Source organism: Kocuria sp. WRN011 (assembly GCF_002295155.1).
Classification (GTDB): domain Bacteria; phylum Actinomycetota; class Actinomycetes; order Actinomycetales; family Micrococcaceae; genus Kocuria; species Kocuria carniphila.
The window spans coordinates 1-43,779 of the sequence record NZ_NSGI01000015.1 but is presented as its reverse complement, the minus strand read 5'-3'; the positions used below and the strand labels follow the sequence as shown (position 1 = coordinate 43,779).

32 protein-coding genes and 2 pseudogenes are annotated in these 43,779 nt (G+C 64.8%); 28 read left to right on the top strand and 6 right to left on the bottom strand.

What is annotated here, in order from left to right; genetic code table 11:
• Nucleotides 1-183 precede the first annotated feature (183 nt).
• Nucleotides 184-642: pseudogene (locus CKW39_RS15140) on the top strand (IS3 family transposase); the annotation flags it as partial.
• Nucleotides 643-677: 35 nt separating this feature from the next.
• Nucleotides 678-878 (top strand): annotated as a pseudogene (locus CKW39_RS15135) (IS110 family transposase); the annotation flags it as partial.
• Nucleotides 879-1,298: 420 nt separating this feature from the next.
• Here CKW39_RS15135 and CKW39_RS15130 read toward each other — a convergent pair.
• Together CKW39_RS15130 and CKW39_RS15125 are read right to left on the bottom strand one after the other, a co-directional pair.
• Nucleotides 1,299-2,231 (bottom strand): NADP-dependent oxidoreductase, encoded by a 933-nt coding sequence (locus tag CKW39_RS15130; protein ID WP_095798952.1) that lies wholly within the window; start codon nt 2,229-2,231, stop codon nt 1,299-1,301.
• Between the two features lie 223 nt (nt 2,232-2,454).
• The gene (locus CKW39_RS15125) at nt 2,455-3,630 is read right to left on the bottom strand and encodes an alcohol dehydrogenase catalytic domain-containing protein (RefSeq protein WP_024289189.1); all 1,176 of its coding nucleotides are present in this window, start codon (nt 3,628-3,630) and stop codon (nt 2,455-2,457) included.
• A gap of 218 nt (nt 3,631-3,848) precedes the next feature.
• On the opposite strand from CKW39_RS15125, the gene CKW39_RS15120 reads away from it, so the two are divergent.
• Both CKW39_RS15120 and CKW39_RS15110 read left to right on the top strand, forming a co-directional pair.
• Complete coding sequence (locus CKW39_RS15120) at nt 3,849-5,141, top strand: DDE-type integrase/transposase/recombinase (protein WP_095798951.1); 1,293 nt, start codon at nt 3,849-3,851, stop codon at nt 5,139-5,141.
• 338 nt (nt 5,142-5,479) lie between these two features.
• Complete coding sequence (locus CKW39_RS15110) at nt 5,480-5,959, top strand: IS3 family transposase (RefSeq protein ID WP_095798950.1); 480 nt, start codon at nt 5,480-5,482, stop codon at nt 5,957-5,959.
• A gap of 393 nt (nt 5,960-6,352) precedes the next feature.
• On the opposite strand, the gene CKW39_RS15105 is transcribed toward CKW39_RS15110, so the two are convergent.
• A complete protein-coding gene (locus CKW39_RS15105) occupies nt 6,353-7,945 on the bottom strand; it encodes a SulP family inorganic anion transporter (RefSeq protein WP_173674350.1) in 1,593 nt (530 codons plus the stop codon).
• A 239-nt stretch (nt 7,946-8,184) separates the two neighbouring features.
• On the opposite strand from CKW39_RS15105, the gene rarD reads away from it, so the two are divergent.
• Nucleotides 8,185-9,213 (top strand): EamA family transporter RarD, encoded by a 1,029-nt coding sequence (gene rarD, locus CKW39_RS15100; RefSeq protein WP_095798949.1) that lies wholly within the window; start codon nt 8,185-8,187, stop codon nt 9,211-9,213.
• A gap of 165 nt (nt 9,214-9,378) precedes the next feature.
• On the opposite strand, the gene CKW39_RS15095 is transcribed toward rarD, so the two are convergent.
• A complete protein-coding gene (locus CKW39_RS15095; RefSeq protein WP_095798948.1) occupies nt 9,379-10,800 on the bottom strand; it encodes a glucose-6-phosphate dehydrogenase in 1,422 nt (473 codons plus the stop codon).
• 83 nt (nt 10,801-10,883) lie between these two features.
• On the opposite strand from CKW39_RS15095, the gene CKW39_RS15090 reads away from it, so the two are divergent.
• The 7 genes from CKW39_RS15090 to CKW39_RS15060 all read left to right on the top strand — a co-directional run bounded on the left by CKW39_RS15090 (nt 10,884) and on the right by CKW39_RS15060 (nt 18,072).
• On the top strand, nt 10,884-12,968 hold the full coding sequence (locus tag CKW39_RS15090) for a glycoside hydrolase family 15 protein (RefSeq protein WP_095798947.1): 2,085 nt from the start codon (nt 10,884-10,886) through the stop codon (nt 12,966-12,968).
• Nucleotides 12,969-13,090: 122 nt separating this feature from the next.
• A complete protein-coding gene (locus tag CKW39_RS15085) occupies nt 13,091-14,467 on the top strand; it encodes an L-serine ammonia-lyase (RefSeq protein ID WP_095798946.1) in 1,377 nt (458 codons plus the stop codon).
• A gap of 16 nt (nt 14,468-14,483) precedes the next feature.
• Nucleotides 14,484-14,993 (top strand): metallophosphoesterase, encoded by a 510-nt coding sequence (locus CKW39_RS15080; RefSeq protein WP_095798945.1) that lies wholly within the window; start codon nt 14,484-14,486, stop codon nt 14,991-14,993.
• A 94-nt stretch (nt 14,994-15,087) separates the two neighbouring features.
• Nucleotides 15,088-16,185: an ACR3 family arsenite efflux transporter gene (arsB, locus tag CKW39_RS15075; RefSeq protein ID WP_095798944.1), complete on the top strand. Its 1,098-nt coding sequence runs from the start codon at nt 15,088-15,090 to the stop codon at nt 16,183-16,185.
• Between the two features lie 29 nt (nt 16,186-16,214).
• On the top strand, nt 16,215-16,634 hold the full coding sequence (locus tag CKW39_RS15070; protein ID WP_095798943.1) for a low molecular weight phosphatase family protein: 420 nt from the start codon (nt 16,215-16,217) through the stop codon (nt 16,632-16,634).
• A 27-nt stretch (nt 16,635-16,661) separates the two neighbouring features.
• Nucleotides 16,662-17,258: an RNA 2',3'-cyclic phosphodiesterase gene (thpR, locus tag CKW39_RS15065; protein ID WP_095798942.1), complete on the top strand. Its 597-nt coding sequence runs from the start codon at nt 16,662-16,664 to the stop codon at nt 17,256-17,258.
• A gap of 49 nt (nt 17,259-17,307) precedes the next feature.
• Entirely contained in the window at nt 17,308-18,072 is a 765-nt protein-coding gene (locus CKW39_RS15060; protein WP_095798941.1) for an IclR family transcriptional regulator, read from the top strand.
• Nucleotides 18,073-18,087: 15 nt separating this feature from the next.
• Here CKW39_RS15060 and CKW39_RS15055 read toward each other — a convergent pair whose 3' ends face one another.
• Together CKW39_RS15055 and CKW39_RS15050 are read right to left on the bottom strand one after the other, a co-directional pair.
• Nucleotides 18,088-20,109: an acetoacetate--CoA ligase gene (locus CKW39_RS15055; RefSeq protein ID WP_095798940.1), complete on the bottom strand. Its 2,022-nt coding sequence runs from the start codon at nt 20,107-20,109 to the stop codon at nt 18,088-18,090.
• Between the two features lie 91 nt (nt 20,110-20,200).
• A complete protein-coding gene (locus tag CKW39_RS15050) occupies nt 20,201-21,529 on the bottom strand; it encodes an MFS transporter (RefSeq protein ID WP_095798939.1) in 1,329 nt (442 codons plus the stop codon).
• A 244-nt stretch (nt 21,530-21,773) separates the two neighbouring features.
• On the opposite strand from CKW39_RS15050, the gene accB reads away from it, so the two are divergent.
• From accB to CKW39_RS14970, 16 genes are all read left to right on the top strand, one after another.
• Nucleotides 21,774-22,286, top strand: a complete 513-nt coding sequence (accB, locus tag CKW39_RS15045; protein ID WP_095798938.1) for an acetyl-CoA carboxylase biotin carboxyl carrier protein — start codon at nt 21,774-21,776, stop codon at nt 22,284-22,286.
• The gene (locus CKW39_RS15040; RefSeq protein ID WP_095798937.1) at nt 22,283-23,701 is read left to right on the top strand and encodes an acetyl/propionyl/methylcrotonyl-CoA carboxylase subunit alpha; all 1,419 of its coding nucleotides are present in this window, start codon (nt 22,283-22,285) and stop codon (nt 23,699-23,701) included. The genes accB and CKW39_RS15040 overlap by 4 nt, the downstream gene beginning before the upstream one ends.
• Nucleotides 23,698-25,173, top strand: a complete 1,476-nt coding sequence (locus CKW39_RS15035; protein WP_095798936.1) for a pyruvate/oxaloacetate carboxyltransferase — start codon at nt 23,698-23,700, stop codon at nt 25,171-25,173. Before CKW39_RS15040 ends, CKW39_RS15035 begins: the two co-directional genes overlap by 4 nt.
• Complete coding sequence (locus CKW39_RS15030; protein WP_095798935.1) at nt 25,170-26,066, top strand: HAD-IIA family hydrolase; 897 nt, start codon at nt 25,170-25,172, stop codon at nt 26,064-26,066. The genes CKW39_RS15035 and CKW39_RS15030 overlap by 4 nt, the downstream gene beginning before the upstream one ends.
• Entirely contained in the window at nt 26,063-27,976 is a 1,914-nt protein-coding gene (locus CKW39_RS15025; RefSeq protein WP_095798934.1) for a PEP-utilizing enzyme, read from the top strand. The genes CKW39_RS15030 and CKW39_RS15025 overlap by 4 nt, the downstream gene beginning before the upstream one ends.
• A 3-nt stretch (nt 27,977-27,979) precedes the next feature.
• Entirely contained in the window at nt 27,980-29,140 is a 1,161-nt protein-coding gene (locus CKW39_RS15020; protein WP_095798933.1) for a PEP/pyruvate-binding domain-containing protein, read from the top strand.
• Nucleotides 29,141-29,190: 50 nt separating this feature from the next.
• Nucleotides 29,191-30,654, top strand: coding sequence for a YdiU family protein (locus CKW39_RS15015; protein WP_095798932.1), 1,464 nt, complete (start codon nt 29,191-29,193; stop codon nt 30,652-30,654).
• Between the two features lie 117 nt (nt 30,655-30,771).
• Nucleotides 30,772-31,386 (top strand): cyclodeaminase/cyclohydrolase family protein, encoded by a 615-nt coding sequence (locus CKW39_RS15010; protein ID WP_095798931.1) that lies wholly within the window; start codon nt 30,772-30,774, stop codon nt 31,384-31,386.
• A gap of 54 nt (nt 31,387-31,440) precedes the next feature.
• Entirely contained in the window at nt 31,441-32,685 is a 1,245-nt protein-coding gene (locus CKW39_RS15005) for an MFS transporter (RefSeq protein WP_254049466.1), read from the top strand.
• A 57-nt stretch (nt 32,686-32,742) separates the two neighbouring features.
• Nucleotides 32,743-33,972, top strand: a complete 1,230-nt coding sequence (locus CKW39_RS15000) for a M20 family metallo-hydrolase (RefSeq protein WP_095798930.1) — start codon at nt 32,743-32,745, stop codon at nt 33,970-33,972.
• 100 nt (nt 33,973-34,072) lie between these two features.
• Nucleotides 34,073-35,374 (top strand): ArgE/DapE family deacylase, encoded by a 1,302-nt coding sequence (locus tag CKW39_RS14995; protein WP_095798929.1) that lies wholly within the window; start codon nt 34,073-34,075, stop codon nt 35,372-35,374.
• Nucleotides 35,375-35,493: 119 nt separating this feature from the next.
• Entirely contained in the window at nt 35,494-36,624 is a 1,131-nt protein-coding gene (locus CKW39_RS14990; RefSeq protein ID WP_254049467.1) for a CaiB/BaiF CoA-transferase family protein, read from the top strand.
• A 148-nt stretch (nt 36,625-36,772) separates the two neighbouring features.
• The gene (locus CKW39_RS14985; protein WP_095798927.1) at nt 36,773-37,951 is read left to right on the top strand and encodes an acyl-CoA dehydrogenase family protein; all 1,179 of its coding nucleotides are present in this window, start codon (nt 36,773-36,775) and stop codon (nt 37,949-37,951) included.
• 112 nt (nt 37,952-38,063) lie between these two features.
• Nucleotides 38,064-38,939, top strand: coding sequence for a 3-hydroxyacyl-CoA dehydrogenase family protein (locus CKW39_RS14980; protein ID WP_173674349.1), 876 nt, complete (start codon nt 38,064-38,066; stop codon nt 38,937-38,939).
• Nucleotides 38,940-39,366: 427 nt separating this feature from the next.
• Nucleotides 39,367-41,562, top strand: coding sequence for an ATP-dependent endonuclease (locus CKW39_RS14975; protein ID WP_095798926.1), 2,196 nt, complete (start codon nt 39,367-39,369; stop codon nt 41,560-41,562).
• Nucleotides 41,559-43,430 carry a UvrD-helicase domain-containing protein gene (locus CKW39_RS14970; RefSeq protein ID WP_095798925.1) on the top strand — a complete coding sequence of 624 codons (1,872 nt, stop codon included), beginning with the start codon at nt 41,559-41,561 and terminating at the stop codon, nt 43,428-43,430. Before CKW39_RS14975 ends, CKW39_RS14970 begins: the two co-directional genes overlap by 4 nt.
• The last annotated feature ends 349 nt before the right edge of the window (nt 43,431-43,779 follow it).

Sequence of the window (43,779 nt, the reverse complement as noted above, 5' to 3'; positions counted from 1 at the left end):
GAGACGATGCGCCGGGTCGCTCGGGGTTTCCGCAACTTCGACAACTACCGGCTACGCGCCCTGCTCGCCGCCGGTGGCCACCGGCCGTGGCGGAAGACGCCTACCCACGCTCATCTGTGAAGGGCCGCTTTACTGAATGCGAGTTGAACCAGTGTTGCGACGATGGCTGGAACTCAAGCCGCGGAGGGCAAGCTCTACCTCTGCGCCATCAAAGACGTCTATTCCGGCCGGATCGTGGGCTACTCGATCAGCGACCGGATGAAGGCGCGCCTCGCGGTGAACGCCCTGGACAACGCGATATCCAGACGTCGCGACGCCGCTGGTTGCATCGTGCATTCGGACCGTGGGTCTCAGTTCCGGTCACGGAAATTCGTGCACGCCCTGAACCGTCACCACCTCATCGGATCCATGGGCCAGGTCGGTGCTGCCGGCGATAACGCCGCGATGGAATCGTTCTTCTCCCTTCTGCAGAAGAACGTCCTGGACCGCAAGCGCTGGCACACCCGTGAAGAGCTTCGGATCGCGATCATCACCTGGATCGAACGTACCTACCACCGCCGTCGCCGACAGGCCCGCCTGGGCCGATTGACCCCCATCGAATACGAGACCATCATGAACCCGGCCGTGGACCTCGCGGCCTGAAACCCCAACTGTCACCTGTTCGTGCGGCAGTCCCGGCCAATGCCGCGCTGCACCGCATCATCATCGTGCGAATGCGCATGGACGACCGGACCAAGACCTACGTCGAACGGCGCACCGCCGAGGGCAAGACCAAGCTGGAGATCATCCGGTGCCTGAAACGCCATCTCATCCGCGAGGTCTGGAAGAACACACGGGACCTACGGCTCACCCAAGCAGACGCCGCGCTAGCGGCTTGACGCATATAGGAGCATCAACCGGCGCCTCCACGGCTCCCTCAGGATGCTCACCCCGATAGAGTTCGAGACGCTCCACTATGAGGCCCTCACCCGAGAGCCCGAACCCACAAAGTAGCGGCAGAGAACCTGGGCCGATTCACCTGCACCACCGGAATGACAGGTCCTCCGTTCAAACTCACTACGACCCTCAGTCGCACCAACCGCATGAGACCGCCTCAGAAGGTGAGTGCTCCCGGCCCAACACCTCGGGGCAAGTCAGGTAATCCTCGGGTGTCCACAGCGGTTCATGCGCACAGGGTGCTGGTCTACCGTCGATAACGGTCGAGGGCATGCCGGCACCTCCCCCCTCCAATACCGGCATGTCCTCGGCCCTACACGCTTCGTGAGGTAGTAGGTAACGGCGCTCCCGTTGTCGCCACCTCAGAAGACCAGGACGAGCCGCCCGCGCACCCCTCCTGCTTCCAGGCGCCGGTGAGCCTGGGGAGCCTGGTCCATCGGGAGCTCCTGGGCTACGCGCAGGCTCAGCAGGCCTTCTTCGGCCTGGCGGCCAAGGGTGTGTAATTTCTCCGAGGCACGGGCGTAGTCGACCACCACGATCGGCTGGAACACGATGCCCCGCTCGCCTGGTTGGTCGTATCCGCGCAGGGTGATCACCGTTCCACGGTCCTTGATCGCGGCCGCGATCTCGTTCCCCTGTACGGCACCGTCGATCAGCGCATCCACCCCGGCGGGGTAGTGCTCGCGCACCGCTTGTGCGAAGCCCTCGCCGCGGGGCAGCACCAGGTCCGCTCCCAGGCTCTTGACGAGTTCCTCGTCCTGCGGTGCGGCGTCGGCCACGACCCTCAGCCCGTCGGCCTTAGCCAGCTGCACCGCGTACCCGCCCATGGCCCCGGCTGCACCGGTCACCGCCACCACATCACCGGCGTCCAGGCCCAGCCTGTCCAGGGCCAGTCGCGCGGTCAGCCCGTTCATCGGCAAGGTGGCGGCCTCGGCGAAGCCGGTGTTCGACGGCATGGGCGCCACGGACTCGGCCGGAACCGCCACGCGTTCGGCATAAGCCCCGTGTGAGCCGCGCGGGACGATGATGGCCATGACGCGATCACCGACCCTCAGATCGGTCTGGGTCTCGGGGCCGATCTGTTCGATGACCCCGGCCGCATCCATGCCCAGCACATACGGTCCCCCGGCTGTCCCCGCCCGCCGCTGCCGGGTGCGCCCGGTGAAGTCGGTAGGGTTCACCGCGGCCGCGTGAACACGAATCAAGACCTCGCCCTCGCCGGGAACGGGATCGGGAAGCTCGATCACGTCGAGGACGTCCGGGTCACCGGGGGTATGGAATCCAATTGCCTTCATACCCGTGGCAACACGGCCCCTCAGAGCACTATTCCGGCCACTGACTTCGCCCGATGAATCCCCGCGCCCCTCTGCGCTGCTGTGTGCGATCGACCCCGGTGCTGGCCGTGAACGGTGAACGCACCACGCGGCCACCCGGTGTGGGCGCGGGCCACGGACGGGCCCAAGACACGCCAGTGCCCGGTCTCGAGATGGAGACCGGGCTCCGGCGCGTACTGGGAGGCTAGGGCTTGAGGACGACCTTGATGCAGCCGTCTTCCTTCTTCTGGAACTTCTCGTACATCGCCGGCGCCTGGTCCAGGGGGGCGGTGTGCGTGGTGAGGTCCAGCACGCCCAGCGGGTCGGCGGGGTCATCGACCAGCGGCAGCAGTTCCTCGGTCCACCGCCGCACGTTGCACTGACCCATCCGCAACTGGAGCTGCTTGTCGAACATCGTCATCAACGGCAGCGGGTCCTTCATCCCGCCGTACACCCCGCTGATCGAGATCGTCCCACCGCGCCGCACGGCCTCGATCGCGGTGTACAGGGCACCGAGTCGGTCCACCCCCGCCGTTTCCATCGCCTTGCGACCCAGCGCGGACGGCAATGCTCCCACCGCTTGGTGGGCCATCCCGGCCACCGGGGAGCCGTGGGCCTCCATCCCGACCGCGTCCACCACCGCATGCGGGCCGCGCCCGCCGGTGAGGTCCTTGAGCTGCTCGACCACGCCGTCCGTGGAGTCCAGGGTGGCGATGCCGTGGCGTTCGGCCATGGCCCGGCGCTCCGGGACCGGGTCCACCGCGAACACCTCATAACCCAAGTGCTTGCCAATGCGGGCGGACATCTGACCGACCGGGCCCAGACCGAGCACCGCCAGGGACCCGCCCTGCCCGGGCGCGGCGTACTGCACGGCCTGCCAGGCAGTGGGCACCACGTCGGAGAGGAACAGGTAGCGCTCGTCCTGCCCGGTGTGCGGGACCTTGATGGGCCCGTAGTCCGCGTGCGGCACGCGCAGGTACTCGGCCTGCCCACCGGGCACCGAACCGTAGAGACGGGAGTAGCCCAGGAACTGGGCGTTGTTGTTGTACTCCCGCACCTGGGTGATCTCGCACTGGGACTGCAGGCCCTGGGTGCACATGAAGCAGTGCCCGCAGGAGACGTTGAACGGGATCACCACCCGGTCCCCGGCCTTGATGTGGGTGACGGCCGAGCCGACCTCCTCCACGATGCCCATCGGCTCGTGGCCGATGATGTCGCCCTTATCCATGAACGGGGTGAGCACCTCGTACAGGTGCAGATCCGAACCGCAGATCGCGGACGAGGTGATCCGCACGATCGCGTCCGTGGGCTCCTGGATAACCGGATCCGGGACCTCCTCCACACTCACCGTCCGCTTCGCCTGCCAAGTCAAAGCCTTCATGCGTCCTCCTCTCCCAGGGCCGCCGCCCCGACCGGAACGACAGCCTGCTGATCTGATCGGTCTCAACGACCCTACTCACGCCATTTTAGGCGCAGGCGCGTGTTCACCGCCAGAGAACGACGAGACTCACATAAAGTCCCCGCGTAGCAGGGGCCGTGCCTCACATGGTTTTCCCCGCGAAATCTTCCGTGGTTTCGGTGGCACGGCGACGATGGGGTATGGCTGACAGGGACGTGTCGATGATGACCCGCATCGAAGTGACCAAGAAGTACGCCAAGGCCTATGCGACGGCGCCGAAGAAGCAGAAGGGCGCGATCCTGGACACCGTTGTCGGAGTCACCGGCTGGAACCGGGACCACGCCCGCCAGCAGCTGCGCCGCCGCGCCAATCAGCCGCCAGGGCGGGCTGCCGCGACGGTCACGGTGCTCGACCGGCGCAAGACCAAACCCCGCAGGTACTCCTACGACGCCCTCATGGTGCTCCGGCGCATCTGGGCGGTCTCCGGCGGCCTGTGCGGGAAGTACCTGGCCGCCTCGATGGCCGAGTGGATCGAGGCGATGGAACGCCACGGCGCCCTGGTCGGGGGCCAGGACCGGTACTGCCCGGTGGTGCGGGCCGAGCTGCTGGCGATGAGCGCGGCCACCATCGACCGGTACCTGGCCCCGACCCGGGCCAAGGACCCGGTGCACGGCAAGTCCGCGACGAAGCCGGGGTCCTTGTTGCGCACCTCGGTCACGATCCGCAAGGCCGGTGACGAGGTCGAGGACGAACCCGGATTCTTCGAGGTCGACACCGTCGCCCACTGCGGGCCCACGCTCAAGGGCGAGTTCGCCCGTTCGGTGAACTTCACCGATGTGCACAACGGCTGGGTATTCACCCGCGCGATCCGCAACAACGCCCGCGTACACATCCTCGCCACCCTCCAGACCGGATTCGACACGATCCCGTACCTAGTCAGCGACCTGGACTTCGACAACAGATCGGAGTTCATCAACCACGACGTGGTCAACTGGGCCGCCGACAAGGACATCTTCTTCACTCGCGGACGGCCCTACAAGAAGAACGACCAGGCCACCATCGAATCTAAGAACGGGCACCTGGTGCGCCGCTACGGGTTCTACTACCGGTACGACGCCCCCGCCGAGCTGGTGCTGCTGAACCGGCTCTGGCCCCTGGTCAACGACCGGCTGAACTACCTCACCCCCACAAAGAAGCCCGCCGGCTGGGCCACCGACGCGGTCGGGCGGCGCAAACGCCTCTACGACACCCCGAAAACCCCATACCGACGGCTGCTGGCCTCCGGAATCCTCAGCGACACCCAGCAAGCCGAACTCCGGGCCCACCACGACAGCCTGGACCCGGTGGCCATCGCCACCGAAATCGACCGGATCCAGCAACAACTGATCCGCCTGGCCGCCGAGAAGACCCGCGAACTCGAACGGGAAGTACAGGCCGTCACCGCCCACCCCAACCCCTCGGGCATCAAGCTCCACCGCCGGCAGGCCAGCTAGATTTCCCGGGGACTTTTATCTGAGGCACGGCCCACCGTTCCCGGGGAATTGACTGTGAGGCACTACGGTCACCAAGGCCGAGCTGGCCGAGGCATACCGGGCCAACGCGCTCCTGGACGGCCACCACAACGATCCCGAGTTCGGATACCGGCTCCTCGTCGGCGAAGCCGCAGACGCGGGCGAGGCGATGTGCGAGCGGACCGCGTGGCGGATCTGCCGCGACAACCAGTGGTGGTCCGTCTTCGGCAAGAAGCGCGCCAAGAACGGCAAGCGTCCGGGACACTCCAGCCGAACGACTCCATGCTTTACTGAATGCGAGTTGAACCAGTGTTGCGACGATGGCTGGAACTCAAGCCGCGGAGGGCAAGCTCTACCTCTGCGCCATCAAAGACGTCTATTCCGGCCGGATCGTGGGCTACTCGATCAGCGACCGGATGAAGGCGCGCCTCGCGGTGAACGCCCTGGACAACGCGATATCCAGACGTCGCGACGCCGCTGGTTGCATCGTGCATTCGGACCGTGGGTCTCAGTTCCGGTCACGGAAATTCGTGCACGCCCTGAACCGTCACCACCTCATCGGATCCATGGGCCAGGTGGGTGCTGCCGGCGATAACGCCGCGATGGAATCGTTCTTCTCCCTTCTGCAGAAGAACGTCCTCGGCCGCCGCTCCTGGACCACCCGCGAGCAGCTACGCATCGCAATGGTGACCTGGATCGAACGGACCTATCACCGGCGTCGGCGTCAGGCACGTCTGGGCCGTTTGACGCCCATCGAGTTCGAGACCATCATGAACACGACCGTCGCACTGGCGGCGTGACTACAACCTGTCACCTAACCGTGCAGCAGTCCCCAACGTCCAAGTGGATCCTTCGCTTCTGGTTTTCATAGAGGACTCTCCAGTTAACACCCGGTGATTGTGTTCTCCGTGGTCAGTCGCACCATGTTTAGCTCGGACAGGAAGGCCGAAGAGATCATGAAATCCGTGGGGACCGGGGATGCCCAGCGGGCCACGGAGCTAGCCAATTCAAACGAGACTACTCAGCGCTGAGTGACCAACGCCAAATTAGACGAACGTGCGGAGCGCGGCTCCGGTGACCTGGTCGTCACCGGGGACAAGGTGGAGGTGAACTTCTCCGACTGGTGACACGCGGGCCAGTGTGGGTCGGTGGATGGGGTGCCTCTCAGCCACCGAGCCAATTGACGATTGGCCCTACTGCATGGTCCCGGACAACCGCGCCCTCATGCGTCGGGACGGCAGGTTGAGTCCCCGGATCTTCACGGTGGTGCCGTGAGCGCGGTACTTGTCCGTGACGGCGTCCACGGCCGCCACCGTGGAGGCATCCCAGATGTGTGACTCGCTGAAATCGATGACCACGGTCGCCGGGTCCTCGGCGTAGCGGAACTGGGTGTACAGGTCGTTGGAGGAGGCGAAGAACAACTCGCCGCGCACATGGTAGGTGGCCATGGCGTTGTCGTCGGCAGAGTGACCGGAAGCCGGGATATCGGATCCGTACGGGTCGGACGGGCCAGCCGCTACAGCACTGCCTCCGCGCGAACCCGTCGAGGACTCCACGGTGCGCTCCACCGTGACCACATGAGCTACGCGGCGTGCGAAGCCGATCATCGCCGCCAGGACACCCGCACCCACGCCGAGCGCCAGGTTGTGGGTGGCCACCGTGACGGCAACCGTCACGAGCATGACCACGGTTTCGGACAGCGGCATGCGGCGCAGCGTGGACGGGCGGATGGAGTGCCAGTCGAAGGTTGCCCAGGCCACGAAGATCATGATGGCGGCCAGCGCGGCCATGGGAATGGTGCCCACGATCTCGCCCAGCAGCACCACCAGGAGTAGCAGGAACACTCCGGAGAGGAACGTGGAGATCCGAGTGCGCGCTCCCGAGGCCCGCACGTTGATCATCGTCTGCCCGATCATGCCGCAACCGCCCATGGTGCCGAACATGCCGCTGACCACGTTGCCCACACCCTGACCCCAGGTTTCGCGGGTCTTGCTGGAGGGGGTATCGGTGATGTCGTCCACGAGCTTGGCGGTCATGAGCGATTCCATGATGCCCACCACCGCCATGGTCAGGGCGAACGGAGCAATGATTTGCAGTGTCTCCAGCGTGTAGGGCACGTCCGGGACGATCAGCTGGGGCCATGAGTCGGGGAGTTTGCCCTTGTCACTCACGGTGGGCACATTCAATCCGAGTAGCACCACTACCGGGGTGAGCACCAGGATCGCCACGAGTGGTGCGGGCACGGCGGTGGTGAGCCGGGGCAGACCGAACACGATCAACAAGGCGACTGCCGCCACCGGGTACACCGCCCACGGTACGCCGATGAGCTCCTCGAGCTGCGGGATGAACAGCAGAATGCCCAGAGCGTTCACGAAGCCCACCATGACCGAGCGCGGCACGAACCGCATGATCCGTGCGAAACCCACCGCGCCCAGCACGATCTGGAAAACGCCCGCCAGAATCACCGCGGCAATCAGATAGTTCACGCCGTGCGATGCGACCAAGGGGGCCATCACGAGTGCCGTGGCACCGGTGGCTGCCGAAATCATGGCGGGGCGCCCACCCGTCAGAGCCAAAGTCATGGCCATGAGTGCGGCGGCGAACAGCCCCACCTGCGGGTCCACGCCGGCGATCACGGAGAAGGCAATGGCCTCGGGAATCAGGGCCAGCCCCACCACCAGGGCGCCCAGTACTTCGGTCTTGAGCCACGAAGGGGTGCGCAGGGTGCGTGTAACGGACTGGCGTTGGAGCGGTGTGACGTGGTTGGTGTGCACGGAGGAGGACACAGAACTCCCGGGTGAGATCAAGGGCGAGGAACAAGGGTTGAATCGGCGGGCGGTCGGAACCGAGCACTGCGCAGAACACGGCCCGAGCGTGCTTCGAGCGACCCCCAATAGGGTAGCGCCCCGGTCACAGGTGGCCTTTACCGCGCTCACCCCCTACCTTGAGAAGAAGGTTCCTCAACCATTCCATCCACACACGCAAGGGGCGATATACCGCTGCACTGACCGGAAGGAGCATTCTCATGCTGAGAGGTGTCCTGGCCTCCGTTTTGGCCTCCGTATTCTTCGGGGTTCTGTATCTCTATCCGGTGCTGTTGCAGCCGATGAACGCTAATCAGATTCTGGCGTTCCGTATGCTCCTCACCTTTCCCGCGGTCACACTGATCCTGTTGATGACCGGCAGGCGCTGGGCCATTCAACGGGTGCTGGTGCTGGCGGGGGAGAAACCTCTGGTGGGCCTGTCCCTGCTGGTCACCGCCGGGATTCTGGCCATGCAGATGTGGTTGTTCGCGTGGGCCCCCTTGAACGGTTACGCCCTGGACACCTCCCTCGGCTACTTCCTCTTGCCGCTGGTCATGGTCGTGATCGGACGGGTGCTCTACCAGGAGCCGATGTCCTGGTGGAAGATCGCCGGTGCCGCGCTGGCCACGATCGGTGTGATCCACGAAGTCTGGCGGGCAGGCGGCATGTCCTGGCCCACCGTGGCGGTGGCCGGCGGTTACGCCGTGTACTTCGTGGTGCGCCACCAGGTCGGCACCTCGTTCTCGGGCGGCTTGTGGGCGGAGATGGCGCTCATGCTCCCCATTGCCGCGTTCCTGCTGGGCGCGGAGGACGGTCTGGCCGCCATTGACGACCAGAGCTTGTTGATCGCCGCGATCCTCGGACTGGGTGCGCTCAGCGCCGGCGCCCTGGTCGCGTACACAGTGGCCAGCAAGCTCCTGCCGTTCAACGTGTTCGGCCTGCTCGGCTACCTGGAGCCGGTGCTACTCGTGTTCGTTTCGCTCGCGATCGGCGAGACCCTGGCCCCGGGGCAGATCTTCACCTACCTGCCCATCTGGCTGGCACTGGGAGTGCTCGTGGTTGAGTCGGCCGTGGACATCGTCCGCCGACGTCGCTCGGTCACCACCCCTGCCGAAGATTACGAATCCGAGCGGGAACCGGTCACCGCGGGCATCCCCATCGTGGATCAGCCACTTGCGGAAATGACCGCCGGTTCCCACCCTGTGACCGCGGGGATTCCCCTGGTGGACCGACACGAGCGTCACGACTGAGTCGGCGTCGGCTAGGACAGCTCGTCCAGGTATGCCGCATTCTGATCGACGGTAACGCCCAGGTGCGGAGCCGGGCGCAGAGTGATCGACGTTAAGTCCAGGAATCGGTTTGTTCCTGGTTACAAAGTCGATCAGATTGTAGGGGTGCGTGGGTACTGGGCGCTACTACGGCAGCGGCACCGGGCCCTCGGAACCGGCGGGGTACTCGAGCAGGGGCGCGTCCGTGGCGTAGGCGTGCTTGATGAGGTCGATGATCCGCCAGCCCTCCTCGGTTGCATCCGCGCGCACGGTGAAGGTGGGGTCCCCGTCCAAGATCCACCGCATCACGGAGCCGTAGGCGGTGAGCCCCGGGGTGGGCGTGCCGCTGGACAGTGTCAACCGGTTCATGCCTCGTGAGTCATATGGGCTGCCCACGTTGAGTTCGATCTGCACGTTTTCGTCCTCGAATCCCACCGAGATGGCGTTGGGAGCCAGCGGGTGCGGCCAGCCTTCGTAGCCGTGCGGCGGTTGGCGGAAGGTCACGCGGATGTGCTGGACCGGATTGCCAATGGCCTTGCCCGAGCGCAACGTCACGGGCACGCCGTTCCACCGCCAAGTGTCCACCTCGAGGGTGACCTGCGCGAACGTTTCCGTCTCGCGCGAAGGATCCACGCCCTCCTCGGAGGTGTAATCGGGGAGCTCGTGAGCGTCCACTGTGCCCGCGGTGTACCGGCCGCGGACCACGGGCGTGATCTTGCGGTACTGGGGAGAGCGGGTCGAAGAATCCTCACTCCACAGGCGCGTGGCGCGGAGAATGTGCGCGGTGTTGGCCGGCACCTCCACGGGGTCGAAGCGGGAGGGCGGTTCCATCATGACCAACGCCATGACCTGCAGCAGGTGGGACTGGATCATGTCTTCCGCAGCACCCGTGGAATCGTAGAAACCGGCGCGGCCTTCCAACGCCAGCGTTTCATCAAAGACGATCTCGATGGATTCCACGTGCTCGCGGCTCCACACCGGCTCGAACATGCGGTTGCCAAAGCGCAGGCCGCTCACGTCCAGCACGCCGGGCATGCCCAGGAAGTGGTCCACGCGGAAGGTGTGATCCTCGTCGACCAGCTCACCCACCAGTGCGTTGAGCTCACGCGCCGAGTCGAGGTCCGTGCCCACGGGCTTTTCGAGTGCGAGGCAGAGGTCGTCGGGCAAAGAGTCGAGGCTCTTCAAGGCCTCGCAGGCCTTGCGAGTGACGGCCGGTGCCAACGCGAAGTATAGGCAGACGGGCCCCTCCACGTCGTCGAGCAGTGCAGCCAGCTGATCTGCCTCGGCCACGTCGCACTCGATCCAGCGGGTAGAGTCCTTGACCCGCTCGACCGAAGGTCCGGTCGCACCCACGGAATCGAAAGCTTTGGCAACCGTTTGGGGCCAATCGGCGCCCCGAACGTCGTCGTCGGGCCCCAGGGGGCCTGGGAAGTCGTCGCGCGCGGAACCAATCACCGTGATCTCCCGGTCCGGCTGTTCGTTGAGCAGCGTGCCCAGTCCGGGAAGGAGAAGACGAGCGGTGAGGTCCCCGGAGGCACCCAGGATGACCAGTGTCCTGATGTTCTGCATACCTCTACGTTAGATCAGGCGTCTGAATCATCGATGATCTCGCTTCCAGGCGTTCGCAGGGTGCTGATGATTGAATTCAGCTTATGAGTACCCCTCTTGAGGACTATGCGCTGCTGGCCGATCTCCACACCGGACCGCTGGTGTCCCGAGACGGCAGCGTGGACTGGTTGTGTTTCCCGCGCTTCGATTCCCCCGCCGTGTTCTGCTCGATCCTGGGGAATGAGAGCAACGGGCGGTGGAAGCTCAGTGCCGTGGACGGGGAAGTGGTCTCACGGCGTTACGTCCCCCAAACATTCATCGTGGAGACGGAGTGGCGCACGCCCACGGGCAGAGCCGTGGTCACGGACTTCCTCCCGCCCAGCGATGACACCGCCAACCTGATCCGTCGCGTGAAGTGCGTGGAGGGCACCGTGGAGGTCGAGCACGACCTGCGCATGCGATTCGATTACGGCAGCGTTACGCCGTGGGTGCGTCGTGTGGACCTGGGCCCGGAGGACGACGGCGCGCAAGACGGCCCCACTGCGGACTTGGGTGACGACCCTTCGGATCCGCATCCGGTGGGTACCTCCGAGGATGTGGGTCGCCGGTCCGAAGACTCGGGTGAGGATCACGGAGCACGCAGCCATGCCGGCTCCTACAAGAAGTTCCGACAGAGAGTGCGCGAGGCGGCGTCGCAGTGCAGTTCACAGGTCACCGTGGACCGGGGGTTGCTGGCGGTGGCCGGTCCGGACGCGTTGCTGCTGACGGGCCCTTCCTTGGAGCCGTACGAGACCAGCGTGGATGGTACGACCAAGGAGCTCACCGACGGGGACACGCACGGACCCGACGCGGACATGTGCGCACCGGAGGAGGTGCAACGTGGCCACGGTGGACAATTCACTGTTCGCGAGGGCGAAGAGCTCGCCTGGGTCCTCACCTGGTGCCACGCCTATGAAAACCTCCCGGCCCCCGCGGACCCGCAGTCTGCCCAGCAGGCCACGGAGAAGTTCTGGCGCGAATGGGCCTCGGATGTTTCCTGGGACGGGGGTAGGGACTACGAATACGCCGTGGGCCGGTCCTTACTGGTGCTGCGTGCGCTCACCCACTCCAACACCGGGGGAATCGTGGCGGCCCCCACCGCGGGCCTGCCGGAGGACTTCGGTGGGGAACGCAACTGGGACTATCGGTACACGTGGCTGAGGGATGCCGCGCTGACCATTGAAGTGCTGGTCCAACACGGGCACACGGACGGTGCATTGTTGTGGCGTGACTGGCTGTTGCGCGCGGTGGCCGGGGACCCGGAGCAGCTGCAGATCATGTACGGCATTGACGGTCGCCGTAATCTCATGGAATACGAGCTGGACCATCTTACGGGCTACGAGAACTCCACCCCGGTGCGCGTGGGCAACGGGGCCGCGGGCCAATTCCAGGCGGATGTCACCGGTGAGGTGATGATGGCGCTTGCCGAGCTGCGTGCCGCGGGGATCGAGGAAAACGATTACTCGTGGGGTTTGCAGATGAACCTCATGAAGTACTGCGAGATTCACATGGAGGACCCGGATCACGGGATCTGGGAAATGCGCGGTGACAAGCACTTCTTCACCCACGGTCGGGTCATGATGTGGGCCACGTTCAACGAGGGAATCCGCGCCGCAGAGCAGTTCGGGCTGCAGGGAGACGTGGAGCGGTGGCGCCACCAGCGAGACCGTCTGCACGACGAGATCTGGGAGAAGGGCTACAACGAGGAACTCGGCATTTTCACCCAGACCTACGACAACACCGAGGTGGACGCCTCCCTCCTGCAGTTACCGCACACCGGGTTCATCGAACCGGACCACCCGGCCATGCTGCGCACAGTCGCGCGGATTGAAGAGGACCTGCAGGGCGATTACGGGCAGGTTTGGCGTTACCGTACCTCCGATTCCGGTGAGTCCATGGACGGCCTGGAAGGGCACGAATACCCGTTCGTGATCTGCACGTTCTGGCTGGTCGAACAGTACGCACGCTCCGGTCGCGTGGACGATGCACGGGAACTCATGGACACCACCGTGGGCTTCTCGTCCGACCTCGGCCTGCTGGCTGAAGAGTACGACGTCGCCCAGCACAGGATGGCGGGCAACTTCCCTCAGGCGTTCAGTCACCTGGGCTTGATTCGAGCGGCGGACGCGCTACGGGAGGCGCAAGGGTGAGGCCGTGCGCCTCCCTGACTACGACAGGTGTCTTGCTCACTATGTGAGACACGCGTAGCTTTGGCCATACCCCGGCGGATCGAAGCAGGTCAGGGAAAATCCGTGAATCTGGAGGAAGTGTCGTGGCACTGAGCGCATTGGATCTGTTCTCGGTCGGAATCGGCCCGTCCTCATCGCACACCGTGGGCCCCATGCGGGCCGCGCGGTTGTTCGTCGAGGGCCTCAAGGAGGACGGCCTGCTGGAATCCGTTGCGCGCGTGCACTCCCAGCTCTTCGGTTCCCTGGGTGCCACCGGTTGGGGTCACGGGTCGGACAAGGCAGTGATCCTGGGCCTGATGGGTGAGGATCCCGAGACCGTGGACACCGACTCTGCGGACGATCAGGTCCGTCAGGCCACCGACGATCAGAAGTTGATGCTGGGAGGCCGGCAGGAGATCGGTTTCGACCGCTCGCACGACGTGATCATGCACCGTCGCAAGTCTCTGCCCACTCACCCCAACGGGATGAGCTTCGAAGCCTACGACGCCGCTGGCGACCTGGTGCGCGAACGCGTCTGTTACTCGGTGGGTGGCGGTTTCGTGGTGGACGAATCAGCCTCCGGCTCGGACAAGATCGTCGCGGACACCACCCCGGTGAAGTACCCGTTCAACACCGGCGACGAGTTGCTGGCCGTGTGTGAGACCGAGGGGCTGTCCATTGCAGAGGTCATGATCGCCAACGAGGAGTCCTGGCGGCCCGCCGAGGACACCCGGGCTCAACTACTGCATATCTGGGACGTGATGCAGGAGTGTGTGGAGAACGGGTGCACGCGCGAAGAGAAAACGCTGCCCGGGGGACTGAAAGTGCGGCGTCGGGCGCCGGAACTGCGACGTCGTCTACGCGCCAAGGAAGCCGACAACGATCCCATGCGAGGCATGGACTGGGTCAACCTGTGGGCGCTCGCGGTCAATGAGGAGAACGCCTCCGGTGGCCGTATCGTCACGGCACCCACCAACGGTGCAGCGGGCATCATCCCGGCGGTGCTGCATTTCTACACGCGCTTCATGGAAGATGCCAACGATGACCAGGTGCTCAACTACCTGATGACCGCCGCCGCGATCGGCATCATCATCAAGGAGAACGCGTCCATCTCCGGCGCCGAGGTCGGCTGTCAGGGTGAGGTGGGATCGGCGTGCGCGATGGCCGCGGCCGGATTGTGCGCCGTGATCGGCGGGTCTCCCCGTCAGGTGGAGAACGCCGCCGAACTGGGGATCGAGCACAACCTGGGTCTCACGTGTGATCCCGTGGGTGGCCTCGTTCAGATTCCCTGCATCGAGCGCAATGCGATTGCCAGCGTCAAGGCCATTAACTCGGCCCGACTGTGCATGCATGGCGACGGCGAACACAAGGTCTCGTTCGATCAGGTCGTGAAGACCATGCGCGAAACCGGCGCGGACATGAAGGTCAAGTACAAGGAAACATCCCGCGGTGGCCTGGCGGTCAACGTGATTGAGTGCTGACCGGGACAATAGGACCGTGAGCACATCCATTCTTCTCATTGCCGATACGCACCTTCCCAAGCGCGCAAAAGCCCTGCCTGACCAGGTGTGGGAGCAGGTCGACTCCGCAGATGTGGTGATCCACGCTGGGGACTGGGTGGATCTGGACACCTATGAAGCTCTCAAGAGCAGGTCCAAGCGGTTGATCGCCGTGTGGGGCAATAACGACGGTCCCGAGCTGCGCGAGCTTATGCCCGAAACCATCCACTGGGAGATGGAGGGTCTGCGGTTCGCCATGACGCACGAATCCGGTGCGGCCACCGGACGCGAGAAGCGTATGGACAAGGCCTTCCCGGACACTGACGTGCTGATCTTCGGGCACAGCCACATTCCGTGGGATTCGGTGTCTCCCGCAGGCATGCGGTTGCTCAACCCGGGGTCGCCCACGGATCGGCGCCGCCAGCCGCACTGCACGTACATGCGGGTCACCGCCGACGACGGCGCGCTCGCCTCGGTCGAGCTCATCAAGTTGCCACCGCGAACCTAGCCTGTTCAAGGCGCGCGTTTCTGGATTGATGTTTGTCTATACGACCATTACGCTCACGTATAGACAAATATCAATCCGAAGGATTAGTTGCCCCATGACCGACACCGTTAAGGACCGTCCCGCCACACAGCACGGGGTGGTCAAGGACATGTCCTTCCTGGACCGCTGGCTTCCCGTGTGGATCATCGCGGCCATGGTGCTGGGCCTTCTGCTGGGTCGGCTGGTTCCCGGCCTGGACACCGCCCTGGAAGCGGTGAAGATCGGCGAGGTCTCGCTCCCCATCGCCATCGGGCTGCTGGTCATGATGTACCCGGTGCTGGCCAAGGTCCGCTACAACGAGACCCACCGGGTCACCGGCGACCGCAAGCTGCTGGGGCTCTCGCTGGTGCTCAACTGGCTCGTGGGCCCCGCGTTGATGTTCGCGCTGGCCTGGATCTTCCTACCGGATCTACCCGAATACCGCACTGGGTTGATCATCGTGGGCCTGGCCCGTTGCATCGCCATGGTACTGATCTGGAACGACCTGGCCTGCGGTGATCGTGAGGCCGCGGCGGTTCTGGTGGCCATCAACTCGGTGTTCCAGGTGATCGCGTTCGGCCTGCTGGGCTGGTTCTACCTGCAGCTCTTGCCGTCCTGGCTGGGTCTGCCCACCACGAGTGCCGAGTTCAGCATCGGCGCCATTGTGCTGTCCGTCCTGGTGTTCCTGGGCATCCCGCTGCTGGCCGGATTCCTCACGCGCACCTTGGGCGAACGCGCCAAAGGCCGTGACTGGTACGAAAACACATTCCTGCCCAAGATCGGCCCGTTCGCTCTCTACGGCCTGCTGTTCACCATTGTTCTGCTGTTCGCGCTCCAGGGCGATGCCATCACGTCCAACCCGTGGGACGTCGCTCGGATCGCGCTGCCGCTGCTGGTGTACTTCTTCGTGATGTTCGGGATCGGCCTGCTGGCCTCGCGCGGCATGGGCCTGAACTATGCCAAGTCCACCACCGTGGCGTTCACTGCCGCGGGCAACAACTTTGAACTCGCCATTGCGGTGGCCATCGGTACGTTCGGGGTGACCTCGGGCCAAGCGCTCGCAGGCGTGGTGGGTCCGCTCATCGAGGTGCCCGTTCTCGTGGCACTGGTCTACGTTTCACTCTGGGCCGGCCGCAAGCTGTTCCCCGGCGACCGCACCGTTCCCACTCGCTGACACATCAAGACATCGATTCAGGAGACCCCATGGCCGATCACAAACCGTCCGTCTTGTTCGTGTGCATCAAGAATGGCGGAAAGTCTCAGATGGCTGCCGCACTGATGGAGTTGAAGGCCCGCGGCGCCGTCGACGTCTATTCGGCCGGAACCAAACCCGGCAGCGCAATCAATGCGCAATCAGCCGAGGCTGTGGCCGAGGTGGGTGCGGACATGTCCGCCGGAACCCCCAAGGCCATTGACCCGGAGTTGCTACGACGCGTGGATCGTGTGGTGCTCGTCGGCGGGGAGGCTCAGGTCGAGCCGGTGGACGGCATGGCCGGGGCCATTGAAACGTGGCTCACGGACGAACCGTCCGAGCGCGGTATCGAAGGCATGGAGCGCATGCGCCTGGTGCGCGACGACATTGCGGCTCGCGTGGACAACCTTCTCGCCGAGCTCACCCAGTAGCCGACGCCCACCATTTAGGGTGGGTTCATGAGGCTGTTCGCCGCTGTTTATCCCACGCGCGCTGCACGCGAGCACTTGGTCAGTGCGTTGCGTGAAGTTCGTGAGCTCACGGGCACCGCCCTGCGCTGGGGCGATCCCGAGCAATGGCACGTCACGCTCGGTTTCTACGGCGACCAGCCCGAGGGCGCGGTGCCCGACCTTGCGGAGCATCTGAGCGGCGTCGCCCGCGAGACCGCGCCGTTCACCTCGTGCTTGCGGGGGGCCGGGTCGTTCTCCGGAACCACCCTGTGGATGGGGTTGGGCGGTCAATCCGAGAATATGGTCGAGCTCATGCGCGCCTGCTCGATCAACGAGGACGAGCGCGCCCGGCAACGAGCCCACCTCACGGTCGCGCGCATGTCCCGCGCGGAGCGGACCCGCAAGGCCCGCGAACAACGACGCCGCTCGCGCACCATTGCGCGCCCCTCACCCGAGCTGTCGGACGTGGTGCACGCGCTGTCCGTGTACAAGGGTCCCGAATGGACCGTCGGCGAGATCCGGTTGATGGCCTCGGTGTTGGGTGAGGGCCGGGGCGGGGGTGCGCTGCATCAGGAGGTAGAACGCTTTCCCTTGCGGGGGCGGTGAGCCAGCATGAGGGGCCTACTGTGGCCTGGACGGGCAATATCCTTGGAACATGACTCCCGATGTGTCCCCCATCGAATCGGTGGACCGTGCCCTGGTGCTGCTGAACTGGCTGCGCAGTCAAGGCTCGGTGTCCGTCGCGGAGGCCTCAGAGCACCTCGGTGTCGCCCCGTCCACGGCTCACCGGCTGCTCAACGCCCTGGCCTTCCGGGGGTTCGCCCGGCAGAACCACCTGCGCCGGTATCTGGTGGGTCCCGCGTTCACAACCATGCCCCTTCGCTCCCCCGTCCTGGCCGGGTTGCGCGACGCCGCGCTGCCCGCACTGGAGCACGCCCAGGCCCAGACCGGGGAGACAGTGCAGCTGATGGTGTTGCGTGGTGGGGACATCCTGTTCCTGGACGGCATTGAGTCCCCGCACGGGCTGCGGGTGGCCATGCGGCGCGGGGACACGATGCCGGCCTTCACCTCGGCAGGCGGCAAGGCGCTGCTGTCCCGGCTGCCCAACCGGGAGCTGGAAGACATTTACCGGGCCGGCGTGCCGGACTGGCCCACGGCCAAGATCCATTCCCTGGCCACGCTGAAAAAGCGGATGACGCGCATCCGGCACAACGGATACGCGACCAACCTGGAGGAGACGGAGCAGGGGGTGATCGGCATCGGCATAGCGGTCGTGGACTTCGTGGGGCGGCCCCTGGCCGGGCTCACGACCGCGACGCCCAGTATCCGCTTCACCCGCGCGGACATCCCACGACACGTGGAGGTCCTGCGGCACGCGGCGGAGATCCTGGAACGGCGCACCGTCGAACAGCAGCACTGACCCGGCCCGTGGGCATCAGGGCCTGCCCATGACCTCCTGGACCCGGGCGACGGTGGCATCGATCTGTTCGGGACGGGCCACCACGCCCACATCCATCACCTGCCCCTGCACCGCGCCCTGGATGATGCGCTTGAGCGGGATCTCCAGACGTTTGCCCGTGGGGTTGCGTGGAATCGAGTCGACGAACACCACGTGGTCGGGGACGTGCCGGGGGGAGAGCTCGGTGCGCAGCGTGGTGCGGATCGCCGTCTCCAATGCTTCCTGGTCCGCACCGTCCTCGGCGTCGACCAGCAGCACGAGCTTGCCCATGCCGCCGGCGTCCTCGAAATGCAGCACCATGGTGTCGTTCACCTGTCGCAGCGCGTCCAGAACGGCGTAGAACTCAGCGGTGCCCAGGCGCACGCCCCCTCGGTTGAGGGTCGCATCGGAGCGGCCGGTGATCACCCAGGAACCGCGTTCGGTGTGCACGAGCCAGTCGCCGTGGCGCCACACTCCCGGGTAGGCGCCGAAATAGCTGTTCTCGTACCGCTCGTTGCCCTCGTCACCCCAGAAGAAGACCGGCATGGACGGCATCGGCTCGGTGCAGACCAGCTCCCCGGCCTGGCCCTGGAGTTCCCTGCCCTGCGGGTCCCAGGACGCCACGGCCACGCCCAGCGGACGGCAGGACATCTCCCCGGCCCACACCGGGGTCAGTGGGCTGCCACCGACAAAGGCGGCACAGATGTCTGTGCCCCCGGAGGTGGGGGCCAGCAGCAGGGCGGGGTTGACGGCGTCCAGCACCCAGCCGGCGACGTCGGCGGCCAACGGCGAGCCGGAGCACTGGATTTCTCGCAGCCGCGTCAGGTCCCACTTCTGGTTCGGCCGCATCCCGGAGTGGGCGCAGGCGGCCAGGTACGCCGAGCCGGTGCCCATGTAGGTGGCTTTCGTCCCGGCCATCACCGCCCACTGGGACCACTCACCGTTGGCGGCCGGCCAGTTCGGGTCCCCGTCCATCAGCACCACGGACGCGCCCAGCAGCAGCGAGGACATGCCCATCGTCCACACCATCCAGCCGGTGGTGGAGAACCAGAAGGCGTTGTCGGCCTCGCTCATGTCGAACTGCAGTCCGTGGGCCTTGAGGTGCTCCAGCAGGATCCCGCCGTGGGAGTGCACGATCGCTTTGGGTTTGCCCGTGGTGCCTGAGGAGAACAGCACGGTCAGCGGGTGGTCGAAGGGCACCGGCTCGATGTGGACCGCCGGCACCGCGGCGGCGTCGAACCCCGTCTCGGTCCCGGCCCGGCCGGTGAACTCGGCCCAGCTCTGCGCGCCCTCGGGTACGGGGGCCTCAGGGTCCAGGTAGGGCAGCAGGACGGTGTGGGTGCCGGGCAGGAACTTCCGGATGCGGGCCAAATCATCGGCGCGGGGGAGGTCCCGCTTGCCGTAGACGTAGCCGTCAATGGCGATCAGCACCTTCGGCTCCAGCTGGACGAGGCGGTCCAGCACGGACTGGGGGCCCATCTCCGGGGGCACGGCACACCAGATCGCGCCGATGCCCGTTGTCGCCAGATAGGCGGCCAGCGTCTGGGGGATGTTGGGCAGGTAACCGGCCACCCGGTCCCCCTTGGTGACCCCGCGGGCCACGAGACCGGTTTGGACGCGCGCGATCTCCTCCTGAAGCCGTGCCCCGGTCCACTCCACAGAGCCGTTGGTCTGGCTGCGGGAGGTGACCATGACGTCCTCGGCGCGGGCGCGCAGCGTCCGCAACACGTGCTCGGCGTAGTTCAGGGTGGCCCCGGGAAACCAGCGGGCACCGGGCATGGTGCGGTCCTCCAGGACCGCCGTGTACGGGGAGTGGGAAATCACCTCGAAGTGCCCCCACACCGCGCCCCAGAAGTCCTCGAGGTTCTCCACGGACCAGCGCCAGGCGTCCTCGTAGGTGGCGAAGCTCTGGTCGTACTTGGCCTCGATGTCCGCAAGAAAACGGCCCATGCGGTGCGTGGGCCAGTCGGCGCGGGCGGGGGCGGGGGTCAGGAGGGTCCCGGGCTCAGTGGTGGTCATGGTTCATCCTTCGTTCTCGGGGTCCGGGCCCGGCCCGGTGGGTTCGGTGGCGGGCACGGTCGGGGCGTCAAATGCGGGTGGTGGGGCGGGGTTAGGCCGAAACGGTCGGTGCCGTGGGCAGCGCGGCGCCTTGTCGGCGTAGTGACATGCTCAGGGCGGCCACACAGGCGGCGGAGGCCAACAGCGGAACGGCGAACAGGTAGAAGATGGTCGCGGGTTCCCAGCCGCCGTCGATGAGATAACCGACCAGGATGGGGGCAACGATGGAGACCAGGCGGCCGATGCCGATCATCCAGCCGATGCCGGTGGCCCGGGCGCGGGCGGTGTACACGCCCGGGGCCACGGCGTAGAACCCGGCGATACCCGCCGTCGTCAGGATGCCCAGTAGCACCGCGGTGCCCATGGCCACCGGTATCAGTGAGAACACGACGCCGAACAGCACGTAGGCGCCGGCCAGGGCGCCGAAGAGCAGGCGGTTGGACTTGAACCGGATGGCCAGGGCACTGAAGATGAAGCAGCCAATGATTCCGCCCAGATTGGCCAGGGTGCCGGTCCGGATGCCGAGCCCTTCGTCGCCGGAGGCACCGGCGATGATCTGCGGGGTCCACGTGTTGGCGAAGTAATAGGCGGCCATCAGGCAGGCATAACCGATCCACAGCAAGAAGGTGCGAAAGCGCACCGTGCCGTGGAAGATCTCGGCCATGCCGCTGCGGGACTCCACGGTCTTCGGCAGCTCGGGCAGGGCAGTGAGCGGGGGCCGGTCCATTCGGGCCAGGATGCGATTGGCCTTGCCCAGGGCGCCCTTGGGCTGCCGGGCGAACAAGAAGTCCAGGGACTCGGGCAGCAAGAGCAGAGCGATCACGAACATGAGGGCGCTCAGCACACCACCGGCCAGGAACAGCGCCTGCCAGCCGAACGCGGTGATCAGCGGCTCGGCCACCACCCCGCCGATGGTCGCGCCGATGGGGTAACCGGCGGCGTAAATGCCGATGATCGACCCACGGCGGGCATCGGAGGCATCTTCGGACACGAAGACGTTGAGGTTGGCCATCATCCCGCCCACGCCCAGGCCGGTGAGCAGGCGGAACACCAGCAGCATGATCTCATCGGTGGCCAGGGCGGAGAGTCCCATCCCCACCGCGATCACGAACATGGACCCCACGGCGAGCCATCGCCGGCCGATCAGGTCCGCGATCGGGGTGATGAAGATCGAACCGGCGGCCATGCCGAACAGGCTGGCGCTGAGAAGGTAACCGAGCATCACCGGCTCCGTGCCCCACTGCGCACTCAGTGACGGTGCGGCGTAGGCCATTGAGGCCACGACGAAGCCGTCCAGAAGGATCATCACCAGCGCGACCGTGACGGCCACGACCTGGAATCGGGTCATCCGAGATCGGCGGATGTCCTGCAATACGTCCATGGGTAAGGCTCCAAAGGTTGGGAAACGTTCACCGCGACGCTACTGACGGGGGCCGCCCGTGATCCAGGTCACGAGGAAAGGTTCCTCCCTGCGGAATACCGACGGCTCCGGTTGCCCGCCCTGGATTCCGCACCACGGAATCTCCACCCAGACCATGGCGCCGTGTCGGCCGCCCCGCATAGCGTCGCCGCAACGTGATGCCAATCACATCCAACAACGCGCACCCTGGAAGGACGGTCCCCGGATGAACTTCGACCTCGAAGAACTCGCGGCCATCATTGAACAACTGGACCAGACCGAGTTCACCGACTTCCGTTTCGAGCACGGAGACCTGCGCCTGCACGTCAGCCGGGGCGGATCCGGCGCAGGCATCGAACCGTTCGCCGCACCGGCGGCTCCTCCCGCCCCGGCTCCGGCACCCGAACCTGCGTCCGCTCCGGCCACCCCGGCCGCCGCACCGGATGCGGCGTCGGCGCCGGGAACCGGGCTGGACCCGCAGAATCTCCCGGAGGGCTATGCGGCGGTGACCGCCCCCATGCTGGGTAGCTTCTACAGTGCGCCCAAGCCCGGATCGGCACCCTTCGTCCGGGTGGGTGACGCCGTGGCTGCGGATACCACCTTGTGCATCATCGAGGTGATGAAGCTGATGAATTCCGTGCCCGCCGGTGTCAGCGGCGAGGTTGCCGCGGTCTTCCTCCAGGACGGTGAGCTGGCGGAGTTCGGCCAGCCCCTGTTCGCCGTGAAGGTGTCCGCATGAACGCCGTGAACACCTCCAGCGCGGAGGGGGTCCGGCCGGACCAGCGCATCTTCATCGCCAACCGTGGTGAGATCGCCGTCCGCATCATCGAGGCCTGTGACCGGCTGGGCTTCGAGACCGTGCTGGGTGTTTCGGCCGCCGACCGGGACACCCTCGGGGCCCGCCGCGCCGGCCGCACCGTGGTCCTGGGTGGGCCCCGTCCGGGGGACAGCTACCTGAACATGGACGCCGTCCTGCAGGCAGCCGTCTCCACCGGCTGCACGGCCGTTCACCCCGGCTACGGGTTCCTGTCCGAGAACCCCGAGTTCGCCCGGAAGTGCGCCGGGGAGGGCATCGTCTTCATCGGCCCCTCCCCGCAGGCCCTGGAATCCCTGGGCGACAAGCTCACGGCCCGCGCGCTGGCCGAATCCGTGGGCGTCCCGGTCTCGGCGGGCGGCACCGCCGAATCCGCCGAGGAGGTCCGTGAGCTGGCCGAGCGGATCGGCTATCCCGTCCTGGTCAAGGCGGCCTACGGTGGTGGAGGGCGCGGCATGAAGCTCGTCGAATCCGCCGAGGACCTTGAGGACGCCTGGCATTTGGCCTCGTCCGAGGCGGCGTCTTCCTTCGGCAACGGCCTGGTGTTCCTGGAGCGTTTCGTCACGGACGCCAAGCACGTGGAGGTGCAGATCCTGGGCGACCGGCACGGGAACCGGGTGCACCTCGGTGAGCGTGAATGCTCCGTGCAGTTCCGCTACCAGAAGGTCGTCGAAGAGGCACCCTGCGCGGCGCTGCCCCAACCGACGCGGGAACTGCTGCACGCAAGCGCCCTGAAAATCGCCGCAGCACTGGACTACGTGGGCCTTGGCACCGTGGAGTTCCTGTACGACGTGACCCGTGACGAGCTGTCCTTCCTGGAGGTCAACCCTCGCCTGCAGGTGGAGCATCCGGTCACCGAGGCCGTCACGGGCGTGGACCTGGTCCGCGAACAGATCCTCGCCGCCCTGGGTGAGCCTCTTGAAATCACACAGGAGCACGTGTCTCTGACCGGTCACGCGGTCGAATGTCGCATCACGGCGCAGGACCCCGAGCGCGGCCTGGCGCCCTCCCCGGGCCGGGTTACCCGATGGAGCTCACCGCCGGTCGGCGGGGCGCGGATGGATTCGCACATCTACGAGGGTTATCTCTTCCCGCCCTACTACGACGCCCTGATGGGCAAGCAGATCGTGTGGGCTCCGGATCGGGCAGCGGCGGTGGAGCGCATGAAGCACGTGCTGGAACGCCTCGTCATCGAGGGCGTCACCACGTCCCTGCCGCTGTTGCGGCGCATCCTGGACCACCCGCAGTTCCGGGACAACACCGTCACCACGCACTGGCTCAACCACGAGCTCGCCCGACTCACCCACGCCCACCAGAACCAGCAGGAGGTGTCCGCATGAGCGAGATCAGCCTCGTCGACGTGTCCTTGAGAGACGGCAACCAGAGCATCTGGGGTGCAACCGGTGTGACCACCCGAATGGTCGAGGGCGTCGTCCCGGACCTGGACCGGGTCGGCTACACCACCATCGAGTTGGCCACCAGCACCATCCTCGCCACCGCTGTGCGCTATCACCGCGAGGACCCCTTCGAGCGGTTGCGTGCCGCCCGGGACCGCGCCCCGCACACGACCCTCGGCTTCCTGACCACGGGCAAGCGGTTCATCACCTTCCACCGCACGCCCGACGCCGTCCTGGAGCTGGCGTACTCGGTGCTGGCGCGCAATGGGATCACCAAGATGTGGGTGATCGACCCGATGCACGACATGGAGTCCGCCGCGAAGATCGCCGCCATGGCCAAGCGCGTGGGCTTCGAAGAAGTCATTGGCGGGATTTGTTACACCACCAGCCCGGTGCACACGGACGAGTACTTCATGGCCAAGGCCCGCGAGCTGGACGCCTCCGACGACATCGACGGTTTCTACCTCAAGGACCCCTCCGGGCTGCTCACCATCGACCGGGTGCGCCAGCTCGTGCCCGGGCTGCAACAGGCCATGCAGCGCCACCCGCTGCGGGAGATCCACTCCCACGCCACCACGGGCCTGTCCCCCCTCACGGTGCTGGAAGCAGCGGACCTCGGCGTGCCCACCATCCACTGCGCACTTCCGCCCCTGGCCAACGGGGCCTCCCACCCCGAAGCCCAGCGCCTGGTGGCGAACCTGCGGGCCCGTGGCCACGAGGTGAACGTGGACCTGGAGGCCATGGCCACCGCCAGCGCCTACCTGCAGCGCCAGGCAAAGATCAAGAACCTGCCGGTCGGTCGCCCCAACGAGTACGACGAGGCCTTCTACCGGCACAACATCCCCGGCGGGGTGCAGTCCACCACCCGGCGCCAGCTGGCCGAGATCCACCAGGAGCACCTCTACGACGCGGTCATCGAGGAGTCCGTCCAGGTGCGCCAGGATTTGGGTTGGCCGATCGTCATGACGCCCTTCGCCCAGTACATCGTCACCCAGGCCACCCTGAACGTCATGGCCGGGGAACGCTACAAGCAGGTAGCCGACGAGGTCATCGATCTCATCCGCGGGGACTTCGGCCCGTTGCCGGGAGAGGTGGAGCCGTCGTTGAAGGACCGGGCGCTGGCCACGGAGCGCGGGCGGCAGAGGGTCGACGACGGCCAGTCCGTCACGCTCAAGGATCTGCGGCACCGCTTCGGGGAGACCCTGGGGGATGAGGAGCTCCTGTTGCGGGCGGTCATGCCCTCCGAACAGGTGGACTCGATGTATGCCGCGCAGCGCACCGCCCCGGTCCGGACTCTCAAGACCCTGCTGAGCAGCGTGGGTGGGCCGTCCCCGACAACGTCGATCTCGCTCAGCGACGGTTCCACCACTTTCTCCCTCCAGCGCAACGCCCCTCGAACGGAGACCACGGCATGAGCCCAACGACCTTCGCTCCGAACCCCGGTGCCGTGGTCGCCTCCCGCGGCTGGATGCTGGACGTGGACGGCTGTCTCGTGAGTACCACCCGCGCCGGGGGCGCCGGGGGCGTGCCGATGCCCGGGGCCATCGAGTTGCTGGATGCGCTCTACGAAGCCGGGCATTCCGTGGTCATCTGCACCAACGCCTCGGAAAAGACCCCGGCGGACTACGCGAATCATCTGCGTGAGATGGGCCTGAACGCCCGCGATGAGGACTTCACGACGGCCGGCAGCGCCGCCGCGGAGTACATTGCCCACCACCACCCGGGCGCCCGTGTCCTGGCGCTTGGCGCCGAGGGGATCTCCGTTCCGCTGGCCGGGTACGGTCTGGAACTTGCCGAGCCCGGCGGGCCGCCGGCCGACGTCGTGCTGGTGGGTGCCGCCCGCGGGTACTCGACCGACCTGATCAACGCCGCCTGTCTGGCCGTGGACGCCGGGGCGCCCCTGTACTCGACCCAGGCCAGCCCCTGGTTCCACGGCGGGCAGGGAAAGTCCGTGGCCGTCTCCGCGGTCATGGCCTCGGCCATCGCCTGGGCCACCGGAGTCCAGCCGCGCGTGCTCGGCAAGCCCTCCCCGTACCTCGGTGAAACCCTGCAGCGTCAGCTGGGCGTGCCGGCGGAGGCCATCACCATCGTGGGCGACGCCCTCGCCGAGATCGAGCTGGCCCGGGTCATGGGCGCCAACGCGGCGCTGGTGCTCTCCGGTGCCACCGACACCGCCCGCCTGGGCACCTTGAAAGGAGCCGAGCGCCCGGATGTCGCCCTGGCCGACGTCGCCGAGCTACTCGCCCGTCTCACCCCTACTTTCGCCACCCCGAGCAGTCCCGCATCTTCCAAAGGAGTCCGATCATGAGCAGTGCCGAGAACACCCCGCAGCGCTTCCCGTTCCTTTCCGAGGCCGAGGTCCCCGTGGGCGGGGAGGGCTGGGAATCGATGTATCCCTACTACCTGGTCCCCTCCGAAGACACCAAGGAGCACGAGGAGAAGTTGCTCTGGTTCGCGGACACCATGCATTGGTCCCGGGGCGCTCACCCCTTCGACAGCATTGGGGCCGAGGCCGTCTATTACGGGGTGGGCACGTTCTCCACCCGCATCTTCGCCCTGCCGGTGTCCCTGGGCATGGATGTCCGCGTGGTCAATGGCTACGTCTACATCGCCCCGCAGGGCATCACCGATCCGGTCCGGGTCCAAGAACGTGCCGAGGTCTTCCAGAAGCGTGCCGGCTATTACTACGCCAACTGGGACGAGCTCTACGGAAAGTGGAAGACGAAGATGGAGCGGGCCATCGCCACGATGGATTCCATCTCCTTCCCCGTTCTGGGTGCCTACGACCCGGATTCGGTGGTGGAGGAGGCCACCGGCCGTTCCGTCTCCATGGACGTGCTGGAGAACTACCACCGACTCATCGACGAGTTCTTCGCGGTCTGGCAGTACCACTTCGAGTTCCTCAACCTGGGTTACGGCGGGTACATCACCTTCTTCCAGTTCTGCAAGCAGGCCTTCCCGTTGATCACGGACCAGTCGATCTCCCGCATGGTGGCCGGCGTGGACGTGCTGGCCTTCCGCCCGGACGACGAGCTGCGTAAGCTCGCCCAGTTGGCCGTGGAGCTGGAGTTGGTCCAGACCCTCCGTGATGGCGGTGCCGGCACGGAGTGGGCGCTCAAGGCTGCGGCACTGCGGAGCGAGTTGGAGTCCACGGAGAACGGGCGCACCTGGCTGGCCGCCTTCGACGCCGCCCGCGACCCATGGTTCAACTACTTCACCGAGTACGGCTTCACCCATGACCAGGACACCTGGAACACCGACCTGTCCATTCCGCTGGGGTCCATCTCTCAGTACGCGGACAAGATCGCCGCCGGCGAGGACATCTCCCGGCCGATCGAACGCCTCCGCGAGGAGCGTGACGAGATCGTCGGGGAGTACCGGGCGCTGCTGACGGCCGAGGAGGCCCAGCAGTTCGACCAGCTCCTCGGCCTGGCCCGGACGGTGTTCCCCTACATCGAGGAACACAACATCTACGTGGAGCACTGGTCCCACAACGTGTTCTGGAAGAAGACCCGCGAGCTGGCCAACCTGCTGGTCGAGGCCGGCCTGCTCGAGCAGGCCGATGACTTCTACTACCTCAACCGTTTCGAGGTGGACATGGCCCTGACCGACGTGGTGCAGTCCTGGGCCATCGGCGTGGACATCCGCGGCAAGCAGCGCTGGCGGGCCGAGATCGAGCGGCGCAAGCCGATCATGGGGGCCCTGCAGTCCGTCAGTGCCCCGCCCGCGTACGGAATCCCGCCGGAGCAGATCACCGACCCGTTCGCTGTGATGAACTACGGCGTCACCACCGAGCGCATCAAGGACTGGTTGGGCGCCGACCAGGACGAGAACGGGCTGGCCGGGATTCCCGGGTCCCTCGGCGTGGTCGAGGGCACGGTCCGGGTGCTGCGCTCGGAGAAGGACCTGCCGCTGCTGCAGCCGGGCGAGATCCTGGTGGCCCCCATCACCGCTCCGTCCTGGGCCGCGGCCTTCTCCGTGGCCAGCGGTGTCATCACGGACATCGGCGGCATGATGTGCCACGCCGCGATCGTCTGCCGCGAATACGGCATTCCCGCCGTGGTCGGCACCGGGTACGCCACGGCCCGGCTCAAGACCGGCCAGCGGGTCCGGATCGACGGCAAGACCGGCAACGTCGTCTTCCTGGACGGCGGGGCGGACACCGAAACCGAGCGCGCCGACCTCGTCGACGCCGTCGACGTCGCCCCCCAGGGCTGATCCATGAGCACCGCAATCCTCGCGGCCCGGGGCGCCACCGGACTGCACGAATCTAAGGACCGCACCATGTACACGTTGAATTTCACCCACCCCGACTGCACCGACGTCCGCCAGGTGGGCGGTAAGGCCGCCAGCCTGGCCGAGATGACCGCCGAGGGCCTTCCCGTGGCTCCGGGTTTCGCCGTGACCGCCGCGGCCTACCGGCGTTATCGCCGGGAGTCCGGACTGGAAAACTTCACCAATTCGATCCTGGACACGCTGACGCCCGAGTCCGGTCAGGCCGCCTTCGACGAGGTCGAGCAAACCATCACCGAGCGCATCACAACGGTCGGGATGCCGGCGGAGATCGCCGAGCCCATCCGGCAGGCCTACCGGCAGCTCTGCGCGGACACGGGGATGGAGGACATTGCCGTGGCCGTGCGCTCCAGTGCCACCGCCGAGGACTCCGTGGACGCCAGTTTTGCCGGGGAATTCGAGACCTGGGTGGACATCGTGGGCGAGGACGCCGTGGTGGAGTACGTGCAGAAGTGTTACGCCAGCATTTATTCCGGCCGGGTGCTGTCCTACCTGGCCGAGAAGGGCATCGACCCGCACGACATCGAGATGGCCGTGGTGGTCCAGAAGACCGTTCGGGCCCGCGCCGCGGGCGTCATGTTCACCCTGAGCCCCACCACCGGCGACCGTTCGCGGATCGTCCTGGAGGCCAGTTGGGGCCTGGGCCTGTCGGTGGTGGGCGGGGAGGTCACCCCGGACCGCTACATGTTGGAGAAGATCACCTTGGACTTCGTGGTGCGCGAGACCGGGCACAAGCACATCGAGTACCGCCGCGGCGACGCTCCCCAGGACGTGCCCGAGGACCGCCGGGACGTGTTGTGCCTGAGCGACGAGGAAGTCGTCGCGCTGGCCCGGTACGGCAAGAACCTGGAAAAGGTCCACGGCGGGGCACCCCAGGACATCGAGTTCGCCATCGATGAGGAGTTGCCGGAAGGCAAAAACCTGATCCTGCTGCAGCGCCGCCCGGAGACCGTGTGGTCCCACGCAGAACGCAAGCCGAAGTTCGATGCTGCCGCGGGCATGATGAGCTGGATCACAGGATCGATCTCGGGGGGTGCCTCAGCAGTCGAGGGGGCCAGCGAGGCTCACGGTCATTCTCACCGGCACTGACGGGTGTGACCGTCCGTTTCCCGGCTCACGAGCGCGCGTAAGCTGGAAGCGTGAGCATTTCACCCGACCCCACCGTTGTCCTCGATGACCGGTTCGCCCGGGAACTCAACGAGATGGCCGTCCCCTGGCGTGGCCAGGAGGTGCCCGATGCGCGCCTGCTCGTGCTCAACGAACCCCTGGCTGCTGACCTGGGCCTGGACCCGGCGTGGCTGCGTACGTCCGACGGGTTGCGTCTCCTGGTCGGGAACCTCGTCCCGCAGGGTGCCGCCCCGGTGGCGCAGGCGTACTCCGGGCACCAGTTCGGCGGGTTCTCCCCGCGCCTCGGTGACGGTCGCGCGTTGCTGCTGGGTGAGATCACCGATACCGCCGGTCGGCTCCGGGACCTCCACCTCAAGGGTTCCGGTCCCACGCCGTTCTCGCGCGGCGGTGACGGGCTGGCCGCCGTGGGGCCCATGCTGCGCGAATACATTGTCAGTGAGGCCATGCACGCGCTGGGGATCCCCACGACCCGTTCCCTGGCCGTCGTCGGCACCGGACGACAGGTGCGCCGGGACACCTTGCTGCCCGGGGCCGTGCTGGCGCGGGTCGCGAGCAGCCACTTGCGGGTGGGTAGCTTCCAGTACGCCCGGGCCACGGGCAATGTCGATCTGCTGCGCCGGCTCGCTGACCACGCGATCGACCGGCACTACCCCCACGCCGCCGGCGCGGAGCACCCCTACCTCGCATTGTTCGAGGCGGTGGTCGCCGCGCAGGCGGAGCTGGTCGCGCAGTGGATGCTCCTGGGTTTCGTCCACGGGGTGATGAACACCGACAACATGACCATCTCGGGGGAGTCCATTGACTACGGGCCGTGCGCCTTCATGGACGCCTTCGACCCGCGGGCGGTGTACAGCTCCATCGATGAGGCCGGCCGCTACGCCTACGGCAATCAGCCGTTCGTCGCGGAGTGGAACCTCGCGCGTTTCGGCGAGACCCTCCTGCCGCTCCTGGGCGATGACCAGGACGACGCCGTGTCCCGGCTGAGCGAGGCGCTCGGGGCGTTCCGGGCGCAGTACAGCGACGCGTGGTCGGCGGGTATGCGGGACAAGCTCGGCCTGCCAGAGCATCTCGATCGGGAGGTCACCGCTCCGCTGATCGACGAAGTGGTCACCCTGTTGCGGGAGCACCGCGTGGACTACACCTCGTTCTTCCGGGGCCTCGGAGCGGTGGCCCGCGGTGACGCCGGATCCGCCCGGGACATGTTCATGGATCCGGCGGCCTTCGACGCCTGGGCCGAGCGCTGGCGCGCCTTGGGTCCGGATGCGGAGCGCATGGACCGGGTCAACCCCGTCTACATCCCTCGCAACCACCTGGTCGAGGAGGCCCTCGCTGCCGCCGAGAAGGGCGACACGGGCCCGCTCGATCAGCTCCTGGACGCCGTGACCCACCCCTATGACGATCGTCCCGAGCTGCAACGCTACGCGGACCCCGCACCCGAGGACTTCGGCCCCTACCGCACCTTCTGCGGGACGTGAGCGCCGGGGCGGTAACCCCCGGGTGGCGGTCCGTAGCGTCTAGACTCATGTCGTCATCCGCGGCCACCCTCGGGTCCCGCCGTGCCCGTACCCGACCCGTATCCCGGAGGAGCGACCGTGATCGACTCGCAGAACGTCAGGGCCTACGTCGAGCGCATGGCCTCGGACGAGCCCGCCCCGGGCGGCGGTGCCGCCGCGGCCTTGCAACTCGCGTTGGGTGCGGCTCTGGTCGGCATGTCCGCCCGCTACACCACCGCCCCGGAGTACGCCGACGATGCCCGGCACGCGGCCGCGCGCGCTGAGGAGCTCATCCCAGCCGCCCTGCGCCTGGCCGATGCGGACGCCGAAGCTTTCGGGGCTCTCTCCGCGGCGTACGCACTGCCCAAGGACTCGGACCAGGAACAGTCCGAGCGGTCCCGTGCGATCCAGGAGGCCACGGTGGGTGCCGCGCGGCCACCACGGGATCTCGTGGACGTGGGCACCGAGGTGCTCGAACTGACCCGTGAGCTGGAGACGTGGGTCAACCCCAATGTTCTCAGCGACGTGGCCGCAGCCGCTGAGGCTATTCGGGCCGCCGTTGCCACGGCCGTGGCAACGATCGAGACCAACCTGGCCTCGCTCAAAGACCCCGCCACGCGGGAGGAGCTGAGCGCCGACGTCGAACGCGCGGAGGAACTGGCCGCCGGCGCCGCGCAGCTCGCGCGTCGGATCAGGGAGCGGATCCGCGGTTGATCGTCACCGGACCGGGTGTCGTAACCGGCAAATGCAGCAAATGGGCGGGTACCCGTGACTGATTCCGCCCGCGGTTCCGGTTCAGCGGTGTGGCTGTGGCTCTTGGTGGCCTGCGCGGTGCTCACACAGTCCACGGTGAACCTGTTACGCCCGGTCACCTCCTACAAGCTGCTCGCGCTGCACGCGGATTCCGTGACCATTGGCCTCACCACGGCCGCCTACGCCCTGGTTCCCCTTTTCACCGCCGTGTGGCTCGGTCGGTACTCGGATCGGGCCCCGCAATTGAAACTCCTGACGCTGGCCGGGGTGGGGTTGCTGGTGGCCGGTGGGGCACTGTTGGCAGCCTCTCCCACGGTATGGGCCATCGTGGCCGCCAGCGTGGTGCTGGGCATGGGGCACTTATGTTTCACCATTGGCGGACAGGCCGCTATCGCCCGCTATGCCGCAGACCGTGATTTGGACAAGGGCTTCGGCTGGTTCACCGCCGCCTTCTCCGCCGGGCAAATGATTGGCCCCTTATTGGGCGGCTGGTTGGTGGGTCGGAGCGCCGGGGTTGATTCTGCCGAACGATTGGCTGACGTCAATCAGGCCCTGTGGATAGGCACCGCACTGTCGCTTTTCGCCGTGCCGCTCTTGATCTTCCGGTTCACACCACCCAGATCGACGACGTCGCGGCCCGGCCAGCCGTGCACCGGCCAGGTGGGCCAGGTCTCGGCGGAAAAGCCCACGGTGTTCGGAGTGCTCAAGGTTCCCCGCGTGGGCTCCCACATGCTCGCTGCACTGTCCCTGCTGGCCATGCTGGACATCCTCACGGCGTTCCTCCCGGTCATTGGTGAAGAAGCGGGCGTGGCGCCCGCGGTGGTCGGTGTACTGCTGGGTGTCAGAGGCTTGGCGTCCATTGCCTCCCGAGTGCTATTGCCGTGGTTGTCAGGGCGTTTTTCTCGGAGCGCACTGCTGCTGACGTGCTTGTTCGGTGCTGGAATCACCTTGATCATCCCGCCCTTGTTGTTTCAGCATTTCTGGATCACGGCCGTGTTCTTGGCCATTGGTGGTTTCCTTCTGGGTTTGGGGCAACCGTTGACGATGACCATGATCACCACGTCCGTGCCGTCCAATTGGCGCGGCTCCGCCCTGGCCGTCCGGCTCATGGGCAACAGACTGGGACAGGTGGTGCTCCCGCTCCTCGCCGGTGTGGTTGCTGCTCCGTTGGGCCCCGCCGCGGCCGTGTGGATGTGCTGCGGTGTCCTGCTGGTCAGCGGCACCGAGAAACTCTGGGGCGACAACCGTTCCGCTCGCTGAGCGCGTGCCGCCCCATGCGTACGATGACCGCAACTGGTTCCTATCCCTGGAGAGGTCATGTCCGCACTGCATCAAGCATTCCTGCACGATTTTCAGCTCATGTCCCGCAACGGCGGGTTGGACTCCGGTGGGGTTGAGCGTCAGGCCGCCACCGCAGCGGACGGTCTCAACCGGCAGTGGTTCGCCGGCTGGTTGGCCGCGCGCGGTGCCACGGTGCACTACGACGAGATCGGTAACCAGTTCGGCACGTTCGAACTCCACCCCGGTGCGCCCTACGTGCTGGTCGGATCGCATCTCGATTCCCAGCCCAGGGCCGGCCGGTTCGACGGCGCATACGGCGTGCTCGCGGGGGCGACAGTGTGTGCGGAACTGTACCGAGCGGCGTCGGCGGGGGAGCTGGAGCTCAAGTACAACCTGTGCGTCGTGAACTGGTTCAACGAGGAGGGTTGCCGGTTCAAGCCGTCCATGATGGGCAGTCTGGTGTACACGGGCAAGCTCGATCTCGAGACGGCTCTGGACATCGAGGACGTGGACGGCATGACCGTGCGCGACGCCCTCGACGCACTCGGTCAGCGCGGAACCGAGAGCATTCCCGAGGCCGCGGCATACGTGGAGATCCACATCGAGCAGGGCAAGTCGATGGAGGAGAACGGCCAGACCATTGGCCTGGTGGAGGCCACGTGGGGTGCGCGCAAGTACGAATTCCGGGTGACCGGCGAGCAGTCCCACACCGGTGCCACGCTGATTGAGGATCGCAAGGACGCGCTGTTGGGTGCCTCGCTGCTCATTGCTGCGGCGCGCCGGATCGCGCTGGAGCACGACGTGATCACCTCATGCGGTGAGCTGCTGATCCTGCCCAATTCTCCCGTCGCGGTCGCTCGGGAGGCTCGCTTGTTGATCGACCTGCGCAGCCCGGATGCCGCCCGGCTCGACGCCGCAGACGCGGCCTTCGCGCAGGAGGTCACCAAAGCGGCGTCGGAGGCGAATGTGGAGATCGAAACTCTGAGCCGTAACGCCTGGGACGTGAAGAACTACGCGCCGGAGGGTGTGGAGCTCACCGAGCAGGTTGTGCAGGAACTGGGGCTGCCATACACGCGGATCATGACGCTGGCAGGCCATGATTCCACCAACGTCAAGGACGTGATGCCCGCGGTCATGCTGTTCGTGCCGTCCCACAAGGGCATCACGCACAACGAGTACGAATTCACCTCTGACCAGGACATGCTCTCTGGGCTGGACATGCTGAGCGGCGTGATGACGCGGGTGGCGAAGGGCGAGCTGGCCTGAGTGCTGGGCGCGAGCTTGCCGTGGGTTGGTAAAGCGGTTTATGCCTGTCCGCGCTGAGTCATAGAGTGTGTGGTGAAACACAACTCAATGAGGAGGCGCAGTGTCCCAACCCACGCAAGCTCAGGAAACCGCAATTCGTGAGGCGGTCGCGGAAGCGTTCGATCAGCAGGTCGAGTTCCTGCAGCGGTTGGTGTCCGAGCCCTCACGGCGCACCGAGGAGCGCGCGGCTCAGGACATGATGGCGGCGGCCTTCCAGGACGCTGGCTTGAGCGTCGACCAGTGGACGCTGGACGCCGCCGAACTCGCGACCCACCCCGCCGCCGGCGCGGTCACCGTGGACTACTCGAACACTCCTGTGGTCGTGGGCACGCACGAACCTTCCGCCCCCGCCGACGGCGCTCGCAGCCTGATCCTCAACGGTCACGTTGACGTTGTGCCCGAGGGCCGCGAGGAGACGTGGACCACCAGCCCGTGGGACGGCCGGATCGAGGACGGCTGGATGTACGGCCGCGGTGCCGGCGATATGAAGGCTGGGTTGGTGGCCAACCTATTCGCGTTCAAGGCGCTGCAGGCTGCCGGACTGGAACCCACCGGCCGTGTGCACCTGCAGTCCGTGCCGGAAGAAGAATGCACTGGCAACGGGACCGTAGCTGCCATGCAGCGTGGCTACACCGCAGATGCTGTGCTGATTTCCGAACCCATTGCCGAGACTTTGGTGCGCGCCAATCTGGGTGTGATCTGGTTCGACGTCGACGTCACCGGAACCGCCGCCCACGCGCACGAGATGGCCAAGGGATTCAATGCGCTGGATGCCGCGTACTCCCTGATCGGTGAACTGCGGGGGCTCGAGGACAGGTGGAACCAGATCACGGTGGGGGATCCGAACTTCGGGGATCTGGAGCACCCCATCAATCTCAACGTCGGCGTGCTGCAGGCGGGCGAGTGGCCGTCTTCGGTGCCCGACCGCTGCACGTTCACGGTGCGGGTGTCGGTTCCGCCGTCGCTGGGCTCTGCCGCGGCGTGGCAGGAGCTCGAGGAGTGCGTTGAACGCGCCTGCCGCGAGAACCCCGTGGTGTCCCAGGGCAAGGTGTCGGTGAGTAAGTCCGGCTTCTTCTCCGATCAGTACATCCTGGAGCCGGGCACGGAGGCAGAAGGGCTGCTGTCGGAGCTTCATGCGTCCGTGACCGGTGCGCCGCTGGAGTCCTACCCGTCGCCGGCGTACGTGGACTCCCGGGTCTACGGCACGTTCCAGGGGATCCCCTCCATGGTGTACGGACCCCTCGCGGAAACCCTGCACGGCAAGGACGAACGCGTGAACCTGGAATCCGTGAAGCGCTGCACCGAGATCTACGCGCTCTACATCGCCCGCTGGTGCGGCGTGCGTGAGGCAGGTCAGAAGTGACCGCGCAGCCAGATCCATCGCGTACTGATCTCGGACAGGCTTCTCCGGAGCAGTCCGGCACGACAGCCGACGCCCAGGGCGAGAACCCGACCGGCACAACCCTCCCGCTCGACGGCGTTCTGGTCGCAGACTTCTCGCGAGTACTCGCGGGCCCGCTGGCCACCATGACGCTGGCGGATCTGGGCGCGCGAGTCATCAAGGTGGAACGCCCCGGTGCCGGCGACGACACCCGCAGCTGGGGGCCGCCGTGGTCCGACACCGGAGCCACATACTTCGAGTCCGCCAACCGCAACAAGGAGTCCGTAGCCCTGGACCTCACGGATCCGGAGGATCTGGCGCTCGCCAAGAAGCTGGCTCTCAAGGCCGATGTGTTGGTCGAGAACTTCAAACCCGGTGGGCTGGCCAAGCTGGGGTTGGGTTACGAGGACCTGCGGGATGAGAATCCGGGACTGATCTACGCCTCCATTTCCGGTTTCGGCTCCGCCGGCGGACGGAATCTGGCTGGTTATGACTTCCTGGTGCAGGCCGTGGGCGGGCTCATGAGTATCACCGGCCCAGCGGATGGCTCGCCGTATAAAGCCGGCGTGGCGTTGGTGGACGTGCTGTGTGCCAAGGACACGACCATCGGAGTGCTGTCCGCGTTGGAAGCTCGCCGGCGGAACAACGGTCGCGGATCCCACCTGGAGATCAACTTGCTCTCCAGCTTGCAGGGTGCGCTGGTCAACCAGGGGCAGGCCTACCTGGGGGCGGGCAAAGTCCCGTCACGCATGGGCAACGATCACCCCTCGATCGTCCCCTACCAGTTGCTGCAGTGCTCGGACGGCCCTCTTGCGGTGACCATTGGCAATGATGGTCAATTCGCCCGCATGGCCGGAGCTCTTGGCGTGCCAGACCTCGCTAAGGACGAGCGATTCGCCACCAATTCCGCCCGAGTGGCCCACCGCGAAATCCTGGTTCCTCTGCTCGAAGAAGCCCTCTCGGGTGATACCGCCCAGCACTGGGAGGACGTACTCACGGACGCGGGGCTGCCAGCCGGCAAGGTGGGCGGCATTGATGATGGTGTGGCACTGGCCGAAGACCTCGGGCTTGAACCCACCGTTGATGTCCAGGACGCCTCCGGGCAGACCGTGGGCCGGCAATTCCGGCACCCCGTGACCTGGAACCCGCCGCTTGAATCACCCACCACGGCCCCGCCGCAGCTCGGGGAACACACCGAGTCGGTGATCGAATGGCTCAAGGGAACTTCTTAGGCGAGTGAAATAAAAAGGGGGCTGGCGCGGCGAGGTTTCGCGAGCGGCGTCGTCCCCGTAACGTGAGTCACAAATACACAATGGGTGCGGTGGCAGTCTGTCCCGGGCCCTGGCACTACTAGCACGAGCAATGATGCAAAGGAGCACCATGACCACCCCAGAGCTGTCCGCGGATCCCTCGGATCTGATCAGTTTCGATTCCCTGCTCACCCCCGAGGAACTCGAGCTGCGCGGAAACGTGCGCGAGTTCGTGAATGCGCAGATCAAGCCGAATATCGCCAAGTGGTTCGAGGCTGCCGAGTTCCCTCTGGAGATCGTGCCGGAGATGGCCAAGCTGGGTCTGCTGGGCATGCACCTCAAGGGTTACGGCTGCGCGGGTCGTTCGGCTGTGGAGTACGGTCTGGCCGGTGCTGAGCTGGAGGCCGGAGATTCGGGCCTGCGCACGTTCGTGTCCGTGCAGGGCTCGCTGGCCATGAGCGCCATTTACAAGTGGGGTTCCGAGGAGCAGAAGCAGGAGTGGCTGCCGCAGATGGCCGCCGGTGAAGCAATTGGTTGCTTCGGCCTGACCGAGCCGACCGCGGGTTCGGACCCGTCCTCGATGACCACCAACGCCAAGCGCGACGGTGACGACTGGGTGCTCAACGGCACCAAGCGGTGGATCGGCCTGGCCAACGTGGCCAAGGTGGCCGTGATCTGGGCGCAGACCGATGACGGGATCCGTGGCTTCGTGGTGCCCACCGACACCGCCGGTTACAAGGCCACACCCATCGAGCCCAAGTTGTCGATGCGTGCGTCCATCCAGTGTGAGATCGAACTGATGGACGTTCGGCTGCCCGCCAGTGCGATGCTCCCCGAGGCCAAGGGCCTGCGCGGTCCCTTCTCGTGCCTCAATGAAGCCCGCTACGGCATCATCTGGGGCGCCATGGGCGCGGCTCGCGATTCGTTCGAGGCTGCCCTGGACTACTCCAAGCAGCGCATGCAGTTCGACAAGCCCCTGGCCGGCTACCAGATGACCCAGCAGAAGCTCGTGGACATGGCGCTGGAGATCAACAAGGGCTTCCTGCTCGCACTGCAGATCGGCCGCATGAAGGACGCCGGCACACTGCAGAATCACCAGATCTCGGTGGGCAAGCTCAACAACTGCCGCGAGGCCATCGCGATCGCCCGCGAGGCTCGCACCATCTTGGGCGGCAACGGCATCACGCTGGACTACTCGCCGCTGCGTCACGCCAACAACTTGGAGTCCGTGCGCACCTACGAGGGCACCGACGAGGTCCACACCCTCATCCTCGGCCAGTACCTCACCGGTGAAGCGGCCTTCCGCTGATCGACACGTTCTACCTGGCGCTCGCGGCGGTTTTCGTCGCGGGCGCCCCCGTTTCAGGACCGGGCTCAAGCCCGAGTCCGAATCCGCGTCCGAGTTCGAGGGAGACTTCCGCATGAGCATCACCATCGACAGCATCAAGAAGATCACCGTGATCGGCGCCGGTGCCATGGGCCGCCAGATCGCGATGACCGCAGCCCTCGCCGGGTACCAGACCACAGTGCAGGACATCAGCCAGGACATGCTCGACGCCGCCTCCGCCGAGATGCGCGGCTGGGCCGAGTCCCGCGTGGCCAAGGGCAAGCTCGAGCAAGCCACCGCCGACGCCGCTCTGGCCAACCTGGCATGGGAAACGGACCTCGAGCGCGCGGCCGCCAACGCGGATTTCGTGATCGAAGCCGCTACCGAGCGCCTGGACATCAAGCGCGGCATCTTCGAGTCCCTGGGTTCCCTGGTACCGCAGCACGCGATCCTCGCAACCAACTCCTCGACCCTGGGTTCGTCCAAGGTGGCCGAGGCCAGCGGGCGAGCGGAGCAGGTGTGCAACATGCACTTCTTCAACCCCGCCCTGGTCATGAAGTGCGTGGAAGTGGTTCGTCACGAGTCCACCAGCGACAACACCGTGGACGTCACCATGGAACTGGCTCGCCGCATGGGCAAGGAACCGGTGCTCATCAATCGTGAGATTCCCGGGTTCATTGCCAACCGGGTGATGGGCGCCATCAACAAGGAGTCCCTGTTCCTCTACGAGAACGGCTACGCCTCCAAGGAAGACATTGACGCCGCAATCCGCAACGGACTGGGTCATCCCATGGGCCCGTTCGAGCTGATGGATATGGTGGGCCTGGACGTCATCGACTTCATTGCTCAGGCCACCTACGAGGAAACCGGGGCCGAGGAGGACAAGCCCAACGAGTCCATCTCCCAGCTCGTGGCCGAGGGCAAATTCGGTCGCAAGTCCGGCGCGGGGTTCTACGAGTACGCGAAGTAGGGCGCTGTTGCAGAGCGGGAAGACCCGAATTCAGTGGCTGAGGCTCGCGAGATGACAACCACACCTTGCTTGCGTCGACTTCCAGGGGGTCTTAGGTGGGGGGGGCGTCAAACCGCCCACGTTGAAGCAACCTCTCAGTACAGCATGCTTGACCCGTTTTCAGAAATGAGGCTCAAGCTGCACGAGCCGGTTCGCAACGCTACAGCGGTGGACCTTAGTCCCAACGAACCGACAACAGGCAATCCATCCGCGCGGGTGATTCTGACGATGGGCATCTATCCGCGGAATATGGGGTCGAATCTTTTACGGGTCTTTGGGGCCTCAGTACACGGAGATCAGCTTGGCTGCTATAGGGGTGTAGGTACAGGTGACCGATGCGGAGGAATGTCCGGGGTAACATCGGAGACACATAGAATCGAGGTTCAGTTTGTATTTGAAGACATTTAGAGTTGAAAACTTTCGCCGTCTGAAAAGCGTCCGAGTGGATTTGGAAGAAACAGAGTCCATTTTTGTCGGAGCAAACAACAGCGGGAAGACTTCAGCGACCCAGATATTTCGCTTGTTCTTAAATCCCGGCAAGCACAAATTTCGAGTCTTCGACTTTAGTGCGGATTGCTGGACTACACTGAACGCCATTGATCCTACCTCCACGGATGGTGCCGACGACCTGCCGCGCATAGTGCTCGATCTATGGTTCGAAGTTGATGACCAAAATCTCCATCGAGTATTGGGAATTCTGCCTAGCTTAGATTGGGATGGTAGGCCAGTAGGCGTTCGCATGTCTTACCAGCCGCGAGACCCAGCCCGGTTGCTCGCGAACTATGTTGAGGCGCGAGCGCGTATAGATGACGGCGGGGACAAAAGCGCCAAGTCAATGTGGCCGACAGATCTAACCGATTACCTTCAGCGAACTCTGACGCAGGAGTACGAAGTCACGTACGCGGTTCTCGATGCCGAGAAATGCGACCTGAATGGCGTGCCTGCCGGAGACTATCGGCCATTCCGCATCGAGTTAGCGAAAGAGGGCGAAGAACTCATCGGCTCGCTAATCCGCGTGGACTTTCTTGATGCACAACGTCATCTTTCTGATTCCAGCGGATCTGGTCGCCATGAGGATCTGTCGACCCGACTTAGCCGCTTCTACGAGCGGAACCTCGAGAAGCACGAGATTGACCTGACCACGGTGAACGCTATCGCTGATTCTGAGCAGTCACTCAATACGCACTTTGCCGAAGTCTTCAAACCTACTCTTGAGAGCCTCAAGAGGCTGGGCTACCCGGGTATTGCCAATCCTGACATGATCGTGAAAGCGACCCTCAATGCGCAAAGTATTTTGAGTTCAAATGCTCGAGTTCATTATGCGCTTCCAACCGCTGACGGATCTCCGGCGGAATCATCAGCCATGACACTGCCTGACCAGTACAACGGACTTGGCTTCAAGAACCTCATATACATGGTTGTGGAGATTCTTGATTTTCATCAACGGTGGATTGATAGTGAAGGCCAACGGCCGCCAGTGCACCTGATCATGATTGAAGAGCCCGAAGCACACTTGCACGCTCAGCTGCAGCAGGTGTTCGTGAATCAAATCTTTGATCTCGTCAAAAGCGACCATCCGGCATTTCAATCGCAACTCGTTATCACGACGCACTCGTCGCACGTTCTTTACGAAAGCAACTTCAAGCCTATCCGATACTTCTCTCGCAAGTCGAAGGGCGCGTCCGCGCTCTGTACTGAAGTGAAGAATCTGTCGACGTTCTATGACAACGAAGAGAAGCAAACTCGAGAGTTCCTGCAGCGTTATCTGAAACTGACGCACTGTGATCTCTTCTTCTCAGACGGCGTCGTGCTGGTTGAAGGAAACGTTGAAAGGCTGCTCCTTCCGCTCATTATCGAGAAGGATGTGAAAGACCTACGGAGATGCCATCTCACCATCCTCGAAGTTGGTGGAGCGTTTGCCCATAAGTTTGAAAAGCTCGTCGCGTTCCTTGAGATACCGACTTTGGTTATAACCGACATCGACAGCATCGCTCCTAAATCGGCGAGCGATACCGAGGCGGAGGACAATGAAGACGTTGAAGATGCCGATTTGGATCCAGCGGCGCAAAAACCTGGAAGATCGTGCCTCACGACGTTCGAGGGCGCTGTAACGAGCAACGAGACGCTGCGGCAGTGGTTGCCAAAGGTCGGCCCAGTGACGAATCTTCTTGATCTTCCTGATTCGGCGAAGGTGCAAGATGATGGTTGTGTGCGCGTGGCCTATCAAACTCGTCGACCAACATCATGGGGAGACGCCGAGGGGCAGCTTGCGGGCCGAACACTAGAGGAAGCATTTGCGTTACAGAACCTTGAATGGTCGCAGCACGCCGACCAGAAGGATCTCGGTCTCAAGATCCGCAATACGGGGGATCTCGACCTCAGCGCGATTCACCAGAAGATATTCAAGAAGGTCAACTCGAAGGCTTTTGACAAGACGAAGTTTGCGCTTGAACTCATTGCCAGGAGCGATCAAGCCTGGACGTCGCCGGCTTACATAGTTGATGGACTACTTTGGCTCCATCGACGCCTTGATCCGAAAGTGGAGTTGCTAACACTGCCGACTATAACGGAGTCTGACGAATGACCTCTCGTGTGGACAAGCCGGACACTGACGCTGACGAAGCTATCCGAGCGGCTCTAGATCAGGAAGTGCGACCAGCATTTGTCGTCGTGGCAGGCGCGGGCTCAGGAAAAACGACGTCGCTCGTGAAGGCCCTTGCCCATGTAGTGGCCGAGCAAGGACCAGAGCTCAGAGCGCGAACCCAACAGGTGGCTTGCATCACATACACAGAAGTAGCCGCGCGCGAAATTCACATCGATGTCGGCAACGATCCGTTAGTGCTGGTCTCCACAATCCATAGCTTTCTCTGGACTTTGATAAAGCCATTTCAAGCCGACATCAAGCAATGGGTCGCTACGCATATCGAGAGGAAGACAAGTGATCTAGAAGAGAAGATTGTGAGTTACGGAACGCGAGTGCAGGCTAAGACGAAGGAAAAGGACGCCGCCGAGCTATCGAAGTACCGGTCGCAGTGCGCCAGCATCGGCAAGGTTCCACGATTCACTTATGGTACTGGCAGCGACTACGGCAACGGGATACTTGGGCACGAAGATGTGTTAACCCTTGCGCCTGAACTCCTTATGACTCGACCGCTTCTAGCCAAGATTGCATCCAGGAAGTTCCCGTTCATCTTTGTTGACGAGAGCCAGGACACCTTTCCCAACGTCGTGGAGTGTCTGAAGCAGATTTACTCATCCTCAGACGGAATGGTTAGTCTTGGCTTTTTCGGTGATCCAATGCAGCAGATCTACCAGCGTGGAGCGGGTGCGATCCAACTGGAAGAAGGTTGGATTCAGGTACCAAAACCAGAAAACTTTCGGAGTTCGGATCGAGTACTGGAAGTTGTGAATGCTGTCCGCGCAGACGGCGATTCGCTTGTACAGACGCCAGGGCGATCGCCATCAGAACGTAACGATGGAGAAGTGTTCTTCTTCGTACTGCCTTCAGACGCCGACCGAACAATCAATCTCGATCGTGCACGCGAGTGGCTCGACGCTAATGGTGCCAGTGGGTGTTGGACTCAGAGCAGCCCGGACGATGAGACGAAGATCCTGACAATCGTTCATCGGATGGCTGCACGTCGGCTGGGCTTCGAGGGCCTGTATGCAGCATTCAACGATAATCAATCGCGGCTCGGCGACGACTTTATTGAGGGGACGGCATGGCCGCTCCGTGCTTTCGACCAGGTGGTACTGCCCGTCATCGACGCAGAAACTGGAGATGAAGGTAAAGCCATTGAGGCGATCCGCAAACATGGGGTGTTGCTGGCGGAAGACCTACCCCCTTCGTCGGTGAAAGCAGCACTCGCAAAGGGACTAGCTGCTGCTTGCCAACTACGACGAATTGCTAGAGAAGACGCTCCCGGCTCAATTGGAGCTGTACTGACCTTGGCAGTCTCAGAAGGATTGCTCGAGCCGGACCCTCGCCTCGCTGTATTTCTGAATCCAGACGGTGACCATAACGATGTGGTGATATCTGATTCGACTTCTTCGGTGCTCAACGACCTGATGAACTGCAGGATCAGCGAGATCCGAAACTACCGCAACTATGTCGAGCGAAGCTCTCCATATTCGACTCAGCACGGCACGAAAGGTTCGGAGTTCGACAAGGTCCTCGTTGTCATAGACGACGAGGAAGGACGGTATAGCCTTTACTCCTACGAGAAGTACTTCGGCCTTCGAGAACTCTCAAACACAGATCGCAAGAATCAAGCCGAAGGATTGGCTACCGTTGTCGATCGCACACGGCGATTGTTCTATGTTTGCGTTTCACGCGCCGAGAAATCTCTAGCAGTCGTGCTGTTCACCGCGGATGTGGAAAGAGCAAGACAGAAACTGCAGGACTCGGGCCTCACCGGATCAGCCAGAATTCTAACCCTGGCTGATCTGTAGCAGCCGCACAATAGCACCCGAGGACAGCAGCGGCTCGGTAGCGGTTTGCCGCAACGGTAGGCTCGTGGTCCGCCTTCAGCCATCAACTTGCCCATGTCTATTGAGAATTCCCTGCAGGTCACCACTGCGCGGAGTCACCAGGCAGCTAGAATGAGAGAACCAAACTAGGGGTGTACTTTCCATTGGGCGATGAGTTCGGGTCCTTCCTACGTGGCGATTACTGGCTCTTCAGAGTTGAGTGTGGGCGCGCCGGTGGTGCGGGGTAGCTGGGGATAGACGTCGAGGTCCTCGATGATGAGCGGACTCTTACCTCTGCTCGCACCAAGGACCTCGACAATGCTTAACCATA

Bases quoted from the DNA above. Each gene is read 5' to 3' on its own strand.
- CKW39_RS15130 (WP_095798952.1), bottom strand. From the start codon at position 2,231: ATGAAGGCAATTGGATTCCATACCCCCGGTGACCCGGACGTCCTCGAC.
- CKW39_RS15125 (WP_024289189.1), bottom strand. From the start codon at position 3,630: ATGAAGGCTTTGACTTGGCAGGCGAAGCGGACGGTGAGTGTGGAGGAG.
- CKW39_RS15120 (WP_095798951.1), top strand. From the start codon at position 3,849: ATGGCTGACAGGGACGTGTCGATGATGACCCGCATCGAAGTGACCAAG.
- CKW39_RS15110 (WP_095798950.1), top strand. From the start codon at position 5,480: ATGGCTGGAACTCAAGCCGCGGAGGGCAAGCTCTACCTCTGCGCCATC.
- rarD (WP_095798949.1), top strand. From the start codon at position 8,185: ATGCTGAGAGGTGTCCTGGCCTCCGTTTTGGCCTCCGTATTCTTCGGG.
- CKW39_RS15095 (WP_095798948.1), bottom strand. From the start codon at position 10,800: ATGCAGAACATCAGGACACTGGTCATCCTGGGTGCCTCCGGGGACCTC.
- CKW39_RS15090 (WP_095798947.1), top strand. From the start codon at position 10,884: ATGAGTACCCCTCTTGAGGACTATGCGCTGCTGGCCGATCTCCACACC.
- arsB (WP_095798944.1), top strand. From the start codon at position 15,088: ATGACCGACACCGTTAAGGACCGTCCCGCCACACAGCACGGGGTGGTC.
- CKW39_RS15070 (WP_095798943.1), top strand. From the start codon at position 16,215: ATGGCCGATCACAAACCGTCCGTCTTGTTCGTGTGCATCAAGAATGGC.
- thpR (WP_095798942.1), top strand. From the start codon at position 16,662: ATGAGGCTGTTCGCCGCTGTTTATCCCACGCGCGCTGCACGCGAGCAC.
- CKW39_RS15060 (WP_095798941.1), top strand. From the start codon at position 17,308: ATGACTCCCGATGTGTCCCCCATCGAATCGGTGGACCGTGCCCTGGTG.
- CKW39_RS15055 (WP_095798940.1), bottom strand. From the start codon at position 20,109: ATGACCACCACTGAGCCCGGGACCCTCCTGACCCCCGCCCCCGCCCGC.
- CKW39_RS15050 (WP_095798939.1), bottom strand. From the start codon at position 21,529: ATGGACGTATTGCAGGACATCCGCCGATCTCGGATGACCCGATTCCAG.
- accB (WP_095798938.1), top strand. From the start codon at position 21,774: ATGAACTTCGACCTCGAAGAACTCGCGGCCATCATTGAACAACTGGAC.
- CKW39_RS15040 (WP_095798937.1), top strand. From the start codon at position 22,283: ATGAACGCCGTGAACACCTCCAGCGCGGAGGGGGTCCGGCCGGACCAG.
- CKW39_RS15035 (WP_095798936.1), top strand. From the start codon at position 23,698: ATGAGCGAGATCAGCCTCGTCGACGTGTCCTTGAGAGACGGCAACCAG.
- CKW39_RS15030 (WP_095798935.1), top strand. From the start codon at position 25,170: ATGAGCCCAACGACCTTCGCTCCGAACCCCGGTGCCGTGGTCGCCTCC.
- CKW39_RS15025 (WP_095798934.1), top strand. From the start codon at position 26,063: ATGAGCAGTGCCGAGAACACCCCGCAGCGCTTCCCGTTCCTTTCCGAG.
- CKW39_RS15020 (WP_095798933.1), top strand. From the start codon at position 27,980: ATGAGCACCGCAATCCTCGCGGCCCGGGGCGCCACCGGACTGCACGAA.
- CKW39_RS15000 (WP_095798930.1), top strand. From the start codon at position 32,743: ATGTCCGCACTGCATCAAGCATTCCTGCACGATTTTCAGCTCATGTCC.
- CKW39_RS14985 (WP_095798927.1), top strand. From the start codon at position 36,773: ATGACCACCCCAGAGCTGTCCGCGGATCCCTCGGATCTGATCAGTTTC.
- CKW39_RS14980 (WP_173674349.1), top strand. From the start codon at position 38,064: ATGAGCATCACCATCGACAGCATCAAGAAGATCACCGTGATCGGCGCC.
- CKW39_RS14970 (WP_095798925.1), top strand. From the start codon at position 41,559: ATGACCTCTCGTGTGGACAAGCCGGACACTGACGCTGACGAAGCTATC.